Source organism: Geodermatophilus dictyosporus (assembly GCF_900115505.1).
In the GTDB taxonomy this organism is placed as follows: domain Bacteria; phylum Actinomycetota; class Actinomycetes; order Mycobacteriales; family Geodermatophilaceae; genus Geodermatophilus; species Geodermatophilus dictyosporus.
The window spans coordinates 179015-224543 of record NZ_FOWQ01000010.1; the positions used below are offsets into that span (position 1 = coordinate 179015).

40 protein-coding genes and 2 rRNA genes (1 of these 42 only partly in view) are annotated in these 45529 nt (G+C 75.0%); 16 read left to right on the plus strand and 26 right to left on the minus strand.

Features of this window, described 5'->3' with window-relative positions:
* On the minus strand, window positions 1–1374 hold the 5' portion of the coding sequence (gene miaB, locus BMZ33_RS20695) for a tRNA (N6-isopentenyl adenosine(37)-C2)-methylthiotransferase MiaB (RefSeq protein ID WP_091115850.1). It extends 102 nt beyond the left edge of the window; only the first 1374 of its 1476 coding nucleotides appear in the window; its start codon is at window positions 1372–1374; its stop codon lies beyond the left edge, outside the window.
* A 112-nt stretch (window positions 1375–1486) separates the two neighbouring features.
* Between miaB and BMZ33_RS20700 the strand changes: the two genes are divergently transcribed.
* The 5 genes from BMZ33_RS20700 to BMZ33_RS20720 all read left to right on the plus strand — a co-directional run bounded on the left by BMZ33_RS20700 (window position 1487) and on the right by BMZ33_RS20720 (window position 5319).
* A complete protein-coding gene (locus BMZ33_RS20700; protein WP_091115854.1) occupies window positions 1487–2242 on the plus strand; it encodes an amino acid ABC transporter ATP-binding protein in 756 nt (251 codons plus the stop codon).
* A 21-nt stretch (window positions 2243–2263) separates the two neighbouring features.
* The gene (locus tag BMZ33_RS20705) at window positions 2264–3157 is read left to right on the plus strand and encodes a glutamate ABC transporter substrate-binding protein (protein WP_091115858.1); all 894 of its coding nucleotides are present in this window, start codon (window positions 2264–2266) and stop codon (window positions 3155–3157) included.
* 79 nt (window positions 3158–3236) lie between these two features.
* Complete coding sequence (locus BMZ33_RS20710) at window positions 3237–3887, plus strand: amino acid ABC transporter permease (RefSeq protein ID WP_091115861.1); 651 nt, start codon at window positions 3237–3239, stop codon at window positions 3885–3887.
* Window positions 3884–4777, plus strand: coding sequence for an amino acid ABC transporter permease (locus BMZ33_RS20715; RefSeq protein WP_091115865.1), 894 nt, complete (start codon window positions 3884–3886; stop codon window positions 4775–4777). Before BMZ33_RS20710 ends, BMZ33_RS20715 begins: the two co-directional genes overlap by 4 nt.
* A 110-nt stretch (window positions 4778–4887) precedes the next feature.
* Entirely contained in the window at window positions 4888–5319 is a 432-nt protein-coding gene (locus BMZ33_RS20720; RefSeq protein WP_091115868.1) for a hypothetical protein, read from the plus strand.
* A gap of 86 nt (window positions 5320–5405) precedes the next feature.
* Here BMZ33_RS20720 and BMZ33_RS20725 read toward each other — a convergent pair whose 3' ends face one another.
* The 5 genes from BMZ33_RS20725 to BMZ33_RS20745 all read right to left on the minus strand — a co-directional run bounded on the left by BMZ33_RS20725 (window position 5406) and on the right by BMZ33_RS20745 (window position 10127).
* Window positions 5406–6143, minus strand: coding sequence for a regulatory protein RecX (locus tag BMZ33_RS20725; RefSeq protein WP_091115871.1), 738 nt, complete (start codon window positions 6141–6143; stop codon window positions 5406–5408).
* 8 nt (window positions 6144–6151) lie between these two features.
* Window positions 6152–7183, minus strand: coding sequence for a recombinase RecA (gene recA / locus BMZ33_RS20730; RefSeq protein ID WP_091115873.1), 1032 nt, complete (start codon window positions 7181–7183; stop codon window positions 6152–6154).
* Between the two features lie 184 nt (window positions 7184–7367).
* Complete coding sequence (locus tag BMZ33_RS20735) at window positions 7368–7562, minus strand: DUF3046 domain-containing protein (protein ID WP_091115877.1); 195 nt, start codon at window positions 7560–7562, stop codon at window positions 7368–7370.
* Between the two features lie 169 nt (window positions 7563–7731).
* Entirely contained in the window at window positions 7732–8985 is a 1254-nt protein-coding gene (locus BMZ33_RS20740; protein WP_091115880.1) for an MFS transporter, read from the minus strand.
* On the minus strand, window positions 8982–10127 hold the full coding sequence (locus BMZ33_RS20745; protein ID WP_091116043.1) for an acyl-CoA dehydrogenase family protein: 1146 nt from the start codon (window positions 10125–10127) through the stop codon (window positions 8982–8984). The genes BMZ33_RS20740 and BMZ33_RS20745 overlap by 4 nt, the downstream gene beginning before the upstream one ends.
* A 115-nt stretch (window positions 10128–10242) precedes the next feature.
* Between BMZ33_RS20745 and BMZ33_RS20750 the strand changes: the two genes are divergently transcribed.
* Both BMZ33_RS20750 and BMZ33_RS24760 read left to right on the plus strand, forming a co-directional pair.
* Complete coding sequence (locus tag BMZ33_RS20750; protein WP_091115883.1) at window positions 10243–14847, plus strand: ATP-dependent helicase; 4605 nt, start codon at window positions 10243–10245, stop codon at window positions 14845–14847.
* Between the two features lie 62 nt (window positions 14848–14909).
* Complete coding sequence (locus BMZ33_RS24760) at window positions 14910–15770, plus strand: cold shock domain-containing protein (RefSeq protein WP_091115888.1); 861 nt, start codon at window positions 14910–14912, stop codon at window positions 15768–15770.
* 19 nt (window positions 15771–15789) lie between these two features.
* On the opposite strand, the gene BMZ33_RS20760 is transcribed toward BMZ33_RS24760, so the two are convergent.
* Window positions 15790–16383, minus strand: a complete 594-nt coding sequence (locus BMZ33_RS20760; protein ID WP_091115891.1) for an antibiotic biosynthesis monooxygenase — start codon at window positions 16381–16383, stop codon at window positions 15790–15792.
* Window positions 16384–16482: 99 nt separating this feature from the next.
* Between BMZ33_RS20760 and BMZ33_RS20765 the strand changes: the two genes are divergently transcribed.
* Window positions 16483–17337 carry a DNA-formamidopyrimidine glycosylase family protein gene (locus BMZ33_RS20765; RefSeq protein ID WP_091115895.1) on the plus strand — a complete coding sequence of 285 codons (855 nt, stop codon included), beginning with the start codon at window positions 16483–16485 and terminating at the stop codon, window positions 17335–17337.
* 51 nt (window positions 17338–17388) lie between these two features.
* On the opposite strand, the gene BMZ33_RS20770 is transcribed toward BMZ33_RS20765, so the two are convergent.
* Window positions 17389–18225, minus strand: a complete 837-nt coding sequence (locus BMZ33_RS20770) for a PspA/IM30 family protein (RefSeq protein ID WP_091116046.1) — start codon at window positions 18223–18225, stop codon at window positions 17389–17391.
* A 177-nt stretch (window positions 18226–18402) separates the two neighbouring features.
* Between BMZ33_RS20770 and BMZ33_RS20775 the strand changes: the two genes are divergently transcribed.
* Window positions 18403–19440 carry a carbohydrate kinase family protein gene (locus BMZ33_RS20775; RefSeq protein WP_091115898.1) on the plus strand — a complete coding sequence of 346 codons (1038 nt, stop codon included), beginning with the start codon at window positions 18403–18405 and terminating at the stop codon, window positions 19438–19440.
* Here the strand turns inward: BMZ33_RS20775 and BMZ33_RS20780 are convergent.
* The 10 genes from BMZ33_RS20780 to BMZ33_RS20825 all read right to left on the minus strand — a co-directional run bounded on the left by BMZ33_RS20780 (window position 19437) and on the right by BMZ33_RS20825 (window position 32459).
* Complete coding sequence (locus BMZ33_RS20780; RefSeq protein ID WP_169064656.1) at window positions 19437–21071, minus strand: glycoside hydrolase family 13 protein; 1635 nt, start codon at window positions 21069–21071, stop codon at window positions 19437–19439. The genes BMZ33_RS20775 and BMZ33_RS20780 overlap by 4 nt on opposite strands.
* A 98-nt stretch (window positions 21072–21169) precedes the next feature.
* A complete protein-coding gene (locus BMZ33_RS20785; RefSeq protein ID WP_091115903.1) occupies window positions 21170–22456 on the minus strand; it encodes an ABC transporter ATP-binding protein in 1287 nt (428 codons plus the stop codon).
* Window positions 22457–22503: 47 nt separating this feature from the next.
* Window positions 22504–23337: a carbohydrate ABC transporter permease gene (locus BMZ33_RS20790; RefSeq protein ID WP_091115906.1), complete on the minus strand. Its 834-nt coding sequence runs from the start codon at window positions 23335–23337 to the stop codon at window positions 22504–22506.
* The gene (locus tag BMZ33_RS20795) at window positions 23337–24299 is read right to left on the minus strand and encodes a carbohydrate ABC transporter permease (protein WP_091115910.1); all 963 of its coding nucleotides are present in this window, start codon (window positions 24297–24299) and stop codon (window positions 23337–23339) included. The genes BMZ33_RS20790 and BMZ33_RS20795 overlap by 1 nt, the downstream gene beginning before the upstream one ends.
* Window positions 24296–25546 (minus strand): extracellular solute-binding protein, encoded by a 1251-nt coding sequence (locus BMZ33_RS20800; protein ID WP_169064657.1) that lies wholly within the window; start codon window positions 25544–25546, stop codon window positions 24296–24298. The genes BMZ33_RS20795 and BMZ33_RS20800 overlap by 4 nt, the downstream gene beginning before the upstream one ends.
* A 233-nt stretch (window positions 25547–25779) precedes the next feature.
* On the minus strand, window positions 25780–27009 hold the full coding sequence (locus BMZ33_RS20805; protein ID WP_091115913.1) for a DUF4032 domain-containing protein: 1230 nt from the start codon (window positions 27007–27009) through the stop codon (window positions 25780–25782).
* Window positions 27010–27134: 125 nt separating this feature from the next.
* Entirely contained in the window at window positions 27135–27560 is a 426-nt protein-coding gene (locus BMZ33_RS20810) for a helix-turn-helix domain-containing protein (protein ID WP_091115917.1), read from the minus strand.
* Window positions 27561–27729: 169 nt separating this feature from the next.
* Window positions 27730–28380 (minus strand): CDP-diacylglycerol--glycerol-3-phosphate 3-phosphatidyltransferase, encoded by a 651-nt coding sequence (gene pgsA / locus BMZ33_RS24560; RefSeq protein ID WP_169064658.1) that lies wholly within the window; start codon window positions 28378–28380, stop codon window positions 27730–27732.
* A 16-nt stretch (window positions 28381–28396) separates the two neighbouring features.
* Window positions 28397–29827 (minus strand): 30S ribosomal protein S12 methylthiotransferase RimO, encoded by a 1431-nt coding sequence (rimO, locus tag BMZ33_RS20820; RefSeq protein WP_091115923.1) that lies wholly within the window; start codon window positions 29825–29827, stop codon window positions 28397–28399.
* 67 nt (window positions 29828–29894) lie between these two features.
* Complete coding sequence (locus BMZ33_RS20825) at window positions 29895–32459, minus strand: DNA translocase FtsK (protein WP_091115926.1); 2565 nt, start codon at window positions 32457–32459, stop codon at window positions 29895–29897.
* A gap of 75 nt (window positions 32460–32534) precedes the next feature.
* On the opposite strand from BMZ33_RS20825, the gene BMZ33_RS20830 reads away from it, so the two are divergent.
* The 3 genes from BMZ33_RS20830 to BMZ33_RS20840 all read left to right on the plus strand — a co-directional run bounded on the left by BMZ33_RS20830 (window position 32535) and on the right by BMZ33_RS20840 (window position 35738).
* Window positions 32535–34478 (plus strand): alpha/beta hydrolase family protein, encoded by a 1944-nt coding sequence (locus BMZ33_RS20830; RefSeq protein ID WP_091115930.1) that lies wholly within the window; start codon window positions 32535–32537, stop codon window positions 34476–34478.
* A 61-nt stretch (window positions 34479–34539) separates the two neighbouring features.
* Entirely contained in the window at window positions 34540–35073 is a 534-nt protein-coding gene (locus tag BMZ33_RS20835) for a sigma-70 family RNA polymerase sigma factor (protein WP_091115933.1), read from the plus strand.
* The gene (locus BMZ33_RS20840) at window positions 35070–35738 is read left to right on the plus strand and encodes an anti-sigma factor family protein (RefSeq protein WP_091115937.1); all 669 of its coding nucleotides are present in this window, start codon (window positions 35070–35072) and stop codon (window positions 35736–35738) included. The genes BMZ33_RS20835 and BMZ33_RS20840 overlap by 4 nt, the downstream gene beginning before the upstream one ends.
* Before the next feature lie 90 nt (window positions 35739–35828).
* Here the strand turns inward: BMZ33_RS20840 and BMZ33_RS20845 are convergent, their stop codons facing one another.
* Window positions 35829–37100, minus strand: coding sequence for a right-handed parallel beta-helix repeat-containing protein (locus tag BMZ33_RS20845; protein ID WP_091115941.1), 1272 nt, complete (start codon window positions 37098–37100; stop codon window positions 35829–35831).
* Window positions 37101–37264: 164 nt separating this feature from the next.
* Between BMZ33_RS20845 and BMZ33_RS20850 the strand changes: the two genes are divergently transcribed.
* Both BMZ33_RS20850 and BMZ33_RS20855 read left to right on the plus strand, forming a co-directional pair.
* Window positions 37265–37978, plus strand: a complete 714-nt coding sequence (locus tag BMZ33_RS20850) for a CHRD domain-containing protein (RefSeq protein WP_169064659.1) — start codon at window positions 37265–37267, stop codon at window positions 37976–37978.
* Window positions 37979–38122: 144 nt separating this feature from the next.
* The gene (locus tag BMZ33_RS20855; RefSeq protein ID WP_211202923.1) at window positions 38123–38599 is read left to right on the plus strand and encodes a class F sortase; all 477 of its coding nucleotides are present in this window, start codon (window positions 38123–38125) and stop codon (window positions 38597–38599) included.
* A 4-nt stretch (window positions 38600–38603) separates the two neighbouring features.
* Here BMZ33_RS20855 and BMZ33_RS20860 read toward each other — a convergent pair whose 3' ends face one another.
* The 5 genes from BMZ33_RS20860 to BMZ33_RS20880 are packed head-to-tail and all read right to left on the minus strand — an operon-like array spanning window position 38604 to window position 43822.
* Window positions 38604–40316 (minus strand): ribonuclease J, encoded by a 1713-nt coding sequence (locus BMZ33_RS20860; RefSeq protein ID WP_091115945.1) that lies wholly within the window; start codon window positions 40314–40316, stop codon window positions 38604–38606.
* Complete coding sequence (gene dapA, locus BMZ33_RS20865; protein ID WP_091115949.1) at window positions 40313–41227, minus strand: 4-hydroxy-tetrahydrodipicolinate synthase; 915 nt, start codon at window positions 41225–41227, stop codon at window positions 40313–40315. The genes BMZ33_RS20860 and dapA overlap by 4 nt, the downstream gene beginning before the upstream one ends.
* A 10-nt stretch (window positions 41228–41237) precedes the next feature.
* Complete coding sequence (locus BMZ33_RS20870; protein WP_091115952.1) at window positions 41238–41762, minus strand: dihydrofolate reductase; 525 nt, start codon at window positions 41760–41762, stop codon at window positions 41238–41240.
* A 3-nt stretch (window positions 41763–41765) separates the two neighbouring features.
* Window positions 41766–42578, minus strand: a complete 813-nt coding sequence (locus tag BMZ33_RS20875) for a thymidylate synthase (protein WP_091116059.1) — start codon at window positions 42576–42578, stop codon at window positions 41766–41768.
* An 11-nt stretch (window positions 42579–42589) separates the two neighbouring features.
* Window positions 42590–43822 carry a winged helix-turn-helix domain-containing protein gene (locus BMZ33_RS20880; RefSeq protein WP_169064661.1) on the minus strand — a complete coding sequence of 411 codons (1233 nt, stop codon included), beginning with the start codon at window positions 43820–43822 and terminating at the stop codon, window positions 42590–42592.
* Window positions 43823–43887: 65 nt separating this feature from the next.
* Between BMZ33_RS20880 and BMZ33_RS20885 the strand changes: the two genes are divergently transcribed.
* Window positions 43888–44469 (plus strand): GNAT family N-acetyltransferase, encoded by a 582-nt coding sequence (locus tag BMZ33_RS20885; protein WP_091115955.1) that lies wholly within the window; start codon window positions 43888–43890, stop codon window positions 44467–44469.
* Window positions 44466–45128 (plus strand): DUF2461 domain-containing protein, encoded by a 663-nt coding sequence (locus tag BMZ33_RS20890; RefSeq protein ID WP_091115957.1) that lies wholly within the window; start codon window positions 44466–44468, stop codon window positions 45126–45128. Before BMZ33_RS20885 ends, BMZ33_RS20890 begins: the two co-directional genes overlap by 4 nt.
* A gap of 93 nt (window positions 45129–45221) precedes the next feature.
* Here BMZ33_RS20890 and rrf read toward each other — a convergent pair.
* Window positions 45222–45338, minus strand: a 5S ribosomal RNA gene (gene rrf, locus BMZ33_RS20895).
* A gap of 97 nt (window positions 45339–45435) precedes the next feature.
* Window positions 45436–45529, minus strand: a 23S ribosomal RNA gene (locus BMZ33_RS20900); the annotation flags it as partial.

The following is a 45529-nucleotide window of genomic DNA, read 5'->3' on the forward strand; positions in this document are numbered from 1 at the left end:
GCCGGCGCGGGTGCGGCGGTGCGACAGCAGCGGGCCGTCGGCGACCAGGTGGTGCGGCGCGGCCGCGGTGACGATCGTCTCGACGACGTCGCCCGGCCGCACGCCCTGGCTCCCGGCGAAGTGCACCAGGCGCCCGTCGCGGGCCCGGCCGCTCATCCGGCCGGTCCGGGCGTCCTTGCTGCCCTCCCCCGCAGCGGCCAGCAGCTCCACGGTGCGGCCGACCTGCGCGCGGTTCTCCGCGAGCGAGACCTCCTCCTGCAGCGCGGTCAGCCGCAGGTAGCGCTCCTGCACGACCTCCTTGGGCAGCTGGCCGTCCATGCCGGCGGCCGGCGTCCCGGGGCGCTTGGAGTACTGGAAGGTGAAGGCACCGGCGAAGCGCGCCTGCCGGACGACCTCGAGGGTCTGCTCGAAGTCGGCCTCGGTCTCGCCGGGGAAGCCGACGATGACGTCGGTGGTGATCGCCGCGTCGGGCATCGCCGCCCGCACCCGGTCGATGATCCCGAGGTAGCGCTCCTGCCGGTAGCCGCGGCGCATGCGGCGCAGCACGTCGTCCGACCCGCTCTGCAGCGGCATGTGCAGCTGGTGGCAGACGGCGGGCGTCCCGGCCATCGCCTCGATGACGTCGTCGGTGAACTCGCGCGGGTGCGGGCTGGTGAAGCGGACCCGCTCCAGCCCCTCGATCGCACCCGTCGCGCGCAGCAGGTCGGCGAACGCGCCCCGGTCGCGGAACTCCACCCCGTAGGCGTTGACGTTCTGGCCGAGCAGCGTCACCTCGAGCACGCCCTGGTCGACCAGCGCCTGCACCTCGGCGAGGACCTCGCCGGGCCGGCGGTCCTTCTCCTTGCCGCGCAGCGCCGGGACGATGCAGAACGTGCAGGTGTTGTTGCAGCCGACGCTGATCGACACCCAGCCGGCGTAGGCCGAGTCCCGCCTGGCCGGCAGCGTCGAGGGGAACACCTCGAGCGCCTCGGCGATCTCCACCTGCGCCTCGGCGTTGTGGCGGGCGCGCTCGAGCAGGGCCGGCAGCGAGCCGACGTTGTGCGTGCCGAAGACGACGTCGACCCACGGCGCGCGCCGCACGATCTCGCCGCGGTCCTTCTGCGCCAGGCAGCCGCCGACGGCGATCTGCATGCCGGGGTGGGCGTCCTTGACCGGCCGCAGGTGACCGAGGTTGCCGTAGAGCCGGTTGTCGGCGTTCTCCCGCACCGCGCAGGTGTTGAGGACGACGACGTCGGCGTCCTCCCCCTCGGGGGCGGCGGCGTAGCCCGCGGCCTCGAGCAGGCCGGACAGGCGCTCGGAGTCGTGCACGTTCATCTGGCACCCGTAGGTGCGCACGCGGTAGGTGCGCGGCGGGCAGTCGACCTCGGTTCCCATGGCGTCTGCGAGGGTACGGCGCGACGCCGGTCACCCGGCGTGAGCGGACCCGTTACTCGATCGTGATGACCTCGGGACCGCGCCGTCCCCCTGCGGCTCTAGGGTTCCCCGGGTGACCAGCCAGCTCGCCGGAGGACCTCTCGTCCAGCTGACCGGCGTCAACAAGTGGTTCGGTGAACTGCACGTCCTCCAGGACATCGACCTCTCGATCGACCGCGGCGAGGTCGTCGTCGTCATCGGCCCGTCCGGCTCGGGCAAGTCCACGCTCTGCCGCACGATCAACCGGCTCGAGTCGATCCAGCAGGGCGAGATCCGCATCGACGGCGAGAAGCTGCCCGAGGAGGGCAAGGCGCTCGCCCGGCTGCGCAGCGACGTCGGGATGGTCTTCCAGAGCTTCAACCTCTTCGCGCACAAGACGATCCTCGAGAACGTCACCCTGGCCCCCACCCGGGTGCGCCGGCAGGGCAAGGGACAGGCCGAGGCGCGCGCCCGCGAGCTGCTCGAGCGGGTCGGCGTCGCCCACCAGGCCGACAAGTACCCGGCGCAGCTCTCCGGCGGCCAGCAGCAGCGCGTGGCGATCGCCCGCGCACTGGCGATGGACCCCAAGGTCATCCTCTTCGACGAGCCGACCTCGGCGCTCGACCCGGAGATGATCAACGAGGTCCTCGACGTCATGACCTCGCTGGCCCGCGAGGGCATGACGATGGTCGTGGTCACCCACGAGATGGGCTTCGCCCGGCGGGCGGCCAACCGGGTCGTGTTCATGGACGGCGGCCGGATCGTCGAGGCCGCCGACCCCGAGACCTTCTTCACCGCTCCGCGCTCGGACCGGGCGCGCGACTTCCTCTCCAAGATCCTCAACCACTGACCCCCACGGGAGGACCCACCCATGCGCAGCACCCGACGACTCGCGGCCTTCGCCGCGCTCGGCCTGACCCTCGCTGCCTGTTCCAGCGAGGCCGGCACCCAGGCCGCGGAGGAGTCCTCCAGCGCGCCGACCGTCGCCGAGGACGTCGACTTCCCCGAGGGGTCGACCATGGCCGAGCTGAACGAGGCCGGGACGATCACCGTCGGCACCAAGTACGACCAGCCCGGCTTCGGCCTGCTCAACCCGCAGAGCAGTCAGCCCGAGGGCTTCGACGTCGAGATCGCGAAGATCGTCGCCGGTGAGCTGGGCATCGCCCCCGAGGACATCGAGTTCACCGAGACCGTCTCGGCCAACCGCGAGCCGTTCATCCAGAACGGCCAGGTCGACATCGTCGTGGCCACCTACACGATCAACGATGCCCGCAAGCAGGTCGTCGACTTCGCCGGTCCGTACTACCTCGCCGGCCAGGACATCATGGTCGCGGCCGGCAACCCCGAGGGCATCGAGGGCCCCGACGACCTGGCGGGCAAGACCGTCTGCTCGGTCGAGGGATCGACGCCGGCGCAGAACATCCGGGACAACTACCCGGAGGCCCAGCTGGTGACCTACGACGTCTACTCCAAGTGCGCCGACGACCTGGCCAACGGCAACGTCCAGGCCGTGACGACGGACAACGTCATCCTCACCGGCCTGGTCGCCGGCAACCCCGAGGGCTTCGAGCTGGTGGGCAACCCGTTCACCGAGGAGCCCTACGGCATCGGCCTGGAGCTCGGGAACACCGAGTTCCGCAACTTCATCAACGACGTGCTCGAGGAGTCCTTCGAGGACGGCCGCTGGGCCGACGCCTGGGACCGCACCGCCGGCGCCATCACCGGCGAGGAGGCCCCCGAGCCGCCGTCGGTGGACCGGTACTGACCCCACCGACCGGTCAGGACGCCGCCGGGCGGGCTCCCCGCCCGGCGGCGTCCCCGGTGACTGAGAGATCGAGGGCGCGGTGCAGTTCCTCAGCGACAACTCCGACCTGTTGTGGGGCGCGTTCCTGACGACGCTCTCCCTCGCGGTCGTCAGCGGCCTGTGCGCGCTGGTGCTCGGCACCGTGCTGGCCGGGATGCGGGTGAGCCCGGTGCCCCCGCTGCGCGGGCTGGCCACCTTCTACGTCGAGGTCTTCCGCAACACCCCGCTGACCGTCGTGTTCTTCTTCCTGGCGTTCGGCATCGTGCAGATCGACCTGCAGTTCCCGAGCCGGTTCCTCACCGCGGTGGCGGCGCTGTCGCTCTACACCGCCGCGTTCGTCTGCGAGGCGCTGCGCTCGGGCATCAACTCCGTCCCGGCGGGCCAGGCCGAGGCCGCCCGCGCGCTCGGGCTGACCTTCGGGCAGTCGCTGCGTCAGGTGGTCCTCCCCCAGGCATTCCGCACCGTGGTTCCCCCGCTGGGCAACGTGTGGATCGCGCTGGCGAAGAACACCTCGATCGCCGCCGGGTTCGCCGTCACCGACCTGACCGCGGCGCTGCAGCGGCTGGCCAACGCCAACGCCGACCAGCTGCTCGCCGTCTTCGCCGCGGTGGTCGCCGGCTACCTGGTCATCACGCTCCCCTCCGCCTGGCTGATCCGGGTGGTCGAGACCCGGGTGGCGATCGTCCGATGAGCACCAGCGTCCTGTTCGACCTGCCGGGGCCCCGGGCCCGCCGCCGTCAGCTGGTGGGCACCGTGGTCGGCGCCCTCGTCGTCGCCGCGCTCGTCGGGCTGGCCCTGTGGCGGCTGGCGGCCAACGGCCAGCTCGAGCCCGACCGCTGGGCGGTGCTCTTCGACCCGGCCTCGGGTGTGCCGCAGGCCCTGTGGCAGGGGCTGCTCAACACGCTGGCGGTCGCCGCGGTCGGCATGGTGCTGGCCACCGTGCTGGGCGCGCTGCTGGCCGTCGGACGGCTGTCCGACCACGCGTGGGTGCGCATCCCGGTCGGCGTGGTCATCGAGCTCTTCCGCGCCGTCCCGCTGCTCATCCTGATCCTGTTCTGCCTGCTGTTCCTGCCCACGGTCGGCGTCCCGATGACCGCGTTCCGGGCGCTGGTGCTGGGGCTGACGCTCTACAACATGGCCGTGCTGGCCGAGATCTTCCGGGCCGGGATCCTGTCGGTGGACCGGGGGCAGCGGGAGGCGGCCTTCGCCCTCGGCATGCGCAAGACGCAGGTCATGACGCTGGTCCTGCTGCCGCAGGCAGTGCGCCGGATGCTGCCGGTGCTGGTGGCCCAGCTCGTGGTCCTGCTCAAGGACTCGTCGCTGGGCTTCATCGTCGGCTACGTCGAGTTGCTGCGGACCGCGCGCAGCCTGGTCGAGTTCTTCAACTTCTCCTTCGGCAGCCAGTACACCTTCCAGCTCTACGTGGCCGCCGCCCTCGTCTACATCGTCGTCAACGTGGTGCTCTCCCAGGTGGCACGGAGCGTGGAGAAGCGCACCCGGCGCAGCACCAAGGCGGCCGCGGCCAAGGACGTCGAGCTGCCCGCCGACGTCCAGATGGGCGGGGGTGGCGGGCCGGTCTGACCGGTCGCGTGCGGGACACGGGACGGTCACGCCGTGCCCCGCTCGTCCCGCTCCGCACCGCGGGTGAGCCGGCGGTCAGGCGCGGTGCCGGGGCTGCCGAGAACGGGTCCGTGGACACCGCTCTCCGCCCCGTCGTGCCGCCGCTGCCCACCGTGGTGCGCCTGCCCGGAGGGCAGGTCGACGCCGCCCAGGACTTCGTGAACCGGCTGCGGGCGGCGTCGGCCTCCTTCGCCGGCGCCGCGGGTGCCGACTCCGCCGTCGTCCGCGAGGCGGTGCCCCCGGCCCGGCACCGGCGCGCCCGCTGCCGGGTGGTGCTGCGCATGTTCGACGGCACCGAGGTCGACCTGACCTTCCTCGGCCCGGTCAGCCGCCCGGCCGTGGCGCCCGACCGCTCCTTCGAGGCGCAGATCGCCCGCTGGCTGCGCGCCGGGCACGCCCGCGGCGCCGAGGGAGCGTGGCTGGTGCCCGACGACGAGGCCCCCGGCGGCCGCGCCGTCGACCTCACCGCCTGGACGACGGCGGCCGGGGCGCCCGCCCCCTGACCGCAGCGGCCCCGACACGGGGACGGGCCCCGTCGCCGGCTCCGAGAGCCGGCGGCGGGGCCCGTCCTCGTCGTGCGTGCCGCCCGTCAGGGCAGGTCGTCCTCCCAGCCGGGCCCGTCCGGCCCGCCGGGACCGGGGTCGGTGCCGAAGCCGGTCTCGTCGAGGACGTCCCGGACCACCCCCGCGGCCAGCCCGCCGCCGTAGCCCTTGCGAGCCAGCATGCCGACCAGCCGGCGGGTGGCGGTGACCCGGTCGACCCGGCGGAGACCGGACAGGCGCCGCTCGACCAGCCGCCGGGCGGCCGCGCGCTCGTCCTCGTCGTCGACCAGGGCGAGGGCCTGCTCGGCGTCCTCCCCGTCGACGCCCTTGGCCCGCAGCTCCGCCTTGAGGGCCCGGCGGGCCAGGCCGCGGCCGGCCTGGCGCGAGCTCACCCAGGCGCGGGCGAAGGCGGCGTCGTCGACGAGGCCCACCTCGCCGAACCGGTCGAGCACGGCGGTCGCGGCCTCCTCGGGGACGCCGCGGCGCTCGAGCAGGTCGGCCAGCTGCTGGCGAGTCTTGGGCGCGCCGGTGAGCGCCCGCAGGCAGACCGCCCGGGCCACCGACTCGGGGTCGCCGGCCTCGTCGGCGGGGTCCCCGGGGACCGCATCCGGGCCGTCGGGCCCGGGGTGGGCGGCCGGGCCGTCCGGGTCAGGGGACGGCCCCGGCCGCCGCCGGCGGCCGGCCCGCCCGCCCGGGGAGTCCCCGCGGAGACGGCGCCGGCCGCCGGGCCGGTCGGCCCGCTCGGGCTCGTCGTCCAGGGGCGACGGGCCCGGCCGGCCGGTCATCGGAGTGCTCAGAAGTCGACCGGGTCAGCGGCCGGGGCGTCGACCTGCGGGCCGATGCCCAGCTTCTCCTTGACCTTCTTCTCGATCTCGTCGGCGAGGTCGGGGTTGTCGCGCAGGAAGGAGCGGACGTTCTCCTTGCCCTGGCCGAGCTGGTCGCCCTCGTACGTGTACCAGGCGCCGGACTTGCGGATGAAGCCCTGCTCGACGCCGGCGTCGATGAGGCCGCCCTCGCGGCTGAAGCCCTGACCCCACAGCAGGTCGAGCTCGGCCTGCTTGAACGGGGCGGCGACCTTGTTCTTCACGACCTTGACCCGCACCCGGCTGCCGACGGCGTCGGTGCCCTGCTTGAGGGTCTCGATCCGGCGCACGTCGAGGCGGACCGACGAGTAGAACTTCAGCGCGCGGCCACCGGTGGTGACCTCGGGCGAGCCGTAGACGATGCCGACCTTCTCGCGCAGCTGGTTGATGAAGATCGCGGTGGTGCCCGAGTTGTTCAGCGCACCGGTGATCTTGCGCAGCGCCTGGCTCATGAGGCGGGCCTGCAGACCGACGTGGCTGTCACCCATCTCGCCCTCGATCTCGGCGCGGGGCACGAGGGCCGCGACGGAGTCGATGACGATGATGTCCAGCGCGCCGGAGCGGATGAGCATGTCGGCGATCTCGAGCGCCTGCTCACCGGTGTCGGGCTGGCTGACCAGCAGCGCGTCGGTGTCGACGCCGATGGCCCGGGCGTACTCGGGGTCGAGGGCGTGTTCGGCGTCGATGAAGGCCGCGATGCCGCCGGCCGCCTGGGCGTTGGCCACCGCGTGCAGCGCGACCGTCGTCTTGCCGGAGGCCTCGGGGCCGTAGACCTCGACGACGCGGCCGCGGGGCAGGCCGCCGATGCCCAGCGCGATGTCGAGGGCGATCGAGCCCGTCGGGATGACCTTGATCGCCTGCGCCGGGTTGTCGCCCAGCCGCATGACCGAGCCCTTGCCGAACTGCTTGTCGATCTGGGCGAGGGCCATGTCGAGGGCCTTGTCGCGGTCGAGCGTTGCCATGGTGCTCACCTTCGGGAAGTCGCGTGCGGAGTCGTGGGGTGTCGTGGACGACGCTAGGTCGGGGGTCTGACACTTTCCGGGAACGGGCCGGACCTGTGGAGGAGCGACTCCCCTGTGGACGCCACTGTAGGGCGAACACACGTTCGAGTCGAGCGACACGCAGGCGCCTCGCGGACGCCCGGCCTCAGCGGTCCCTCGGCGGGACCTCGTACTCCTCGCAGATGGCCAGCCACACCCGGCGGACGGGCAGCCCCGCCTCGATCGCGTCGAGGGCTGTCCGGCCGCCCAGGGAGGAGAAGACGTGGTCGCGCGCCACGGTCTGCGCCCGCATCGACCCGAACTGGGCCTCGAGCCGGGACCAGAACTCCTGCAGGCGCACGTCCCCGACGCTAGCGCGCGGGACCGCGGCCGCCGTCGGCCCTAGGCTCGGGCCGTGTTCCCCACCACCGGCTCGGCCACCTGGGACACCGTCCTGGAGATCGGCATCGCCCTGTGCATGCTCGTGACCCTGGTGCTCCTCTGGCGCGGCATGCGGGGCCGCTGAACGGTCACCGCCGGGCCCACACCACCGCCAGCGGGACGACCAGCGCCGCCGAGACCCCGGCCACCAGGCCGAAGCCGCCCACCGCCAGCAGCGGCCCGCCGACCGCGCCGGCCACCGCCGCGCCCAGCCCCATCAGCAGGTCGGTCCCGCCCTGCGCGGTCGGCCGCACCTCCGCGGGCACCGACTCGGTGACCAGCGTCGAGCCCGCGATCAGCCCGCAGGACCAGCCCAGGCCGAGCAGCAGCAGCCCGGCGCCCAGCCGCCAGGCGGCCTCCGGCGGCGCCGTGCCGGCGATCGCCGCGGCGGACAGCAGCAGCGCTCCCCCGAGGGCGACCGTCGTCCGCCGCCCCGCGCGGTCGGCGAGCAGGCCGACGAGCGGGCTGAACAGGTACATGCCGGCCACGTGCACGCTGATGACCAGCCCGACCAGCCGCAGCGTCGTCCCCTCGGGGCCGCCGGCGTGCCCCATGTGCACCGGCGTCATGACCATCACGCCGACCATCACCGCGTGGGACACCACGACGGCGACCAGCCCGAGCCGCCCGCCCGGGTCGGCCCACACCGCCGCCAGCGCCGCCCGGGTGGCCCGCGGCGGGCGCGGGGCCGGCGGCCCGGCGCCGTCGCGCAGCCGGCGGGCCAGCAGCAGCGGGTCGGGGCGCAGCGCGGCCCACAGCCCGGCGGCGACGACGGCGAACACCGCGGCGGAGACGACGAACCCGCCGCCGAGCGCCGGCAGCCCGAGCGCCCCGGCCAGCCCGGCGCCGGGCGCGGCCAGCTGCGGGCCGAACACCGAGCCGACGGTGGTCGCCCAGACGACCAGCGACAGCGCCCGGCCGCGCCGCTCGGGGGCGGCGAGATCGGCGGCGGCGTAGCGCGCCTGCAGCCCGCACGCGGTCGAGGCGCCGAAGGCGAACAGGCCGGCCAGCAGCAGCGCCAGGGACGACAGTGCCGCCGCGACGACGGTCAGCGCGGCCCCGGCGAGGGCGACGGCGTACCCGGCGACCAGGCCGGCGCGGCGCCCGGCGCGGTCCGACAGCCGCGCCAGCGGGACGGCCAGCACCGCGGCGCCGAGCACGCCCGCGGTCTGCCCGAGCCCCGCGGCCGAGTCGCTGCCCGAGACCTCGCGGGCGAGCAGGCCGCCGACGGTGATCCCGACGGTGACGCCCAGCCCGCCGAGCGCGACCGCGCCGGCGAGGACGCCGACGGTGCGCCGCTGGACGCCCTCGACGTCGGGGCCGGCCGAGACGCCGGGGGTCACAGTCCCAGCGAGCGGCCGATGATCTCCCGCATGATCTCGTTGGTGCCGCCGTAGATGGACTGGACGCGGGCGTCGCGCCAGGCCTTCGACACCGGGTACTCGTCCATGTAGCCGTAGCCGCCGTGCAGCTGCAGGCAGCGGTCGGCCACCTTGTTCTGCAGCTCGGTCGTCCAGTACTTGGCCATCGCCGCGTCGACGGCGTCGAGCTCGCCGTCGTTGTGCCGGCGCACGCACTCGTCGACGAAGGTGCGGGCGATCGTCGTCTCGGTGTGCAGCTCCGCGAGGACGAACCGGCTGTGCTGGAAGCTGCCGACCGGCCGGCCGAACGCCGTCCGGGAGGTGACGTACTCGCGGGTGCGCGCCAGCACCGTCTCGGCCGAGGCGACCGCGCCGACGGCGATCGACAGCCGCTCCTGCGGCAGGTTGCCCATGAGGTGGGCGAAGCCGCCGTTCTCCCGGCCGAGCAGGTTCTCCGCGGGCACGCGGACGTCGTCGAAGAACAGCTCGGCGGTGTCCTGTGCCTTCAGGCCGACCTTGTCCAGGTTGCGGCCGCGGCTGAAGCCCGGCATCCCCCGCTCGACGACGAGCAGGCTGGTGCCCTTCGAGCCCGGGGCGTCGGGGTCGGTGCGCGCGACCACGATGACGAGGTCGGCGTTGATGCCGTTGGTGATGAAGGTCTTGGCGCCGTTGAGCACCCACGAGTCGCCGTCGCGGCGGGCGGTGGTGCGGATCGCCTGCAGGTCGCTGCCGGTGCCGGGCTCGGTCATGGCGATCGCGGTGATCAGCTCGCCGCGGCAGAAGCCGGGCAGCCAGCGCTCCGCCTGCTCCTCGGTGCAGAGGTCGCGCAGGTAGGGGGCGACGACGTCGTCGTGCAGGGTGAAGCCGACGCCGGTGGCGCCGATGCGGGTCAGCTCCTCGTTGAGGACGGCGTTGTAGCGGAAGTCGCGGACCCCGCCGCCGCCCCACCGCTCGTCGACGTCGAAGCCGAGCAGCCCCTGCTCGCCGCCGGAGAGCCACACGTCGCGCGGGACGATGCCCTCGCGTTCCCACTGGTCGTGGAACGGGGCGACGGTCTTCTCCGCCCAGTCGCGGACCATGCGGCGGAAGTCCTCGTGCTCGGCCTCGTAGAGCGAGTGGCGCATGCCCGGCAGTGTGCCCCAGAGCACCCCAGGACCGGGCGACCCCGTTCGGCTGTGGGCGCACCGGCCGCGTCCGCGCAGGCCAGCGGACTGTCGTACCCGCGGGGACACTGGGGGCGTGCCCGCTCTCGACCGGTTCTCCGAGCCCACCCGGGCCTGGTTCACCGGCGCCTTCGCCGCGCCCACGGCCGCCCAGGAGGGCGCGTGGCAGGCCATCAGCAGCGGTGACCACGCGCTCGTCGTGGCCCCCACCGGCTCGGGCAAGACGCTGGCGGCGTTCCTGTGGTCGCTCGACCGGCTGACCGCCACCCCGCCGCTCGACGAGGGCCGGCGCTGCCGGGTGCTCTACGTCTCCCCGCTCAAGGCGCTGGCCGTCGACGTCGAGCGCAACCTGCGCGCGCCGCTGACGGGCATCGGCCAGGCGGCGATGCGACTGGGCCTGCCGCGGCCGGAGATCTCGGTCGGCATCCGCTCCGGCGACACCCCCGCCGACGAGCGGCGGGCCTTCACCCGGCGGCCCACCGACATCCTCATCACCACGCCCGAGTCGCTGTTCCTGCTGCTCACCAGCTCCGCGCGGGAGGCGCTGCGCGGGGTGGAGACGGTGATCGTCGACGAGGTGCACGCGGTCACCGACAGCAAGCGCGGCGCGCACCTGGCGGTCTCCCTCGACCGGCTCGACGAGCTGCTCGACCGCCCGGCGCAGCGGATCGGCCTGTCGGCGACGGTGCGCCCGATCGAGGAGGTCGCCACCTACCTCGCGGGCGGGCGGCCGGTGCAGGTGGTGCAGCCGCCGTCGGTCAAGGAGTGGGACCTCTCGGTCGTCGTCCCGGTCGAGGACATGAGCGCCCTCGGCCAGCCCACCGGCGAGCTGGAGGGGTCGGCGGCCGGCGACCAGCCGCGGACGTCGATCTGGCCGGCGGTCGAGGAGCGGGTGCTCGACCTGGTGCAGGCGCACCGCAGCACGATCGTGTTCGCCAACTCCCGGCGGCTGGCCGAGCGGCTGACCAGCCGGCTCAACGAGATGGCCTACGAGCGGGCCACCGGGGAGGAGGTGCCGCCGGGCACCAACGCCGCCGCGCTGGTGGCCCAGGCCGGTGCCGGCGGCGGCGTCCCCGAGGGCGTGCAGCCGGTCGCCGCGGCCCACCACGGGTCGGTGTCGCGCGAGCAGCGGGCGGTGGTGGAGGAGGCGCTGAAGTCCGGCCGGCTGCCGGCGGTGGTGGCGACGTCCTCGCTGGAGCTCGGCATCGACATGGGCTCGGTCGACCTCGTCGTCCAGGTCGAGGCGCCGCCCACCGTCGCCGCCGGCCTGCAGCGGGTCGGGCGTGCCGGGCACCAGGTGGGCGCGGTCAGCCGCGGCGTGCTGTTCCCCAAGTACCGCGGCGACCTCGTGCAGTGCGCGCTGGTGGCCGAGCGGATGAAGGCCGGCGCGATCGAGTCGATCCGCTACCTGCGCAACCCGCTCGACGTGCTCGCCCAGCAGGTCGTGGCGATCGTGTCGGAGGGCCCGCGCACGGTCGAGGAAGTCGGCGCGCTGCTGCGCCGGTCGGCGCCGTTCTCCGGCCTGCCCGACTCCGCGCTGCACGCCGTGCTCGACATGCTCGCCGGCCGCTACCCCTCCGACGCGTTCGCCGAGCTGCGCCCGCGGCTGACCTGGGACCGGGTCACCGACACCCTCACCGCCCGCAGCGGCGCGCAGCGGCTGGCCGTCACCAGCGGCGGCACCATCCCCGACCGCGGGCTGTTCGGCGTCTTCCTCGTCGGCGGCGAGGGGTCGGGCGGGCGCCGGGTCGGCGAGCTCGACGAGGAGATGGTCTACGAGTCGCGGGTGGGCGACGTCTTCCTGCTCGGCTCGTCGTCGTGGCGCATCGAGGAGATCACCCACGACCGGGTGCTGGTCTCCCCCGCGCCCGGGCAGCCCGGGAAGATGCCGTTCTGGCACGGCGACGCCCCCGGCCGGCCGCTGGAGCTGGGCCGCGCGCTGGGCGCGTTCCTGCGCGAGGTCGGCTCGGCCACGCCGGAGCGGGGCCGCGAGCGCGCGCAGGCGGCCGGGCTCGACGACTGGGGCGCGGCCAACCTGCTCGCCTACCTCGCCGAGCAGAAGGCGGCCACCGGCCACCTGCCCGACGACCGCACGCTGCTGGTCGAGCGGTTCCGCGACGAGCTGGGCGACTGGCGGCTGGTCGTGCACTCCCCCTTCGGCGCGCAGGTCAACGCCCCGTGGGCGCTGGTCCTCGCCGCCCGGCTGCGCGAGCGCTACGGCGTCGACGTCGCCTCGATGCACTCCGACGACGGCATCGTGCTGCGGCTGCCCGACACCACCGGCGAGCCGCCGGAGGCCGACCTCGCCGTCCTCGACCCCGACGACGTCGAGCGCGAGGTGACCGCGGAGGTCGGCACCTCGGCGCTGTTCGCCAGCCGCTTCCGCGAGTGCGCCGCCCGCGCGCTGCTGCTGCCCCGCCGCGACCCGCGCCGCCGCACCCCGCTGTGGCAGCAGCGCCAGCGCGCCGCCCAGCTGCTCAGCGTGGCCGGCGAGTTCTCCTCCTTCCCCATCACGCTCGAGGCCGCCCGCGAGGTGCTGCAGGACGTCTACGACGTGCCGGGCCTGGTCGAGCTGATGCGCGACGTGCGGTCGCGGCGGGTCCGGGTGGTCGACGTGCAGACCCAGGCCGCCTCGCCGTTCGCCCAGTCGCTGCTGTTCGGCTACGTCGGGCAGTTCCTGTACGAGGGCGACGCCCCGCTGGCCGAGCGCCGGGCGCAGGCGCTGGCCCTGGACACCGGCCTGCTCGCCGAGCTGCTCGGCCGCTCGGAGCTGCGCGAGCTGCTCGACGCGGAGGCACTGGCCGAGGTGGAGCGGGAGCTGCAGCGGCTGCCGGCCGAGCGGCACCCCCGCGACGTCGACGGCGCCTCCGACCTGCTGCGCGGGATCGGCGACCTCACCCCCGCCGAGGCGGCGCAGCGCGGCATCCCCGCGGAGTGGCTGGCGGAGCTGGTGGCCTCCCGCCGCGCCATCGTCGTGCGGATCGCCGGCGAGGAGCGGCACGTCGCCATCGAGGACGCCGGCCGGCTGCGCGACGCGCTGGGCACCGCGCTGCCCGTGGGCGTCCCCGAGGCGTTCACCGAGCCGGTCGCCGACCCGCTGGGCGACCTGGTCGGCCGCTACGCCCGCACGCACGGGCCCGTCCAGCCGGCCCAGGTCGCCACCCGGCTCGGGCTCGGCGTCGCCGTCGTCACCGCGACGCTGCAGCGGCTGGTGGGGACCGGCCGGCTGGTCACCGGCGAGTTCCGGCCCGGCGGCACCGGGCAGGAGTGGTGCGACGCCGACGTGCTGCGCTCGGTGCGCCGCCGCAGCCTGGCCAAGCTCCGCCAGGAGGTCGAGCCGGTGCCGATCGGCACGCTGGCCCGGTTCACGCCGTCGTGGCAGTCGGTCGGCAGCCGGATGCGCGGGGTCGACGGCGTGCTGGCCGTGGTCGAGCAGCTCGCCGGGGCGCTGGTGCCGGCCAGCGCGCTGGAGACGCTGGTGCTGCCCACCCGGGTGCGCGACTACTCCCCCGCGATGCTCGACGAGCTGACCAGCGCCGGCGAGGTGCTGTGGGCGGGGGCCGGCGGGCTGCCCGGCGGCGACGGCTGGGTGAGCCTGGTCCCGGCCGACCTCGCGCCGCTGCTGCTGCCCGACCCGGTGGAGCTGCCGGAGGAGGGCGGCGTCGCCTCCGCGGTCCTCGAGCAGCTGTCGGCCGGGCAGGCGGTGTTCTTCCGCGGGCTGTCCGACCTCGTCGGCGCCACCGACGACACCGCGCTGGCCGACGTCGTGTGGGACCTGGTCTGGGCCGGGCTGCTGACGAACGACACCCTCGCCCCGCTGCGCACCCGGCTGGCCGGCGGCGGCACGCACAAGCGGGCGCCCGCGCCGCCGCGCGCCCGGGTCGACCGCAGCCGCTACGGCCGGCCCCGGCTCGGCCGCCCGGCGTTGCCCACCCGCACCGGCCCGCCCACGGTGGCCGGCCGGTGGTCGCGGCTGCCCGAGCGCGAGCCCAACCCCACCCGGCGCACCACCGCCCGCGCCGAGGCGCTGCTCGAGCGGCACGGCGTGCTCACCCGCGGCGCGGTCGTGGCCGAGCAGGTGCCGGGCGGGTTCTCCGCGGTCTACCCGGTGCTGCGCGCGTTCGAGGAGAACAACCGGGCGCGGCGCGGCTACTTCGTCGAGACCCTCGGCGCCGCCCAGTTCGGCACGCCCGGCTCGGTCGACCGGCTGCGCGCCTTCGCCACCCCCGACCGGGCACCCGAGGGCGCCGTGGTGCTGGCGGCCACCGACCCGGCCAACGTCTACGGGGCGGCCCTCCCCTGGCCCGACCGAGGCGGCCCGGCCGAGGGTGACTCCGCCGAGCAGGTCGCCGTCGACGTCGGCGAGGGCACCGGCGGCGGGCGGCGGGCCAGCGGCCACCGCGCCGGGCGCAAGGCCGGCGCGCTGGTCGTGCTCGTCGACGGCGACCTGGTGCTCTACGTCGAGCGCGGCGGCAAGTCGCTGCTGTCGTTCACCGAGGACGAGCAGACGCTCAAGGAGGCGGCGACCGCGCTGTCGGGCGCCGTCGCCGCCGGTGCGCTGGGCCGGATGGTGGTGCAGAAGGCCGACGGTGCCTCGGTGCACCAGGACACCCCGCTGTCGGCCGCGCTGCAGGCCGCGGGCTTCGCCGCCACCCCGCGGGGCCTGCGCCTCCGGGGCTGACCGGCACCGGGCGGCACCCGCGTACCGTGGACCGTCGCAGTCGTGAGGGATGAGGGACAGACATGGCAGCCGGCACGGTCCGCTGGTTCGACGCGGACAAGGGCTTCGGGTTCATCGAGGCGCAGGACGGCGGGGACGACGTCTTCGTCCACTTCTCGGCGATCGAGGACACCGGCGGCTTCCGCACCCTCGAGGAGGGGCAGGCGGTCGACTTCGACGCCACCGAGGGCCCGCGCGGTCCGCAGGCCGAGCGGGTGCGCCCGGTGGGCGGCGCCCCCCGCGGCCGCCGGGACGACCGTGGCGACCGCGACCGGGGCGGCCGCGACCGAGGCGCCCGCGACGACCGCGGTGGGCGCGACGACCGCGGGCGCGGTGGCTCTCGTACCCCGCGCGGCATCGTCGTCCAGGGCACCGTGACTCGCTTCGACGCCGACCGCGGGTTCGGGTTCATCGTCCCCGAGGACGTCTTCGTGCACGTCTCGGCGGTGTCCCGCGGCGGCGACCTCGAGGAGGGCGACCGCGTCGAGTTCGAGCTCGTCGAGGGCAACCGCGGGCTGCAGGCCGAGGCCGTGCGCCTGCTCCCGCCGGCCGGCCGGGGCAGCGGCTACGACCGCCCGGCGCCCCGGGAGCGCCGTGACGACCGCCGTGACGACCGCGGTGGCCGCGACCAGCGGCCCGCGCGCCCGGCCCGCGGCGGCGACGCACCGCAGGGCGACGCCGAGGGCACCGTGCAGTGGTTCGACTCCGGCAAGGGCTTCGGGTTCATCACGCCCGACGACGGCGGCGACGACGTGTTCGTGCACTTCTCCGAGATCGCCGAGGACGGCGGCTACCGGGAGCTCGAGGAGGGCCAGCGGGTGGCCTTCACCCGGACCTCGGGTGCGCGCGGGACGAGCGCGACCGGCGTCCGCCCGCTGAGCTGACGAGGGACCCTCCTGCCCGTCACCGGCGGCGGCGCAGCCAGGGGGCGAACCAGCGGGTCAGCCGTGGCATGACGACGTGGCCGAGCAGCACGACCACGACGACCGCCGACAGCAGCAGCCGGGCCGGCAGGGGCCACGAGGCCGCGTGCGGGCTCACCAGCAGCTGGAAGCCCAGCGTGATGACGAAGACCGCCGCGGTGGTCAGCACGGTCAGCTTCCACCGCGGGCCGGGCCGCGCCGGCGTCAGGGCGGTGAAGAAGCTGTCCAGCCCGGCCACCCGGGCGTAGTCGACCGACTCGGTCAGGTGCTCCACGCGGGACAGGGCGGCGCGCCGCTCAGCCGAGCGCTCCCAGCGGGCCAGCGACTCGCCGTCGGCGAACCGGTAGACGAGGTGGTAGCGGGTCGACCCGGGACCCGGCCGCAGCAGGCTGGTGCCGAGGTTGCCGGGGAACTCCGCGGCCTGCCCGAGGACGTCGGCCGCCCAGCGCTCGAAGGCCTCGCGCTGGTCGGCCCGCACGTCGCGGGCGACCGTCACGGTCACCGGCTCGGCGGTGTCCTCCACCGCCTCGGGCGCGGTGACCGGGGAGCTCGTCGGGCGGTCGCGTCGCAGCACGGGAGGACCAGCGCACCGGCGGACCGCCGTCATCCCACCGGCGGCGTGACCTGCACCGCCTCCCGGGCACCGCGGATGCCGCCGGAGGACACTGGGGCCGTGCCCGAGGGAGACACCGTCTGGCTGGCGGCCAAGCGGATGAACACCGCGCTGGCCGGCCAGATGCTGCGCCGCGGCGAGCTCCGGGTGCCCCAGCTGGCGGCCACCGACCTCACCGGCCGCACCGTGGCGGAGGTCGTGCCGCGCGGCAAGCACATGCTGACCCGGTTCACCGACGGCTGGACGCTGCGCACGCACTACCGGATGGACGGCAGCTGGCACATCTACCGCAAGGGCGCGCGCTGGCGCGGGGGCCCGTCGTTCTCGATCCGCGCCGTCCTGGCCACCGACCGGTGGGACTGCGTCGGCTACCGGCTGCACGACGTCGCCCTGGTGCGCACCGCGCACGAGGACTCCGTCGTCGGCCACCTCGGACCCGACGTCCTCGGCCCCGACTGGGACCTCGAGGAGGCGCTGCGCCGGCTGCGGTCGCACCCCGACGAGCAGATCGGCGTCGCGGTCCTCGACCAGCGCAACCTCTGCGGCCCCGGCAACCTGTACAAGGTCGAGGGGTTGTTCGTCTGCGGCGTGCACCCCTGGATGCGGGTGGCCGACGTCGAGGACCTGCCCGGCCTGGTCGAGCGCACCCGCGGGCTGATGCTGGCCAACCGCGACCGGCCCGAGCAGAGCACCACCGGCGACCTGCGCCGCGGCCGCGACCACTGGGTCTACGGCCGCAAGGACAAGCCCTGCTACCGCTGCGGCACACCGATCCTGCGCGGCGACCAGGGTCCGGACCTGCAGGAGCGGATCACCTACTGGTGCCCGACCTGCCAGGCCACCGACGCCCCCGTCGACCCGGCCGCGCGCACCGGCGAGCCGGACCACCCGCCGCCGCTGCCCGGCGCGCACTGAGGCGCCACGGGCCCGGTCACCAACCGGTGGCCGGGCCCGCGAGTCGTCGCCTCAGGCCTGCTCGGGTCGCTGCGCCGGCTGCTCGGTCTTCTCGAACGACGGGACGCCCGGGCCGATCGCGCCGGCCGCACCGGTGCCGCCCTCGACCGCCTGCGGGCCGGTGCCGCCCCCGCCCATGGCCGCGCGAATCTGCTCGAGGCGGGAGGCGCCGGCGACGTCGAGGGTGGCCTTCTGCACCTCGAGCATCCGGCCCTCCACCGAGCTCTGCGCGAGCTCCGCCTGGCCGAGCGCGTTGGCGTAGCGGGCCTCGATCTTGTCGCGGACCTCGGCCAGGCTCGGCGTGTTGCCCGGCGCGGACAGCTCGTTGACCTGGCGCATCGAGGCGGCCACGTGCTCCTGCATCTTGGCCTGCTCCAGCTGGCTCATCAGCTTGGTGCGCTCGGCCAGCGTCGTCTGCAGCCGCATGCGGCTCTGCTCGACGGCGCCGCGCGCCTGCTCGGCGGCCTGCAGCGCCTCGTCGTGGCTGCGCTTGAGGTCCTCCATCGCCTGCTCGGCGGCCACCAGCTGGGTGGCGAAGGCCTGCGCGGCCTGCTCGTACTCGGCGGCCTTGGCCGCGTCGCCCCGCGAGCGCGTCTGGTCGGCCAGCACGAGCGCCTGCCGCGCGGAGGCCTGCAGCTTCTCCACCTCGCCCAGCTGCCGGTTGAGCCGCATCTCCAGCTGCCGCTGGTTGCCCAGGACGGCGGCGGCCTGGTTGGCCAGCGCCTGGTGCCGCTGCTGCTCGGCCTCGATGGCCTGGGCGATCTGGATCTTCGGGTCGGCCCGCTGGTCGATCTGGGCGTTGGCCGACGCGGTGAGGTACCGCCAGAGCTTGACGAACGGGTTGGGCACGGCTTCCTCCTGCTCCGGCGCGCCGGGCGCCGCCATCTGGCCGACCACCGCACGCGGCGGGGGTCCTCGGGGGCCATCGTCCCAGGAGGACCGGTACCCCGGCCAACAGGGACCACCCGGATCCTCCGTCCGGGGACCACCGGGTGCGCCGGGCCCGGGGGTCCTAGGGTCGGGGAGGTGGCCACCGGAGCGCCCGTCCTCACCGTCCTCGGCGAGCTCGTCGTCGACCTGCTGCCCGATGCCTCGGCCGACGCCGGGCCGGAGGGCACCGCGCCGCGCTACGTCGCCCGTCCCGGCGGCAACGCCCTCAACGTCGCCGTCGCCGCCGGCCGGCTGGGCACCCGGGTGTCCCTGCTGGCCCGGCTGGGCACCGGCCCGCTCGCCGCGCCGCTGCGCCGGCACGCCGAGCTCTCCGGCGTCGACCTCACCGGCGTGGTGGACGCCGTCGAGCCGGTGAGCCTGGCCGTCGTCGGCCTCGACGAGACCGGCTCCCCCGACTACGGCTTCCACGTCCAGGGCGCCGCCGACTGGCAGTGGACCGACGAGGAGCTGTCCGCCGTCCTGCCCGCGGGGACCGCGGTGCTGCACGTCGGGTCGATCTCCTCGTGGACCCCCCCGGGGTGCGACGCCATCGCCCGGCTCGCCGAGCGCCTCGCCGGGAGCGCGCTGCTCAGCGTCGACCCCAACCTGCGGCCGATGCTGGCCGGCGGCCCGGTGGGTGCCTCGCTGGGCAACGACCCCGGGGCCGTCCGCGCGCGGCTCGACCGGCTGCTCGCCGTCGCCGACGTGGTCAAGGTCAGCGCCGAGGACCTGGCGTGGCTCGACCCCGACGCGGCCGCCGACCTCGACGGCACCGCGCAGGCCTGGGCCGACCGCGGACCGGCGCTGGTGCTGCTCACCGACGGCGGCGCGCCGCTGCGGGTGGCGCGGCCGGGCCGCGCGCTGCTGCACCGCGAGCCGCCGCGGGTGACCGTGGCCGACACCGTGGGCGCCGGCGACTCGCTGGCCGCGGGGCTGTTCGCGGGGCTGCTCGGCAGCGGCGTCACCTCACGCGCCGCCCTCGGGCAGCTCGCCGACGACGAGCTGGTCCGCGTGGTCGACGACGCCGCGCTGGTCGCCGCGCTCAACTGCACCCGCGTGGGCGCGGACCCGCCCACCGCCGCCGAGCTGGCCGCGGCCCGCGGGCAGCGCGCGGCCGAGCGGGCCGGGGGCTAGCCAGGCGCCAGCCAGGCGGCGGTGTCCGGCGGCAGGTCGGCGCCGAGGTCCTCGCTGGTCAGCAGCGACCGCCCCAGCCCGGCGAGCGGGACCGGCCGCGCGGAGAGGTTGACGACGCAGCGGAGCGCCGCGCCCCGCTCGAAGGCCAGGACGTCGTCGCCGAGGTCGAGCCAGGTCAGCGGCTCGTCGGTGAGCAGCTCCCGGCGCAGCCGCAGCGCCGACCGGTGGAGGGACAGCGTCGACGCCGGGTCGTCCTGCTGGGCGGCGACGCTGAGCTCGCGCCACGACGGCGGCTGCGGCAGCCACGGCTGGCCGTCGCCGGGGCCGAAGCCGTACGGCGGGCCCTGCCCGGACCACGGCAGCGGGACCCGGCAGCCGTCCCGGCCGCGGGCCGTGCGGCCCGAGCGCTCCCACGTGGGGTCCTGCAGGGCGTCCTCCGGGAGGTCCTCGACCTCGGGCAGGCCGAGCTCCTCGCCCTGGTAGAGGTAGGCGCCACCCGGGAGGGCCAGGGTCAGCAGCGCGGCGGCCCGCGCGCGGCGCCGTCCCCGGGCGAGGTCGACCGGCGCGCCGAGCGCGTCGAACCCCATGGTGGCCGCCCCGCTGCTCGCCCGGCCGAAGCGGGTGAGGTGCCGCGTCTCGTCGTGGCTGGAGAGGACCCACGTCGCCGGGGCCCCGACCGGGGCGAGGGCGGCCAGCGTCCCGTCGACGGCCGCCCGGATCGCCCGGGCGTCCCACGGCGCGCGCAGGTAGTCGAAGTTGAAGGTGGTGTGCAGCTCGTCGGGGCGGACGTAGCGGCTCAGCCGCTCGGGTCCCCGCACCACCGCCTCCGACACGAGCAGCCGGTCGCCGTCGTAGCCGTCGGCGGTGCGCCGCCACCGCCGGAAGACCTCGTGCACCGCGTCGACGTCCCAGTGCGGGTTGTCCACCCAGCCGGCGCTGTCGAAGGTCGCGTCCGCGGCGTGCCCGGCGTCGGGCAGCCCCGGCACCTTGGCCATGGCCGGCGCGGCGTCGACGCGGATGCCGTCGACGCCGCGGTCGAGCCAGAAGCGGACGACGCCGTCGAACTCCTCCTGCACGGCCGGGTGGTCCCAGTCCAGGTCGGGCTGCTCGGGTGCGAACAGGTGCAGGTACCACTGGCCGGGCCGGCCGTCGGGCTCGCGGACCCGTGTCCACGCCGGGCCGCCGAAGGCGCTGATCCAGTCGTTGGGTGGCAGCCGACCGCCGTCGCGCCCGTCGCGGAAGAAGTAGCGGGCCCGCTCCGGCGCCTCCCGGCCGCCGGCCAGGGCCGACCGGAACCAGGGGTGCTCCGCGGAGGTGTGGTTGGCGACCAGGTCGACGACGACGCGCAGCCCGCGCTCGTGCGCCTCGTCGAGCAGCGCGTCGGCGTCGGCCAGCGTGCCGTAGCGGGGGTCGATGTCCCGGTGGTCGGTGACGTCGTAGCCGCCGTCGGCCATCGGCGAGGGGTACCAGGGGGTGATCCAGACGGCGTCCACCCCGAGGTCCACCAGGTACGGCAGCCGGCTGCGCAGGCCACCGATGTCGCCCACCCCGTCGCCGTCGGAGTCGGCGAAGCTGCGCAGGTAGACCTCGTAGACGACCGCCGTCCGCCACCACGGACGGCGGTCGTCCACCACTCCTCCCCCGTCCCTCGTCGGTGCGGCCGGACGGCGGCCTCCCTGCAGGGGCCCGCCGCGAGCCTGCGAGTGGTGGGGGGCAGGGAGGTCCTTGCTCAGACGGCGCCGGCCCGGTGCGCCCCGGAGCTCTGACCGGAGACGGTCTGGCCGGACGCCTGCGCGTGCTGCACCTGGTCCACCCGGTCCTCGGTGGCCATCTGCGTCAGCCGGGCGCCGGCCTCCGCGTCGCGGGTGAGGTTCTCCCCGGTCTGCGGGTCGAAGACGTGCACCTTGCGGCTGTCGAGCCAGAACTCCGCCTCCCGGCCCTCCCGGATGCGGCTGGTGGAGTCGATGGACACGATCGCCTGGGTCCGCAGCTCCTCGGAGTCCAGCTCCCGGGAGAGGTCGCGCAGCTGGGCGGTGATCGTCTCCGGCGCCTCGTAGGGGATGTAGGCGTACTGCGAGTCGCCGAGCCACTCGGTGACGTCGACGCGGGCCCGGAACACCGACCCGAGCGGCCGCTTGGCCTCGTCGACCAGGCTCGCGTCCTCGAAGTACTCCGGCCGGATGCCCACCAGCAGCAGGTCCCGGCCGCGGACGGCCGTGGCTCGTTGCTCGTCGAGGGCGATGGGCCCGAACGGCGTGGAGAGCGTGGTGCCCTCCAGCGTCGCGGGCAGGAAGTTCATCGGCGGCGAGCCGATGAACCCGGCGACGAAGAGGTTGACCGGCTGCTCGTAGAGCTCCCGCGGCGAGGCGACCTGCTGGATCTTGCCCTTGCGCAGGACGCAGACCCGATCGCCGAGGGTCATGGCCTCGGTCTGGTCGTGGGTGACGTAGACCGTGGTGATGCCCAGCCGGCGCTGCAGCCGGGAGATCTCGGTGCGCATCTGCCCGCGCAGCTTGGCGTCGAGGTTCGACAGCGGCTCGTCGAAGAGGAACGCCTCGGCCTGGCGGACGATCGCCCGGCCCATCGCCACCCGCTGCCGCTGGCCACCGGAGAGGTTGGCCGGCTTGCGCTCGAGGTGCTCCTTGAGCTCGAGCACGTCGGAGGCCTCGGTCACCCGGCGGCGGACCTCGTCGTCCGGGGTCTTGGACAGCCGCAGCGGGAAGGCGATGTTCTCGTACACCGTCATGTGCGGGTACAGGGCGTAGTTCTGGAAGACCATCGACAGGTTGCGCTCGCGCGGGGCGAGGTCGTTGACCCGCTTGCCGCCGATGACCATGTCGCCGCTGGTGATGTCCTCCAGCCCGACGATCATCCGCAGCAGCGTGGACTTCCCGCAGCCGGACGGGCCGACCAGGATCATGAACTCGCCGTCGGCGATGTCCAGGCTGACGTCGTTCACCGCCGGGTAGCCGTCGCCGTACTGCTTGACGATGTTGCGCATCTCGATGGAGGCCATCAGATCTCGTCCCCTTCGGACGGAAGTGGGGTGGGGAGCACGGCGGGTCAGCCCTTGACCGCGCCGTTGGTGAGGCCGGCGACGATGCGCCGCTGGAAGATGAGCACCAGGACGACGACGGGGATGGTGACGATCACCGCCGCCGCGGCGATGGCCCCGGTCGGGTCCTGGAACTGGGAGGCCCCGGAGAACAGGCCGAGGGCTGCGGGGACGGGGCGTGCGCGGCTGGTCGAGGTCAGCGAGATGCCGTACGCGAAGTCGTTCCAGGCGATGAAGAACGCGATGATCGCCGTGGTGAACACGCCGGGTGCGGCGAGCGGGACGATCACCTTGCGGAAGGCCTGCCAGGTCGTCGCGCCGTCGACCTGGGCTGCCTGCTCCATCTCCCACGGGATCTCCCGGAAGAAGGCGGACATGGTCCAGATGGAGATCGGCAGCGTGAGCGACAGGTACGGGATGATCAGGCCGGGCCAGGTGTCGTACAGCCCGATCTGCCGCCACAGGTTGAACAGCGGCGTGACGATCGAGATCACCGGGAAGATCGCCACGGCCAGCGCGGTGCCGAGGATCAGCTTCTTGCCGGGGAAGTCCAGCCGGGCGATCGCGTACGCGGCGAACATCGACAGGACGCACGAGATGAACGTCGCGATCAGGCAGATCCCGAAGCTGTTCCGCAGCGCCGGCAGGAACAGGTCACTCGCCGTGCCGGTGAGGATCGTCGTGTAGTTCTCCCACGTCCAGGCCGACGGCAGGAACTGCTTGTTCGCGAGGTCCGCCGTCGTCTTGAAGGACAGCGAGAGGATCCAGGCGATCGGGAACAGGCAGTAGACGACGATCAGCACCCCGCCGATCCACCACCAGGTCTTCTGCTTGGTCGACATCAGCGGTCTCCTCGTGCCTGGGCCAGGTCGACCCTGAACCCCTTGATGAAGCTGAAGGCGATGAGCACCACCGACAGGAAGAGCAGCACGGAGACGGCCGAGCCGAGGCCGATCTCCACGCGGGAGATCGTCTGCCGGTAGGCGAGGAACGAGACCGACTCGGTGTTGTTCGCGCCCGCGGTCATGATGAAGATGCTGTCGAAGATCCGGAACGCGTCCAGGGTCCGGAACAGCAGCGCGACCATGATCGCGGCCTTCATGTTCGGGATGGTCACCTTCCACAGCCGCTGCCAGGCCGTCGCGCCGTCGACCTTGGCCGCCTCCTGGAGCACGTCGGGCACCTGGGCGAGGCCGGCCAGGAGCAGCAGCGAGATGAACGGGGTGGTCTTCCAGATCTCGGCTATGCAGATCACGAAGAGCGAGGAGGCCTGCCCACCGAACCAGTCGGTGGTGTCGCTGACGCCCGGCAGCCAGGCGAACCAGGTGTTGACGAAGCCGGTGCTGATCCGGAAGGCGAACGCCCAGGCGAAGGCCGACACGACCGTGATCACCGCGTAGGGGATCAGGATGGCGGCCCGGACGACGGGGCGGATCGAGCTGAGCGCCTTCGCCATGACCATGGCCAGGGCGAAGCCGAGCACCAGCTCGACGGCCACCGTGATCACCGTGATGATCACGGTGACGAGGATCGACTGCCACCACACCGCGTCGGTGAGGATCACCCAGTAGTTGCCGAGCCCCTCGAAGGACCGGTTCTCGGGGTCGGTCAGCCGGTAGCTGAACAGCGAGTAGTAGACCGCCTGGACGATGGGGTAGGCGGTCACCAGCAGCATGACCAGGAAGGCCGGGCCGGCGAGCAGCCAGCCGAGCTTGCGCTCGGCCCGGGACCGGTCGCTGATCGTCCCGCGGGGTGAGGAGACCGGCTGGGTCTTCTCGACCGGCGGGAGGGTGGTCTGCGTCATAGCAGCTGCTCTCCTGACAGGACTGCTCGGGTGAGTGTCTCCGTGCGCTCACCGGTCTGGTCGTTCACCGAGCCCGGCGGGTGGAACTCGCGCAGGAAGGACCCCAGGACCTCGCTGTAGTAGGCCGTCAGCGGGCGGGAGGCCGCCAGCTCCAGGGACTCCCGGATGGTGTCGGCCATCGGGTATGCCTCCTGCACCTCGGGGTCGTCGTAGACCGCGATCGACGACGCCGGGTTGCCGTTGGTCACCATGTACTCGGCCTGGTTCTCGTCCTGGACGATGCAGGTGACCGCCTCGTAGGCGAGGTCGGGGTTCGGGCTGAACGCCGACACGGCGATGTCGATCCCGCCGAGGGGAGGCGCGCTCGGCGTGCCCTCGTCGACGGCGGGGTAGAGCGCCCAGCCGTAGTCGTCGGGCACCGACTGGTCCAGGGTGCCCGCCTCGACCTTGCTCAGGGCCTGGGCGTAGACGAACGGCCAGTTCACCATGAAGCCGGCGTCGTCGCTCTCGAACTCCGTCGCGCTGGTGTCCTCGCTGGCCGTGGTGAAGCCCGCGCCCACCGCGGAGGAGTTGGCGACGGCGGCCATGACCTCGGAGGCGCGGTCCGCCTCGGGGGTGGACAGCCCGAACTGGATGTCGTCGGGGCTCTCCCCGCTCTCCTCGATGTACTGGCCGCCGGCGGACTCCAGCATGGCGTTGAACCACACCATCAGGGACTCCGACCGCCTGCCCTGGGCGCTCAGCAGCTTGCCCTGGCCCTCCGCGGCCTCGATCAGCTGGTCCCAGGTGACCGGCTGGCTCATGTCGAGCCCGGCCGCCTCCGCCACCGACTTCCGGTACCAGAGGAGCTGGGTGTTGGACCAGAAGGGGACCGCGACCAGCTCGTCGTTCCAGGTGGCGGAGTCCACCGCACCCTGGAACACGCCCTCGGTGACCTCCTGGGCGACGTCCTCCGGGACCGGAGCCAGGAAGTCCGCCTGGGCGAACTCCGGCGGGAACACCACGTCGAGACTCATGAGGTCGATCGAGGCGTCGTTCGCCGCCAGCCGGCGGATCAGCTGCTCCCGCTGGGCGGGCGAGTCACGGGGGAGCTGGGACACCTCGATCTGGTAGGCCCCGTTCGACTCCGCCGAGCACCGCTCCGCGATCGCCGCCTGCCCCCCCGAGTCGGGGTTGATGTACCAGTTGAGCACCGGCGTGGCGGAGTCCCCGCCCCCGCCGCCGCAGGCGGCCAGCGTGGACGCCACCACGAGGGCGCTCGCGGCGCCCCCCAGGACGCGTCGCGACCGCCCTCGTGGCGTTCGGCCGGGACGGCGACGCCCCCCGACCCCCGGACTCCGTCGTTGTGCGAAGGACAAGACCGATCGCCTCCGATCCGGCGAGCTCGACGATCACCGCCCTCGTACCGTGGCGCAGGCCACAGACCGCCGCAACCCGGTCGTGTCCGCCGTGTGACCAGGGTGTCGGCGTGCCGGGCGGATCAGGGCCGGTTGGCGATCACCGACGGCGTCGTGAGCTCCTCCGGCGTGGCCGGCAGGACGTTGCGCAGGTAGGACTTCGCCGCCGCCGTCGTACCGACGTCCCGGCCGGCCTGCTCGGAGAGGAACCACCGGTGCTCGAGCACCTCGTGGAACACCTCGGCCGGCGCCAGGCGGCCGGCGAGGTCGGGCGGGATGGCGTCGATCACCGGCTGGTAGACCTCGGCCAGCCACTGCGCCCCGGCCACCGCCTCGGACACCGGCGCCCCGGTCTTCTGCTCGAGGTAGGCGCGGAAGGTGCGCAGGTCGTTGAGCAGCCGCCGCGCCTGGTTCTCCTGGACCTCCAGGCCGGTGAGCCGGAACAGCTCCCGCCGGTGCTGCCCGGGCGCGGAGACGCGCGTCTCGACGCGCAGCCGGGCGCCCTCGTCGGAGGTCACCAGCTCGACCTCGCCGACGTCGAAGCCGAGGTCGTTGAGCCGCCGCAGCCGGTCGGCCACCCGGTAGCGCTGCTCCTCGGCGCGGAAGAGCTCCTCGTGCGTGACCTCCTCCCACAGCCGGTCGTAGCGCACCGGCAGGCTGTCGGCGACCTCGATCGGGTCGACGCCCTGGGGCAGCAGCTCGCCGGCCTGGAGGTCGAGGAGCTCGGCGCCCACCCGCTCGCGGGCGAGGTCGAGGTCGTAGTGCCGCTGGCCGCGGGAGAGCTGCGGGTGGCGCTCGGCGGTCTCGGCGTCGACCAGGTGGGCGGCGAGCGCCCCGGCGTCGAGCCGGAAGAGGGTGTTCGACAGCGAGCAGTCGCCCCAGAAGACCCCCGCCAGGTGCAGCCGCACGAGCAGCACCACCAGGGTGTCGGTGAGCTGGTCGACCGACTGCCGGGCGCTGGGCCGGGAGAACAGGTACCGGTAGGACATCGAGTACTCGAGGTACCGGGTCACCAGGATGGCGTCCTGGCCGTCGGGCCGGTCCACGCAGATGCCCAGCACCGAGACCGCCGGCAGGCCCTCCGCCTCGAACTCGCCGAGCAGGGCGTACTCGTGCCGGGCGAGCGGCTCGGCGATCTCCTTGAGCGCGAAGACCCGGCCCTGCTCGGCGACGAAGCGCACCACGTGCCGGGAGATGCCGCGCTGCGGGACCTCGAGCAGCAGGCTCGGGTCCCACTCCTCCAGCGGCTGGTGCCAGGGCAGGGCGAGCAGCGCCGCCCCCTCGGTGCCCGGTGGGCGGAACAGGTACCGCACGGCGCGACCTCCGTTGCTGGCCTCGTGCAGCCCACCACCGGTGGTGGGTGGTCCCTACGACACCCTGCCACGGACGGTCCCCGGTCGCGCGGCGCCGGGTGACGACACCCGGCTCCGGCGTGGCGTCAGGCGGCGAGCGAGACCGCGGAGCCGGCGCGGTGCGCGGCGCGCGTGGTGGCGCCCACCAGGGCCAGCGCCGGCTCGGCGGCCGCGGGCTCGGCGGCTGCCGGCACGGCGACCTGCTCCGCGGCCGGCTGCTCGGTGGCAGCGGCGCCGGCCGGGACGCCGGCGGCGGGGACGAGCGGGCGCACGCGGCGGTCGGGGCCGCGCAGCTCGGTGCTGACCTCGGCCAGCAGGTCGGCCAGCTCGACGTCGAGGGCGTCGCAGATGGAGGCGAGCAGCTCGGAGGAGGCCTCCTTCTGGCCCCGCTCGACCTCCGAGAGGTAGCCCAGGCTCACCCGGGCGGCGCCGGAGACGTCGCGCAGCGTCCGCCGCTGGCGCAGCCGGTGACCGCGCAGGGTCTGCCCGAGCTGGGTGCGCAGCAGCGTCATGGCCGTCTCCTGTCTGGCGAGGGGGAAGCGGCGGCACCGGCCGGTGCCGTGCGCCCACGGTACGCGGCGGGCCGGCCGGTCACCGAGCCGGCAGGGCCGCGTCCGCTCATGGCGTAACACCGAGGTCGGCCCGGACGTTCCGCCCGCCGCGGCCCCGGGGCGGCCGTCCTCAGGCGGCGTCGGGCGCGTCGGTGCGCTGCCCGGCGGCGCGCCGCGCGGCGGCCGCGCGGGCGGCGCGGGCACTGGTCCGCCGCAGGGTGAGCGCGCGGTGGACGTAGTCGACGCCGGTGACCAGGGTGAGCACCAGCGCGGCGGCCATGACCCACCAGCGGGCACTGGCCAGCAGGCCCTCCAGCGGCAGGGTGTACAGGCCGATGGCCAGCGCCTGGACGACGGTCTTGGCCTTGCCGCCGCGGCTGGCGGCGATGACCCCGTGCCGGATGACCCAGAAGCGCAGCAGGGTGACGCCGACCTCGCGCACGAGGATCGCCAGGGTCACCCACCAGGGCAGCAGCCCGAGCACCGACAGGCCGATGAGCGCGGTGCCGGTCAGCGCCTTGTCCGCGATGGGGTCGGCGAGCTTGCCGAACTCGGTGACCTGCCCGGTGCGCCGCGCGATGAGCCCGTCGTAGCGGTCGGTGATGATCGCCAGGACGAAGACCACCGTGGCCCACACCCGCCGGTCGTCGTCCATCCCGCCGTCGGACAGCAGCAGGACGGCGAACACCGGGACGACGGCCAGCCGCAGCACGGTCAGCGCGTTAGGCAGGTTGACCAGCCGGGCCGTCTGCGGCGGGGTGGCCGCCGGGTCGGGTGCCACGGCGCTCAGCAGTCCCTCACCGGCCGGCCGGGACCGGCGCGAGCACGGTGGCCACCAGGTCGACGCCCTCGGTGCCGACCACCTCGGCGGCCACCAGCTGCCCGGGGCGGGCGTCGTCGGGGACGCCGGTGACCGTGGTGGTGCCGTCGGCGTCGGGGTCCTGGTGGGCGGCGTGGCCGTGCCAGACGCCGGGGCCCTCCTCGCCGGAGAGGTCCTCGGTGAGCAGCACCTCGACGCGGGAGCCGACGCGCTCCTCGGCGCGCTGCGCGGTCAGCTCCTCGACCAGGTCGGTGATCCGGCGGACGCGCGCGTCGATCTCGGCCCGGTCGAGCTTGCCGGGCAGGCCGATCGCCTCGGTGCCCTCCTCGTCGGAGTAGCCGAACACCCCGACGGCGTCGAGCCGGGCCCCGGTGAGGAAGCGCTCGAGCTCGTCGACGTCGTCCACGGTCTCGCCGGGGAAGCCGAGGATGACGTTGGTGCGGAACCCGGCCTCCGGGGCCAGCGAGCGGGCCCGCTCGACGAGGGCGAGGAAGTCGTCGGTGCCGCCGAAGCGGCGCATGCGGCGCAGCAGCCCGGGCGAGGAGTGCTGGAAGGACAGGTCGAAGTAGGGGGCGACGCCCTCGGTGGTGGCGATGACCTCGAGCAGGCCGGGCCGCAGCTCGGCCGGCTGGAGGTAGGCGACCCGCACCCGGGCGATGCCCTCGACCGCGGCCAGCTGCGGCAGCAGGCGCTCCAACGAGCGCAGGTCGCCGAGGTCCTTGCCGTAGGAGGTGGAGTTCTCGCTGACCAGCACCAGCTCGGTGACGCCCTGCCCGGCCAGCCACCGCGCCTCGCCGAGCACCTCGGCCGGCGGCCGGGAGACGAAGGAGCCGCGGAAGGTGGGGATGGCGCAGAAGGCGCAGCGGCGGTCGCAGCCCGAGGCCAGCTTGAGCGCGGCGGTGGGCCCGGCGGCCAGCCGGCGGCGCTGCACCCAGCCGTGGCCGGGGATGGCCGGCGCCTCGGCGGCCGTGGCGGCGGCGGTCCGGGCCACCGGGCTGATCGGCAGCAGCGTGCGGCGGTCGCGCGGGGTGTGCGGCACCAGGGGCCGGCCGGCCAGGACGTCGTCGAGCCGGTCGCCGATGGTGGTGTAGTCGTCGAAGCCGAGGACGGTGGCCTCGGGCAGGGAGCCGGCGAGCTCGGAGCCGTAGCGCTCGGCCATGCAGCCGACGGCGACGACCTCGGCGCCGGAGTCGGTGGCGGCCAGGATGGCGTCGACCGAGTCCTTCTTGGCCGACTCGATGAACCCGCAGGTGTTGACCAGGACGGCGTCGGCGCCCTCGGCGTCGTCGACCAGCTCGTAGCCGCCGGCGGCCAGGCGGCCGGCCAGCTCCTCGGAGTCGACCTCGTTGCGGGCGCACCCCAGGGTCACCACCGCCACGGTCCGGGCAGGGCTGGGCGGAGCTGTCACCGCACCATCGTAGGTGCTGCCCGCAACGGCTCCGGTCCTCGGCGCGGGTGAGCTCCCCCGCAGGCGCTCACTCCTCGCCCGCGGGCAGCGTCCCGCCGCGCAGCGTGAACAGCACCGACTCGAGCTCGTCGGGCTTGATGAGCACGTCGCGCGCCTTGGAGCCCTCCGACGGGCCCACCACGCCGCGGGTCTCCATGAGGTCCATGAGCCGGCCGGCCTTGGCGAAGCCGACCCGCAGCTTGCGCTGCAGCATCGACGTCGACCCGAACTGGCTGGTGACGACGAGCTCGACGGCCTGGCACAGCAGGTCGAGGTCCCCGCCGATGTCCTCGTCGACCTCCTTCTGCTGCTCACCGGCGGCGGCCGCGCTGAAGACCTCCTCGCGGTACTCCGGCTCGGCCTGCCGCTTGGTGAACTCGACGACCGCCTCGATCTCGGCGTCGGACACGTAGGCGCCCTGCAGCCGCTGCGGCTTGCCGGCGCCGATCGGCATGAACAGCGCGTCGCCCATGCCGATGAGCTTCTCCGCGCCGGGCTGGTCGAGGATGACCCGGCTGTCGGTGAGGCTGGACGTGGAGAACGCCAGCCGGGAGGGCACGTTGGCCTTGATCAGGCCGGTGACGACGTCGACCGAGGGCCGCTGGGTCGCCAGCACCAGGTGGATGCCGGCCGCGCGCGCCTTCTGGGTGATCCGGACGATCGACTCCTCGACGTCGCGCGGGGCGACCATCATGAGGTCGGCGAGCTCGTCGACGATCGCCAGGATGTAGGGGTAGGGCCGGTAGACCCGCTCGCTGCCGGGCGGCGCGGTGATCTCCCCGCGCTCGACCTTGCGGTTGAAGTCGTCGATGTGCCGGACGCCGGTGGCCCGCATGTCCTGGTAGCGCTGCTCCATCTCCTCGACCAGCCAGGCCAGCGCGGTCGCGGCCTTCTTCGGGTCGGTGATGATCGGCGTGATGAGGTGCGGGATGCCGTCGTAGGGCGTCAGCTCGACCATCTTCGGGTCGACCAGGATCATCCGCAGCTGCTCGGGCGTGGAGCGCAGCAGCAGCGAGGTCAGCAGCGAGTTGATGCACGAGGACTTGCCGGCGCCGGTGGCACCGGCCACCAGCAGGTGCGGCATCTTCGCCAGGTTGGCGGTGACGAAGCCGCCCTCGATGTCCTTGCCGAGACCGACCACCATGGGGTGCGGGTCCTGCTTGGCGGTCTGCGAGCGCATGACGTCGCCGAGGCTGACCGTCTCGCGGTCGGCGTTGGGCACCTCGATGCCCACCGCCGACTTGCCGGGGATCGGCGCGAGGATGCGGATGTTGTCGTTGGCGACGGCGTAGGCCAGGTTGCGGGTCAGCGCGGTGATCTTCTCGACCTTCACCGCCGGGCCCAGCTCCACCTCGTAGCGGGTCACCGTCGGACCGCGCGTGTAGCCGGTGACGTCGGCGTCGACGTTGAACTGCTCGAGGACCCCGCGGATGGCCTCGACGACGGCGTTGTTGGCCTGCGACTCCTTGCGCGGCGGCGTGCCCGGGCGCAGCAGCGACACCGACGGCAGGGTGTACTCGCCCTCCACCGGCTCGATGCGCAGCTGCTCGGGCTCGGTGACCGGCGCCAGGTCCTCCGGCGGCGCGGTGCGGTCGACGACCGGCGCCCGGCGCTGCGAGGGGGCCGGCACGGGGTCGGGCGCGGGCTCCACCCGGACGGCGTCGCGGACGTCGACGGCCGGGACGTGGTCGATCGGGCCGGTGGTGGTGAGGTCGGAGGCGTCCTCGGACAGGGCCTCGGACAGCGCGGCGCGCTTGGAGCGGCGCGGCCGGACGGGCTCCTCCTCGACGTCCTCGTCGTCGTACCCGTCGGCGTCGTCCCAGTCCTCGTCGGTGCGGCCGGTGGTCCGGTCGACGAAGGCGCGCAGCCGCTCGGGCACCTGGTGCAGCGGCGTGGCGGTGAGCACGAGGACGGCGAAGACGGCCAGCAGGGACAGCAGGAGGACCGCGACGACGGCGCCCAGGCCCGCGGTCAGCGGGGTGCCCACCGCCCAGCCGACCAGGCCGCCGGTGCCCGGCCGGCCCTCCAGCGGGGCGCCGGCGTCGCCGACCACCGAGGCGATGCCCAGCACCGACACGACCGCGCACAGCCAGCCGATCGCGAGCCGGCCGCGCTCCTCCGGGCGGGGACCGCGCCGCAGCAGCCGCAGGGCGGCCAGGAACAGGACGGCCGGCAGCACGACCAGCAGGGCTCCGACGACCCAGCGCACGCCGTCGGCGAGGCCGGCACCGACCGGGCCGATGCCGTCGAACCAGGCGGCCGCGCCGAGGACGACGGCCAGGCCGAGCACGGCCAGGCCCGCGCCGTCGCGGCGGTGCTCGGGGGCCAGCGGCTCGGCCTCGTCGGGGCGGGCGACCGAGCGGGCCAGGCCGCCGGCGCCACGGGCCAGCAGCGACCAGGCGCCGGCGGTGGCGCGCCAGACGGCGGCGGCCGCGCCCGGCCCCTGCTGGGCGGACTTGCGGGCGGGCGGCTTGCGGTTGCCGTTGCGGGCGGGCGGGCGGGCGGCCGGCCGCTTGCCCGCGGCGCTCGACCCGGACCGGCCCTTGGAGGCCGACCCGGCCGGGCGGCGCGAGGGCGTGGTACGGGCAGGCATGCGTCGACGGTAGCCGCCGGGCCGCCTCCTCCCAGGCAGGCGCGCACGTCGTGTCCCCCGCCTACGGTCGGGCGCATGCCCACTCCCCCGCCCCTGCCGCACGGCGGCTGGCCCACCCCGGTGACCTCCGAGCTCGTCGTGCGCGCCGCCGCCCGGCTGGGCGAGGTGCTCGTCGACGGCGACGACGTCTGGTGGTCGGAGTCGCGGCCGGCCGAGGGCGGCCGCTCGGCCCTGCTGCGCCGGTCGGCCGACGGCACGGTCACCGACGTGCTCCCTCCCCCGTGGGACGCGCGCACCCGCGTGCACGAGTACGGCGGCGGGGCGTGGACGGTGGCCGGGGGCGTGCTGTGGTTCGCCTCCTTCGACGACCAGCGGCTGTACCGGCTGGCGCCGGGCGACGCCGCGCCGGTCGCCCTCACGCCGGAGCCGGAGCTCCCCTCCGGCGTCCGGTACGCCGACCTCACGCCCACCGGCGACGGCGGCCTGCTCGCCGTCCGGGAGACGCACACCGCCTCGGGGGCCGCGGCCGACGTGGTCGACGAGGTGGTGCGCATCGGCCCCGACGGGAGCGAGACGGTGCTGGTGAGCGGCCCGGACTTCGTCTCCGACCCGCGGCCGGGCCCGGACGGCCGGTTGGCCTGGCTGCAGTGGGACCACCCGGACATGCCCTGGGACGCCGCCCGGCTGGTGGTCCGGGCCGCGGACGGCGGCGAGACCGTGGTCGCCGGGGGGCCGGGCGAGTCGGTGGTGCAGCCGACCTGGGACACCGACGGCTCGCTGCTGCTGTTCTGCGACCGCACCGACGTCTGGGCGCTGTGGCGGTGGCGGCCGGGCGGCGACCTCGAGCCGGTGCTCGACACCGGTGCCGACCTCGCCCGGCCCCAGTGGCGCTTCGGCGCCAGCCGGGCCGTCCCGCTGCCCGGCGGCCGCGTCGCGCTGGCCGTCCCCCGGGACGGCGCCGACCGGCTGGCCGTCCTCTCCCCCGGCGGCGACCTCCGGGAGCTGGCCCTGCCGCACACCTCGCTCACCCAGCTGCGCGCGCAGGGCGGCGCGGTGGTGTGCGCGGCGGGCGGGCCGGCGAGCGAGCCGGTGGTGCTGCGGGTGGACCCCGGCGGCGGGGACGCCGAGGTGCTGCGCCCGGCGCGCGACCTCGGCCTGGACCCGGCCTGGCTGTCCCGGCCGGTCGAGGTGACCTTCCCGACCGAGGACCGCGGCACCGGCGTCGCCGAGGCGCACGCCGCGGTCTACCCGCCGGCCAACCCGCAGGTCCGCGCCCCGGACGGCGAGCTGCCGCCGCTGCTGGTCATGGTGCACGGCGGCCCGACGTCGGCCCACGACCGGACGCTCGACCTCGAGGTCCAGTACTTCACCTCCCGCGGGTTCTGCGTGGCGCACGTCGACCACCGCGGCTCCACCGGCCACGGCCGCCGCTACCGCGAGGCCCTCCGGGGGCGGTGGGGGGTGGTCGACCTCGACGACGTCGTCGCCTGCGCCCGCCACCTCGTCGGCACCGGCCGCGTGGACCCGGCCCGCACCGCCATCCGCGGCGGCTCGGCCGGCGGGTTCACGACGCTGGCCGCGCTGGTGCTGCGGCCGGGGACCTTCACCGCCGGCGCCAGCCACTTCGGGGTGGCCGACCTCGCCGCGCTGGCCGCCGGCACCCACAAGTTCGAGTCCCGCTACCTCGACGGGCTGGTGGCGCCGTGGCCGGAGGGCGCCGACGTCTACGCCGAGCGCTCGCCGATCACCCACGTGCACGCCCTGGACACCCCGCTGGCGGTGTTCCAGGGCACCGAGGACCGCGTCGTCCCGCCGCAGCAGGCCGAGGTGCTGGTGGCGGCGCTGCGCGCGAAGGGCGTGCCGCACGCCTACCTGCTGTTCGAGGGCGAGCAGCACGGCTTCCGGCGGGCGGAGAACATCCGCGCCGCCCTGGACGGCGAGCTGTCGTTCTACGCGCAGGTGTGGGGCTTCGACCTGCCCGCGGAGGAGGGCATCGAGCCGGTCGACGTGGTGCGCTGAACCGGCCGGGCGCGGCAGCCGTACGCCCCTGCCGACGGGGCCGGAGACCGGGAGGGCGCGGATGGGACGGCACGCACGGACGCCCGCGGCGCCACTGGACGTGCAGGCGGCCTACGCCGCGCACGGCCCGGAGCTCTACCGCTTCGCGCTGCGCCAGCTCGGCGACGGCGGGGCGGCGCAGGACGTCGTCCAGGAGGTGTTCCTGCGCGCCTGGCGGGCGTCGGGCTCCTACGATCCACAGCTGGCCAGCCTGCGGACCTGGCTGTTCGCCATCGCGCGCAACGTCGTCGTCGACGAGGCGCGGCGCTTCGCCGTCCGCCCGTGGCAGCGGCAGCTGACCGACGTCGGCGACTCCGACGCCCCGGCGGTCGACGCCGACGACGCGCGGCTGGTCGACGCCTGGGTGGTCGAGGAGGCGCTGCGCCGGATCAGCGAGGAGCACCGTTCGGCGATCGTGCAGACGCACCTGCGCGGCCGGCCGTACGCCGAGGTGGCCGCGGAGCTGGGCGTGCCGGTCGGGACGGTGCGCAGCCGGGTGTTCTACGGGCTCAAGGCGCTGCGCCTGGCCCTGGACGAGATGGGGGTCGAGCCGTGAGGGACGAGCACCGGGAGCTGCGGGAGCTGCTGGGTGCCCACGCCCTGGGGCACCTGGAGCCGGCCGAGGCCGCGCGCGTGCGCGCCCACCTCGACGGCTGCGCCGAGTGCCGCGCCGAGCTGGCCGAGATCGCGCCGCTGGCGGCGCGGCTGGCCGCCGTCGACCCCGACGCGCTGGACGGGACGCCCACGCCCCCGCCGGGCCTGGGTGCCGCGGTGCTCGCCCGCATCGCGGAGGAGGAGCGCCGGGTGGTGCCCCTGCGGCGGGCGGCGGTCCGCCGCCGGGTCGCCCTGGGAGCGGCCGCCGCCGGGATCGCGGCGGCCGGTGCCGTGACCGGCTGGCTGGCCCGCCCGGTGCCCGACCCGCCGCCTCTGGAGCCGGTGACCGTGCAGGCGGTGGCGCCCGACGTCGAGGCGCGCGCCGACCTGGTGCCGCACACCTGGGGCGTGGAGGTCAAGCTGTCGGGCCGCGGGTTCGCCGCCGGGGAGGTCCACCGGGTCGCGGTGACCACCGAGGACGGCGTCGAGGTCCCGGCCGGGGAGTTCCTGGGCGTGGGCCCGCAGCCGCTGGACTGCAACCTCAACTCCTCGGTGCTGCGGGCCGACGCCGTGGGCTTCGAGGTGGTCGACGCCGACGGCGACGTGGTGGCCCGCTCGGACTTCTGACGCGGTCTCCCGACGCGGCCTCCGGACACGGCCCCGGGACACGACAGGGGGGCGCCGCCCCGTGGCCGGCGCCCCCCTGCGCGGGGCGGGTCAGGCCTCGCCCGGCACCCGCTGCCCGTCCACGGTGAAGCTGGTGCCCGCGCCGTCCTGGAACACGTCCGGGCCCACCGGGGCACGGTTGCCGGAGATCTCCGTGCGGGTGACCGTCATGGACCCGGGCTCGGAGTTCCACAGCCCGCCGCCCTCGTTGTCGGCGCTGTTGCCGGTCACCGTGCCGCGGTCGATCCGCACGGTGCCCGCGCCGGTGAGGTGCAGGCCGCCGCCGTTGCCCGGGTTGGCCCCGGTGTGGTTACCGGTGAGGGCGGTGCGGTCCAGCGTCGTCGTCCCGGTGTCGGCCTCGATGCCGCCGCCGGCACGGGTGGCGCGGTTGCCGTCGACCACGGTGCGGGTGACGGTCAGCGTCCCGCTGTCGTTGAGCAGCCCGCCGCCGGAGCCCGCCGCGCCGTCGGCGACGTTGTCGCGGACCTCGCTGCGCTCCACGGTGAGGCGCCCGCCGTCGTTGAACAGCCCGCCGCCGCCGTTGTCGGCCGCATCGCCGCCGGCGGTGTTGCCGCTGACGGTGCTGCTGCTGACCGTCATCGTGCCGGCCGCGGAGTTCCACAGCCCGCCGCCCTCGGACGCCGCGGTGTTGCCGACCACGTGGCTGCGGTCGACGTGCACGGTGCCGGCGCCGGTCAGGTGCAGGCCGCCGCCGTTGCCGGGGTTCGGGCCGGTGTCGTTGTGCGACAGCGTCGAGCGGGTGACCGTCGTCGTCGAGCCGGCGATCGCCTCGATGCCGCCGCCGGCGCGGGGAGCGGAGTTGCCGGTGACCGTGCTGCGCTCGACGGCGAGCGTGCCGGCGTTGAGGACGCCGCCGCCGGAGGCGCCGCCGGTGGTGCCCGGCTGGCCGGGGGCCACGCCGCCGGTGACGGTGACCTGACGCAGGGTGAGCGAGGCGCCCGGGCGGACGTCGAACACCCGGTCGAGGCGCGCGGCGTCGACCGTGGCCCCGCGGCCCTCGACCACCAGGTGCCCGGTGACGTCGAGGTCGCCGACCGCGGCGGCGTCGTCGGTGCCGGCCAGCGCCAGGCGGTAGGTGCGCGGGGAGAGCACGATCGTGCCGGAGCCAGCCGCGTTGGCCGCCTGCACGGCCGCGCGCAGGGAGCCGGCACCGCCGTCGGCCGTGGTGGTGACGGTGCTGCCGCTCGAGCCGCCCGAGCCGCCCGAGCCGCCGCCGGCCGCGGCCGGGGTCGCGGCGAGCAGGAGCAGGGCGAACGCCGAGGCGCCGGCAACGGTGCCGGCGCGCAGGGTCGTGGATCGCATGCGCAGGTCCCCTCGTGAGGTGGACGGCGCCCGCTGGCCGGGCGCCGTGCACGAGGGGGTACGGGGCCGGCGCTCCCCGCGTTCAGCACGTCCGGGAGGTGAACGCGGACCGGGTCGGGTGCGTACCCCTGACACCCGACGCCCCGCACACCGAGGAGCACCCCGTGTCCCCACTCCGCTCGACCCTCGCCCGCACCACCCTCGTCACGGGCGTCGCCGGCGCCGTCGTCCTGACCGGCGGGGGTGCCGCGTCGGCCGAGACGGAGGTGGCCGAGCCGGCCACCTTCACCAGCGCCTTCACCGCCATGGCCGCTCCGGACCAGGTCGTCGACCCCGACGGCGTCCCGACGCCGGGCACGCCGGGCGCATCCGGCACCTTCACCTACCGGATCAACTCCGACCTGGAGATCATCTGCTACGAGATCACCCTCTCCGGCGTCACGCCGCCGTTCCAGAGCCCGGCCAAGACCGCGACGCACATCCACCAGGCTGCCGCCGGTCAGCCCGGGCCGCCGCGGATCGCCCTCCCGAACCCCGAGGACGACGGCACGGGACGGCTGGTCAGCAGCGGCTGCCTGCAGGGGCCCTTCACCACCGGGGTGGTGACGGACGGGACCGACACCGGCGAGGGCTTCACCCTCGCCGAGATCGAGGCCGACCCGTCGGCCTTCGCCACCGACACCCACACCACGGCCAACCCGGCCGGCGCCGTGCGCGGGCAGCTGACCGCCGTCCCGGCCGGCGGCGTGGAGACCGGAGCCGGCGGGACGGCGGAGGACTCCCTGGTCCGCACTGCGCTGCTGTCCGTCGCCGGCCTGGGCGCCCTGGCCACCGCGGGCACGGTCGCGCTGCGCCGCCGCGCCACGACCGGCGCCTGACCCGTGCGCCCCGGACCCGGGCTCGCCGGGCTGGTGGCCGCCGTGCTGCTGGCCGGCTGCAGCTCCCCGGACGGTCCCGGGTCCGGGGCTGCGCCGCCCTCCGCCACGCCACCCCCCGCCACGTCCGCGTCCGCGGCACCGCCGGTGGGGGGAGGCCCGGCCGTCGTCGACCCGACCACCGTGCCCGAGCCGGTCGCCGTCTCGGTCCCTGCGCTCGGGGTGGCCGGCGACCTGCTCGCCCTGGGGCTGCTGCCCGACGGGACCGCCGAGGTGCCCGCCGACCCCGACCGGGTCGGCTGGTTCACCGGAGGCGGCCGGCCCGGGGCACGGGGGCCGACGGTCCTGCTCGGGCATGTGGACTCGACCGCCGGCCCGGCCGTCTTCCACGACCTGCACGACCTGCGCGCCGGCGACGTCGTCGAGGTCACCGTGGCCGACGGGTCGGTGGCTCGGTACGAGGTCACCGGTCGTGAGCAGGTGCCCAAGGACGAGTTCCCGACCGCTGCCGTCTTCGGCGCCACGACCGAGGACGTCCTCCGCCTGGTCACCTGCACGGGGGCGTTCGACCGCGGCGCCCGCAGCTACGTGGACAACCTCGTGGTCACCGCCGTGCGGCGGTGACCGCTCACACCTCCAGCACCGTCGGGATGATCATGGGCCGGCGGCGGTGGGTGTCGCTGACCCACTTGCCGACCGTCCGGCGGATGACCTGGGAGAGGCGGTGGGCCTCGGTCCGCCCGTCGGACAGCTCCCGCTTGAGGTTGTCCTCGACCAGCCGCAGGACCTCGTCGAAGGCCGTCGGGTCGTCGGAGAAGCCGCGGGTGGACAGGTGCACCGGCCGGACGATCGTCCCGGTCGAGGGCTCGACGACGACGGTGAGCGCCACGAAGCCCTCGTCGCCGAGGATCCGCCGCTCCTGCAGCGACTCCTCGCCGACGTCGCCCACGTTGAGCCCGTCGACGTAGACGTTGCCCACCGGCACCGAGCCGGAGATCGAGGCCTTGCCGTCGACGAGGTCGACCACCACGCCGTCCTCGGCGAGCAGCACCCGGTCGGCGGCCATGCCGGTCTGCTCGGCCAGCGCCGCGTGCGCGCGCAGGTGGCGCCACTCGCCGTGCACCGGCATCAGGTAGCGGGGCTTGGCCACGTTGAGCAGCGTGCGCAGCTCCCCGGCCGGTGCGTGCCCGGAGACGTGCACCCGCGCGGTCTCCTTGTGCACCACGGTGGCGCCCAGCCGCGCCAGGCCGTTGATGACCTTGTAGACGGCGGTCTCGTTGCCCGGCACGAGCGAGGAGGCCAGCACGATCGTGTCGCCGGCCTCGATGGTCACCTGGTGGTGCTCGCCGCGGGCCATGCGACCCAGCGCCGACAGCGGCTCCCCCTGCGACCCGGTGCTCACCAGCACGACCTGCTCGGGCGGCATCGACGTCGCCTCGTCGAGACTGACCATCAGGCCGGGCGCGACGCGCAGCAGCCCGAGGTCGCGGGCCACGCCCATGTTGCGGACCATCGAGCGGCCGACGAGGGCGACCTTGCGGCCGTGCGTGTCGGCGGCGTCGAGCACCTGCTGGATGCGGTGCACGTGGCTGGCGAAGCTGGAGACGATCAGCCGCTGGGTGGCCCGCCGGAACACGTCCTCCAGGACCGGGCCGATCGACCGCTCCGGCGTCACGAAACCGGGGATCTCGGCGTTGGTGGAGTCGGCCAGCAGCAGGTCGATCCCCTCGAGCCCGAGCCGGGCGAAGGCGCCCAGGTCGGTGAGGACGCCGTCGAGGGGCAGCTGGTCCATCTTGAAGTCCCCGGTGTGCACCAGGACGCCGGCCGGGGTGTGCACGGCGACGGCGAGCGCGTCGGGGATCGAGTGGTTGACCGAGATGAACTCGCAGTGGAACGGCCCGGCGACGTGGTCGTCACCGGCGGCGACCTCGACGAGCACCGGGTCCAGCCGGTGCTCGCGGAGCTTGGCCTTGACCAGGGCCAGGGTGAACCGGGACCCGACCAGCGGGATGTCGCTGCGCATGCGGAGCAGGTAGGGGATCGCGCCGATGTGGTCCTCGTGCCCGTGGGTGAGGACGACGGCCGCGACGTCGTCGAGGCGGTGCTCGATGACCCCGAAGTCCGGCAGGATCAGGTCGACGCCGGGCTGCTCGGCCTCGGGGAAGAGCACGCCGCAGTCGATGACCAGCAGCTTGCCGTCGAACTCGAGCACGGCCATGTTGCGGCCGATCTCGCCGAGCCCGCCGAGGGCGATGACCCGCAGCCCGCCGGCGGGCAGCGGCGGCGGCGTCTTGAGGTCGAGGTGCGGCTGGTTGGCCTGTCCGGCCGAGCTGACGGTCACCGGGTGTGGACCTCTCCGAGGTGGACCCCGCCGGCGGCGAGGTCGGTGCGCAGCTGGTCGAGCTGCTCGGGCGTGGCGTCGACCAGCGGCGGGCGCACGGGGCCGGCGGGCAGGCCCAGCTCGCGCAGCGCCGCCTTCACGGTGATGACGCCCTGGGTGCGGAAGACGCCGGTGTAGACCGGCAGCAGGCTCTCGTTGACCTCGCGCGCCTTCGCCAGGTCGCCGGACTCGACCGCGGCGATCAGCTCGGCCAGCCGGGGACCGACCAGGTGGCCGACCACGCTCACCACGCCGACCGCGCCGAGCGCGAGCATCGGCAGGTTGACCATGTCCTCGCCGCAGTAGTAGGCCAGGTCGGTGCGGGCCAGCGTCCAGGCCAGGGCGCCGAAGTCGGACTTGGCGTCCTTGACCGCGACGATGCGCGGGTGCTCCGCGAGGCGGACCAGGGTGTCCACCTCGATCGGCACGACCGAGCGCGGCGGGATGTCGTAGAGCATCACCGGCAGGTCGGTGGCGTCGGCGACCGCGGTGAAGTGGCGCAGCAGCCCGGCCTGCGGCGGCTTGTTGTAGTACGGGGTGACGACGAGCAGGCCGTCGGCCCCGAGCCGCTCGGCGCGGCGGGCGTTCTCGATGCTGTGCGCCGTGTCGTTGGTGCCGACGCCGGCGACCACGGTGGCGCGGTCGCCGACGGCGTCGATGACGGCCTCGAGGACGGCCTGCTGCTCGCCGTCGGCCAGGGTGGGGGCCTCACCGGTGGTGCCGAGCACGACCAGGCCGTCGTGCGCCTGCCGGTCGACCAGGTGCGCGGCCAGCTCCTGGGCCCCCGCCAGGTCGATCGAGCCGTCCTCGGCGAAGGGGGTCACCATCGCCGTCAGCACTCGCCCGAAGGGCCGGGCGGGGTCGGTGGTCATGCGGTCGAATCTACCGACCGGCCGCGGCGGCGCCCGGCCCGGCAGCAGGTGCGCGCACGTACTCGGAGACGGCGTAGGCCAGCCCGGTCGTCGACGTCGCCCAGCCGTGCTCCGGCGTCCGGGCCGTGCGGTGCCAGCCGGGGCCGAGGGCGGGCGCGCGGGTGTCGCCGTCGACGGCCAGGTCGACGTCGGTGACCACCAGCCGGTCGGCGTGCGGCAGGAACGCGGCGTACACCGCGGCGCCGCCGATCACCCAGAGCTCGCCGGTGCCGGCCAGCACCTCCTCGACCGACCCGGCGCGCTCGGCGCCCCCGGCCGGCCAGTGCGGGTCGGTGGTGAGCACGACGTTGCGCCGTCCGGGCAGGGGGCGGGCGCGCGGGGGCAGCGACTCCCAGGTGCGCCGGCCCATGACCACGGTGCTGCCGGTGGTCAGCTGCCGGAACAGCCGCAGGTCCTCCGGCAGGTGCCAGGGCAGCCGGCCGCCGGCGCCGATGACCCGGTCGTGCGCCTGCGCCCAGATGAGCCGGACCGGCACCCGTCAGACCGCGACGGCGGCGCGGATGGCCGGGTGCGGATCGTACCCGTGCAGGGTGAAGTCCTCGTAGCGGTGGTCGAACAGCGATGGCGCCGGGGCGATCTCCAGCGTCGGGAACGGCCGCACCTCGCGGGAGAGCTGCTCGCGGACCTGCTCGACGTGGTTGCTGTACACGTGGCAGTCGCCGCCGACCCAGATGAACTCACCCGGCTCGAGGCCGACCTGGGCGGCGACCATGCGGGTGAGCAGCGCGTAGCCGGCGATGTTGAACGGGACGCCGAGGAACATGTCGGCGCTGCGCTGGTAGAGCTGGCAGGACAGCCGCCCGTCGTGCACGGCGAACTGGAACAGCGCGTGGCAGGGCGCCAGTGCCATGTCCGGCAGCGCGGCGACGTTCCAGGCGGAGACGACCATCCGCCGGGAGTCGGGGTCCGTGCGCAGCGTGTCCAGCACGCCCTGGATCTGGTCGACGGCGCCGCCGTCCGGGGTCGGCCACGAGCGCCACTGGACGCCGTAGACCGGCCCGAGGTCGCCGTCCTCGTCGGCCCACTCGTCCCAGATGGTGACGCCGTTCTCCGTCAGCCAGCGGGTGCTGCCCTCGCCGCGCAGGAACCACAGCAGTTCGACGGCGACCGACCGGAAGTGCACCTTCTTGGTCGTCACCAGGGGGAAGCGCTCGGACAGGTCGTAGCGCAGCCGCTCCCCGAACAGGCTGACCGTGCCGGTGCCGGTGCGGTCGGACTTCGGCGTCCCCGTCTCGAGGACGCGGCGCAGCAGGTCCTCGTACTGCGTGTCGACCCCTCCGCTGCTCGTCACGGGCACCGAGCCTAGGCGACGCCGGACGCCGCGGCGGTGAGCGCGCGGGTGAGGTCGCTCGCCAGGTCGCCCCGCTCGGCGACGGCGACGTCGTCGAGCCGCAGCCAGCCGGCCATCAGCCGCAGCTCGGCGGCGAGCTCCGCGGCGACCTCGGCCCGGTCGACGCCGGCCTCGGCGTGGGTGGCCTGCGCGCGGAGCACACCGGCCTGCCGGTCGGCCTTGAGGTCGACGCGGGCGACGAGGCGGTCGCCGAGCAGGAAGGGCAGCACGTAGTAGCCGTGCACCCGCTGCGCCGCGGGGGTGTAGATCTCCAGCCGGTAGCGGAAGCCGAAGATGCGCTCCACGCGCGGCCGCTCCCACACCAGCGGGTCGAACGGCGAGAGCAGCGCGCGGGCGCGGACCCACCGCGGCCTCCGCGCCGCCGGGTCGAGCCAGGCCGGGGCACCCCAGCCGTCGACCTCGACGGGCAGCAGCTCCCCGGCGTCGGTGAGCTCGGCGACCGCCTGGCGGGCCGGCGCCGGGCGGAGGCGGAAGTAGTCGCGCAGGTCCCGCTCGGTGGCCACGCCGAGGGCGCGGGCGGCGGTGCGGACCAGCTCCCGGACGGCGTCGGCGGGGTCGGGCGTCGGGGTCCGCAGGACGGCGGGCGGCAGCACCCGCTCGGTGAGGTCGTAGACCCGCTCGAAGGACGTCGTCCGGGCCCGTGCGGTGAGCACGCCGGTGTAGAAGAGCCACTCCAGGGCCACCTTGCCCGCGTGCCAGTTCCACATCGAACCGGGCCGGTCGGGCCGGGGTTCGGCGAGGTCGCTGGCCTTGAGCGGGCCGGCGCTGCGCACCCGGTCGAGCACCTCGGCGACGTAGCCGGGCCGCTCCTGCTGGATGCGCACCATGGAGCCCCAGGCGTGCTCCTCCGCGGCGGCCATGCGCCAGCGCAGGTGGGGGTGCAGGCGCACGGGGAGGTAGCTGGCCTCGTGCGCCCAGTACTCGAAGACGTCCGACCGGCGGGCGGTGAAGGCGTCCATCGCGGCCCGCGGGTAGGCGCCGAGCCGGCTGAACGCCGGCAGGTAGTGGGAGCGGGAGAGCACGTTCACCGAGTCGATCTGGACGACCGCCATCCGGTCGGTCACCTTCCGCAGCTGCCGGGTGCCGGGGACGACGGCCGGCCGCGGCTCGGCGAACCCCTGGGCGGCGAGCGCCGTGCGCCGGGCGAGCGCTGCCGGCAGCCGGTCGACGGCGGGAGGGGTCACACCTCGATCCTGCCGTGGCCCGCCGACGGTCTCGCGCCGGCGGTGGGTCGACCTACGCTGCTTGCGTGGAGTCCCTGCCCTTCCCGCGCCTGACCGGCACCGCGGAGGTGTCGGTGCGCCCCGCGGTGCCCGCGGACGCCGCCGCCATCGCACGGGTGCAGGGCGAGACGTGGCGGACGGCGTTCCGTGCGCTGCTGCCGGCCGCGGTGCTCGACGGCTGGGACGCCGCGGCCGCGGAGGCCGCGTGGAGGGCCGCGGTGGCCGCTCCCCCGACGCCGGGGCACGGCGTCCTGGTCGCTGTCGACGACGGCCGGGTCGTGGGCTTCGCCGCCCACGGCCCCGCCGAGCTGGACGGCGGCGAGGCGCCGCACCCGTCAGGGCCGACGACGGACCTGGCCGTGCTGCTCGTGGAGCCGCGGTGGGGACGCCGCGGGCACGGCAGCCGCCTGCTGGCGGCGGTGGCCGACCTGGCACGCGGCACGGGCGCCCGCCGACTCCAGGCGTGGGTCGCCGAGGCCGACGAGGTGACCGCCGGCTTCCTGGAGTCGGCCGGCTGGGCGCGCGAGGGGTGGGTCCGCACCCTGGACGCCGCCGGCACGCCCGTGCGGGAGGTCCGCTGGCACACCCTCCTGGAGGGCGACGCATGACGTTCACCGGCTTCCCCGACGAGGGGCTGGTCTTCTACGAGGGGCTGGAGGCCGACAACTCCAAGACCTACTGGTCGCGGTCGCGGTCGGTGTACGAGGACTGCGTCCGCGCGCCCGTGCAGGCGCTGGTCGACGAGCTGGCGGGCGAGTTCGGCCCCGCCAGGCTCTTCCGTCCCCACCGCGACGTGCGCTTCAGCAACGACAGGACGCCCTACAAGACGCACCAGGGCGCGGTGGCCCACCAGGAGGGCCGGGGCGCCGGAGCCTGGTACGTGCAGATCTCCGCCGAGGGGCTGCGGGTGGCCGGTGGGGCCTGGCGGCTGGAGTCCGACCAGGTGGAGCGCTACCGCCGGGCAGTGGCCGACGACGTGCAGGGACCGCGGCTGCGCACCGAGGTGGACCGGCTCGCCGGTGCCGGCTGGACCGTGGAGGGCGACCGCCTGACCCGTGTGCCCAAGGGCTACGACGTCGACGACGCCCGGGCAGACCTGCTGCGCCACCGCTCGCTGCACGCCGGCCGGCTGTTCCCCTTCGCCGAGTGGCTGCACACCCGGGAGGCGCTCGAGCACGTGCGCTCGGCCTGGCGCGAGCTGGCCGACCTCAACGCGTGGCTCGCCGACAACGTCGGCGCCACCACCAGGGAGGTCCGCCGCCGCTGAGCGGCGCTGAGCCGTCGAGTGGCGGACCCGGACCACTCCTGAGAAGTGCTGGAGGGCCCCCACCGTGTGGTGGGGGCCCTCCAGGGAATGGTTGTCCGGCGGTGTCCTACTCTCCCACCCCGTCTCCAGGGCAGTACCATCGGCGCTGAGAGGCTTAGCTTCCGGGTTCGGAATGGGACCGGGCGTTTCCCTCTCGCCATGACCGCCGTAACACTGTGAACATGTCAACCCGATCGGGGTTGGATGCGTTCAGAACCGCACAGTGGACGCGAACACGCTTGCTTTGTTGGCTTGACAGCAGGTGTGTGTGGTCAAGCCCTCGGCCTGTTAGTACCGGTCAGCTCCACACCTCGCGGTGCTTCCACTTCCGGCCTATCAACCCGCTGGTCTGGGCGGGGGCC

Bases quoted from the DNA above. Each gene is read 5' to 3' on its own strand.
- BMZ33_RS20705 (WP_091115858.1), top strand. From the start codon at position 2,264: ATGCGCAGCACCCGACGACTCGCGGCCTTCGCCGCGCTCGGCCTGACC.
- dapA (WP_091115949.1), bottom strand. From the start codon at position 41,227: ATGACCACCGACCCCGCCCGGCCCTTCGGGCGAGTGCTGACGGCGATG.
- BMZ33_RS20830 (WP_091115930.1), top strand. From the start codon at position 32,535: ATGCCCACTCCCCCGCCCCTGCCGCACGGCGGCTGGCCCACCCCGGTG.
- BMZ33_RS24760 (WP_091115888.1), top strand. From the start codon at position 14,910: ATGGCAGCCGGCACGGTCCGCTGGTTCGACGCGGACAAGGGCTTCGGG.
- BMZ33_RS20795 (WP_091115910.1), bottom strand. From the start codon at position 24,299: ATGACGCAGACCACCCTCCCGCCGGTCGAGAAGACCCAGCCGGTCTCC.
- BMZ33_RS20715 (WP_091115865.1), top strand. From the start codon at position 3,884: ATGAGCACCAGCGTCCTGTTCGACCTGCCGGGGCCCCGGGCCCGCCGC.
- BMZ33_RS20785 (WP_091115903.1), bottom strand. From the start codon at position 22,456: ATGGCCTCCATCGAGATGCGCAACATCGTCAAGCAGTACGGCGACGGC.
- BMZ33_RS20790 (WP_091115906.1), bottom strand. From the start codon at position 23,337: ATGTCGACCAAGCAGAAGACCTGGTGGTGGATCGGCGGGGTGCTGATC.
- BMZ33_RS20835 (WP_091115933.1), top strand. From the start codon at position 34,540: ATGGGACGGCACGCACGGACGCCCGCGGCGCCACTGGACGTGCAGGCG.
- BMZ33_RS20845 (WP_091115941.1), bottom strand. From the start codon at position 37,100: ATGCGATCCACGACCCTGCGCGCCGGCACCGTTGCCGGCGCCTCGGCG.
- BMZ33_RS20810 (WP_091115917.1), bottom strand. From the start codon at position 27,560: ATGACGCTGCTGCGCACCCAGCTCGGGCAGACCCTGCGCGGTCACCGG.
- BMZ33_RS20825 (WP_091115926.1), bottom strand. From the start codon at position 32,459: ATGCCTGCCCGTACCACGCCCTCGCGCCGCCCGGCCGGGTCGGCCTCC.
- BMZ33_RS20745 (WP_091116043.1), bottom strand. From the start codon at position 10,127: ATGCGCCACTCGCTCTACGAGGCCGAGCACGAGGACTTCCGCCGCATG.
- BMZ33_RS20890 (WP_091115957.1), top strand. From the start codon at position 44,466: ATGACGTTCACCGGCTTCCCCGACGAGGGGCTGGTCTTCTACGAGGGG.
- BMZ33_RS20725 (WP_091115871.1), bottom strand. From the start codon at position 6,143: ATGACCGGCCGGCCGGGCCCGTCGCCCCTGGACGACGAGCCCGAGCGG.
- recA (WP_091115873.1), bottom strand. From the start codon at position 7,183: ATGGCAACGCTCGACCGCGACAAGGCCCTCGACATGGCCCTCGCCCAG.